The sequence below is a fragment of the Actinomadura sp. NPDC000929 genome (assembly GCF_040492065.1).
Taxonomy (GTDB): domain Bacteria; phylum Actinomycetota; class Actinomycetes; order Streptosporangiales; family Streptosporangiaceae; genus Spirillospora; species Spirillospora verrucosospora.
Map to the genome: position 1 here is coordinate 114,084 of NZ_JBEUPA010000002.1, position 57,671 is coordinate 171,754.

Here is a 57,671-nt window from a genome sequence, read left to right on the forward strand (position 1 = left end):
GTTCGAGGAGGAGTTCTCCGCGCTCGTGGCGGGCCGCCACTGCGTCGCCGTCAACTCCGGGACCTCGGCGCTGCACCTGAGCATGATGGCGCTCGGCATCGGCCCCGGTGACGAGGTGATCGTCCCCTCGTTCACGTTCGCGGCCACGGCCAACGTCGTCCGCCTCGTCGGCGCCGAGCCCGTCTTCGTCGACATCGAGCCGGGCTCGTTCTGCGTCGACCCGGACGCCGTCGCCGCGGCGGTCGGCCCCCGCACCGCCGCCATCATGCCGGTGCACCTGTACGGGCACCCGGCGGCGATGGACCGCGTCGGCGCGATCGCCGAGCGGCACGGCCTCGCCGTCGTCGAGGACGCCTGCCAGGCGCACGGCGCCTCCCACGGCGGCGCCCCGGTGGGCGCGCTGGGCACGATCGGCTGCTTCAGCTTCTACCCGACCAAGAACATGCACGCCCTGGAGGGCGGCATGATCACCACCGCCGACGCGGAGACCGCCCGGACGCTGCGGCTGCTGCGCAACCAGGGCATGGAGAAGCGCTACGCCAACGAGATCGTCGGCGCCAACGTGCGGCTCACCGACGTCGCCGCGGCCATCGGCCGCGTGCAGCTCGGGCGGCTGCCCGGCTGGACCGAGCGCCGCATCGCCAACGCCCGGTTCCTCGACGCGAAGATCACCGGCGCCGCGGTGCCGCCGGTCGCGCCCGGCGTGCGGCACGTCTACCACCAGTACACCGTCCGCGTCTCCGGCGACCGGGACGCCTTCCAGCGGCGCCTCGAAGAGCGACAGGTCGGCAGCGCCGTCTACTACCCGACGCCCGTCCACCGGCTCACGCCGTTCCTGAAGGACGGCGCCCCGGACCCGCGCTGGGACCTCCCCGAGACCGAGCGCGCGGCGGCCGAGGTGCTGTCGCTGCCGGTGCACCCGTCCCTCGCCGACGACGAGCTGGCGCGCGTGGCCGACGCGGTCAACACCGCCGGGGCCGCGTCGTGAGCGCGCCGCTGCGCGCGGGCCTCATCGGGCTCGGCGTGATGGGACGCAACCACGCCCGGGTCCTGTCCGGGCTGGACGGCGTCGACCTCGTCGGCATCGTCGACCCGGCCGGGCGGCCCGACGGCGCCCCGCACGGGGTGCCGATGATGGCCTCCCTCCAGGACCTGCTGGACGCCGGCGTCGACTACGCGGTGGTCGCCTGCCCGACGGCGCTGCACGAGGAGATCGGGCTCGCGCTCGCCGAGGGCGGCGTCGGCGCGCTGATCGAGAAGCCGCTCGCCGACTCGGTGGAGGCCGCCGAACGGCTCGTGGAGGCGTTCGAGTCGCGCGGTCTCGTGGCCGGGGTCGGCCACATCGAGCGCTACAACCCGGCGCTGCAGAGCATGCGGACCCGGCTGGAGGCGGGCGAGCTGGGCGAGGTGTTCCAGGTCGTCACGCGCCGCCAGGGCCCGTTCCCGCACCGGATCGCCGACGTCGGCGTCGTCAAGGACCTCGCGACCCACGACATCGACCTGACCGGGTGGGTGACCGGCCAGGACTACGTGTCGGTGACCGCGCACACCGTGGCGCGCAGCGGCCGCCCGCACGAGGACATGGTCGCCGCCGTCGGGCGCCTGGCCGACGGCTCCATGGTCAACCACCTGGTGAACTGGCTGAGCCCGCTCAAGGAGCGCACCACCGTCGTCACCGGCGAGCGCGGCTGCTTCATCGCCGACACGCTCACCGCCGACCTCACGTTCTACGCCAACGGCGAGGTGAACACCGAGTGGGAGGCGCTGCGCGCGTTCCGCGGCGTCTCCGAGGGCGACATGATCCGATACGCGATCCCCAAGCGCGAGCCGCTGCTGGTCGAGCACGAGCGGTTCCGCGACGCGGTCCTCGCGGGCCCCGGCGGCGCCGCCCCGGGCGACGTCGTCACCCTGCGGCAGGGCCTGCGGACGGTCCGGGTGTCGGCCGCCGTCCTGAAGTCCGCCCGCCTCGGCGAGACGGTGACGCTGCACCCCGAGGAGGCCCTCGGTGCCGTCTGACGTGAGTGCCGGGGTTCCCGACGTCACCGTCGTGGTCGCGGTCTACAACACGATGCCGTACCTGACCGACTGCCTGAACTCGCTGGTCGGGCAGAGCATCGGCCCCGACCGCATGGAGGTCGTCGCGGTCGACGACGGCTCCACCGACGGCAGCGGCGCCGAGCTGGACCGTTTCGCCGAGCAGTACCCCGACGTCATCAGGGTGCTGCGCCAGCCGAACTCCGGCGGCCCGGCGGCCCCCAGCAACCGCGCGCTCGACCACGCGACCGGCCGCTACGTCTACTTCGTCGGCGCCGACGACTACCTGGGCCCCGAGGCGCTGGAGCGCATGGTCGCGGCGGCCGACGAGTGGGGCTCGGACGTCCTCGTCGGGAAGATGGAGGGCGTCAACGGGCGGGCCGTCCGGCGGCCCGAGTTGTTCGCCGAGAACCGCCCCGAGATCGACCTGTACGACTCGGTGCTGCCGTGGGTGCTGTCGAACTGCAAGCTGTTCAGCCGCGAGCTGGTGGAGCGGCACAAGCTGCGGTTCCACGAGCACATGCGGATCGGCAGCGACCAGCCGTTCACCCTGGAGGCGTGCGTGCGCGCCCGGCGGATCTCCGTCCTCGCCGACTACACCTGCTACTACGCGGTGCTGCGCGACGACGGCGGCAACATCACGCAGGGCGCCGTCCAGGTCCACACCCGGCTCGAATGCGCGGAGAGCCTGTTCGGCGTCGTCGCCGACCTGATCGAGCCCGGTCCGAAGCGGGACGCGATCCTCAGGCGGCACACCCGCTGGGAGCTGACGATGCCGACGCGGGAGGGGTTCCTCGAACTCGACCGCGCGACGCAGGAGGACGTCGCCGCCCGCGTCGGGAGTCTCGTCGAGCGGTACGTGACCGACGAGGTCCTCTACACGCTGCCCATCGTCCGCCGCGCCCGGCTCCGGCTGGCGCAGCTCGGCGAGGTCGACCTGCTGTGCGAGGCGATCCGGGACGGCGTCGCCGAGCGCTCCTACCTGATCGCGCTCAAGGACGGCCGCACCTACCTCGCCTACCAGGGCTTCGAGGACCCCCGCCTCGGACTGCCGGACGACCTGTTCGAGATCACCAAGGGGATGCGCAAGCGGCTCTCCCAGGAGGCGCGGACGGTCGCCGTGCGGCGCGACCGCGACACGGTGGAGATCACCGTCCGGACCCCGCTCACCGGCCCCGAGGCCGCCGACCCCGCGACCGCCCGGCTCGCGCTGGCCCCCCGCGGCGGCGGGAAGGCCCTCGACCTCGACGAGTACACCACCCGCGAGGCGCGCGAGGACGGCCTGCACGTCACCGCCCGGATTCCGGCGGCGCTCACGGCGGCGTCCGGCGGCGGCCGGCACGCGCTGCGGCTCGTCGTGCGGGCGGCCGGGGAGACGCACGACCTCGCCGTGCCGCCGGGGGCGTCCGTGGTGCCCGGCCCGCGCGGCGAGCTCTTCTGGCACCGCGCCCGGCCCTACCGGCTGGGGGTCACCGGCGACGACCGGCACGGCACGATGATCGAGACACGTCCGGTACGTCCGGCCCAGGCCGTCGCCCAGCGGGTCCGGCGCGTGACGTCCCTTGGAGGTAGGTAGCACATGCGGATCTGCGTGGTCGCGCTCGGCAAGATCGGGCTTCCGCTCGCGGTGCAGTTCGCCCGCAAGGGCCACCGCGTGATCGGCGCCGACGTGGACGAACGCGTCGTGGCCGAGGTCAACGCCGGGCGCGAGCCGTTCCCCGGCGAGGCGGAGCTGGACGTCCACCTCGGCGAGGCGGTGCGGGCCGGGCTGCTCACGGCGACGACCGACACGGCGGCGGCGGTCGCCGAGTCCGAGGCGGTCGTCGTGGTCGTGCCCCTGTTCGTGGACGCGGAGGGCGTCCCGGACTTCGGCTGGATGGACGCCGCGACGCGCTCCATCGCGCAGGGCCTGCGACCCGGCACGCTCGTCAGCTACGAGACGACGCTGCCCGTCGGCACCACCCGGGACCGCTGGGCCCCGATGCTGGCGGAGGGCTCCGGCCTCACCGCGGGCGACGGCTTCCACCTGGTGTTCAGCCCGGAGCGCGTGCTGACCGGACGGGTGTTCGCCGACCTGCGCCGCTACCCCAAGCTCGTCGGCGGCGTCGACGAGGCGTCCGCCCGGCACGGCGTGGAGTTCTACGAGCAGGTCCTCGACTTCGACGAGCGGCCCGACCTCGACCGGCCGAACGGCGTCTGGGACCTCGGCTCCGCGGAGGCGGCGGAGCTCGCCAAGCTCGCCGAGACCACCTACCGGGACGTCAACATCGGCCTCGCCAACCAGTTCGCCCGCTACGCCGACGCGGCGGGCGTGGACGTCATGAAGGTCATCGAGGCCTGCAACACCCAGCCCTACAGCCACATCCACAAGCCGGGCATCGCCGTCGGCGGCCACTGCATCCCGGTGTATCCGCGGATGTACCTGTGGAACGACCCGGACGCGACCGTCGTCCGCGCCGCCCGCGAGGCCAACACGCGGATGCCCGAGTACGCCGTCGGCCTCCTCGCGGACGCCTACGGCGACCTGACCGGCGCCGGCGTCCTCGTCCTGGGCGCGGCGTACCGGGGCGGCGTCAAGGAGACGGCGTTCTCCGGCGTCTTCCCCACGGTGGAGGCGCTGCGGCGGCGGGGCGCCGTCCCGTACGTGTCCGACCCGATGTACACCGACGAGGAGCTGGAGGCCCTGGGCCTGCCGCCCCACCGAGGCGAGTCGGTCACGGCCGCGATCGTGCAGGCCGACCACGCCGCCTACCGCGAACTCGGCGCGGACGACCTGCCCGGGGTCAAGGCCCTGGTCGACGGCCGCCGCGTCACCGACGCCTCCCGCTGGCCCGGCGTGCACCGCGTCGTCATCGGCGCCCCGGACGCCCGGACCGGTTCCTAGCCGCCTCGCTGACCGCTCGGGCCGGACCGCGCAAGCGCCCCGGCCGACCGCAACTGGAGAATCGAATGCAAATCGAAGACGGGACGGTTCCCGGCGCGTCGTCGCGCGGCCGCGTCGTCATGCTCGTCGACAACGATGTCGTGCGCGACTCCCGGGTGCAGAAGGCCGCGAAGTCGATGTCCGAGGCGGGCTGGGAGGTGCACCTGCTCGGCTGCACCGGGGCCAAGAAGCGCCGCTCCTGGAAGATCGGCGAAGCCCGCGTCCGCCTCCTGCCGATCCAGCACGTGCTGATCCGCAACCGGCACGGCGTCCTGCGCGCCACGCTGCGCCGTCCGCTCGCGTACGGGCACCCGAAGGTGGCGGACTACCGGCGGCGGCTCGTGCAGTCCCGGCGGGCCGACCTCGCCGCCGCGCGCCTCGACCGCGGGTCCCGGGGCCCGGCGCGCAAGGCGTGGCTGATGGCGCGGCGGGTCACGGCGAAGGCGCAGTCGCGGTGGGTCGCGCTGCGGGTCCGGCAGACGGAGTCGCTCACCGCGGCCCGCGCCGACCCGCGCGCGCCGATGGAGCGGCTCGCGATCAACTTCTGGCTGAAGGTCCTCGGCGACCGGGCCTGGCGCGTCCTCGACCGCAACCTGTGGGACTGGGACAGCACCTACGGCAAGGTCATCGACAAGCTCGAACCCGACATCATCCACGCCAACGACTTCCGCATGCTCGGCGTCGCGGCGCGCTCGGTGCGGCGGGCCCGCGCGAAGGGCCGGACGGTGAAGCTCGTCTGGGACGCGCACGAGTTCCTGCCGGGCATCCGGCCGTGGGGCGCCGGGCCGCGCTGGCTGCCCGCCATGATCGCGCACGAGCGCGAGTACGCGGGCGACGCCGACGCCGTGGTGACCGTCTCGGCGGCGCTCGGCGACCGGCTGATGGAGGGCCACGGCCTGCGCGAGCGGCCGACCGTCGTGCTCAACGCGCCGATCACCGAGGGCGAGCCCAGCACCTCCGACCCCGTCCCCGACATGCGGGAGATGTGCGGCGTCGGCCCCGACACCCCGATCGCGGTCTACAGCGGCAGCGCCTCCGTGCAGCGCGGCCTGGACATCATGATCGACGCGCTGCCGCGGCTGCCCCGGCTGCACGTCGCCCTGATCGTCTCCTCGGCGCGGTCCGACTACGTCCGCGGCCTGGTCGCCCGCGCCGCCGAACTCGGCGTCGCCGACCGCGTCCACACGCTGCCGTACGTGCCGTTCGACCAGGTCGTCCCGTTCCTGGTGGCGGCCGACATCGGTGTGATCCCGATCCACCACTGGCCCAACCACGAGATCGCGCTGATCACGAAGTTCTTCGAGTACTCGCACGCGCGGCTGCCGATCATCGTGAGCGACGTGCAGGCGATGGGCGACATGGTGAAGTCCACCGGGCAGGGCGAGGTCTTCCACGCCGAGGACCTCGACGACTACGTGCGGGCGGTCGAGGCCGTCCTCGGCGACCCGGGGCGGTACCGCGCCGTGTACGACGACCGGCCCGACCTGCTGCACGAGTGGACGTGGGAGGCGCAGGCCGAGGTGCTGGACGGCGTCTACGCCAGGCTGCTGCCGTCCGCCGCCAAACCGGCCCCGGGCGCGCCCGCGGCCGGGTCCGACGGCCACCTCATCGGCGCCCAGGACTGACGGTGGCGGCGGACAGGAGCGGCGACCGGGACGTGGCCGTCGTCACCCCCTGGTATCCGAACCCGAAGCAGGAGTGGGCCGGCGCCTTCGTCCAGTCGATGGTGGCGGCGACGGCCCCGGGCTGCGGCGACGTCACCGTCTACCACACCGAGGCGTGGCTGATGCGGCAGCCGGCGGAGGAGGTCGAGGCGGCGCGCGAGGCGCACCGCCGCCTCCTGCCGGTCGCGCTGCACCCCGCGCCCGACGTCGCGGGCTCGCGGCTGGTGCGCGTCCCGGTGCCGACGGTGCCCGACTACACCTTCGCCGAACTCGCCGTGCAGCACGCCCGGTGGCTGCGCGAGGCGCTGGGCGGCGAGCCGATCCCGGCGCCCGTCGTCCACGCCCACGTGGGGCTGCGCGGCGGCTGGACGGCGCTGGAGAACGCCCGCCCCGACGCGCGGGTGTTCGTCACCGAGCACGCGTCCTTCCTGGACAAGGTCCTGGAGCAGCCCGACTCGCGGGAGATGTACGAGCGGGTCCTGGAGCGCTGCACCGGCTTCCTCGTGGTCACCGACGTGCTGCGGGACACGCTCGCCGAGGCGTTCCCGGCGCTCGCCCACAAGATCGAGATGATCTCCAACCCGATCTCGTTCGGGGAGCCGCGCGAGCGTCCCGTGACCGAGCTGCGGCGCTGGCTGTACGTCGGCACCCTGGTCGAGCGCAAGGGCGTGGGCTGGCTGCTGGAGGCGTTCGCCGAGTGCCTCGCCGAGGACCCCGCGCTGACGCTGACCGTGGCCGGGCCCGGCGTGCTCGCCCGGCAGCTCCAGGAGCGGGCCGCCGAGCTGGGCGTGGACCACGCGGTGTCGTTCCTCGGCGCGGTCGCCCCCGACGAGGCCGCGCGGCTCATGCGCGAGCACGACCTGCTCGTCCACCCCGCCCGCTGGGAGACCTTCGGCGTGACGATCATCGAGGCGGTGGCGGCCGGGCTGCCGGTGCTCGTCACCCGCTGCGGCGGACCGGAGCGGACCCTGGCCGGCATCGAGGCCGCCGCGGGGGAGATGATCGACGTCGAGGAGAACGCGAGCTCGATCGTCAACGGGTACCGCCGCCTGCGCGACCGCTTCCCGGACGGCCTCGACCTGCCGAAGGCCCGGGAGATCCTGGACGGACGCTTCGGCTACCGCACGGTGGCCGAGGCGCACTACCGGCACTGGTTCCCGGAGGCGGGCGCGGACGACGGGCCCGAGGGCGCCGCCGACCGTGCCGCGGACGACGGGGCCGCCGACGGGGGAGAAGAAGCGTGAACGTGCTGTTCGTGGCGCTCGGCGCCTCCCGCCGGCCCGCGGTCGTCCGGGAGGCGGCCCAGGTCCTCGCGGACGGCGGCAGCGCCGTCGTGCTGGTGCGCAAGGCCTCGACCTGGGCGAAGGACCCGCTCCCGGACGGCGTCGACGCCGTCGAGCTGTCCGCGCTCGAACGGCGCTACCGTCCCGCCGCGGTGCGGATCCCGCTGTACCGGATCCCGGCGCTGCTGCTGCGGGTGTGCTTTCCCGGGCCGCTGCGGGGGCTGGGGAAGCGGATCGACTCCGCTTACCGCAGGCGCGTCGCGCGGCCCGTCGACCGGCGGCTCGCCCGCCTGTACCGGCGCGACGCCGACGCGGTGCGCCGCCGGACGGTCGACCGCGAGCTGCTCCGCGGCCGCTCCATCGACCTCGTCGTCATCGCCGATCCGCAGTCGCTGGTGACCGTGTCCGAGCTCGCGGACACGATCACGGGCGCCGGAGCGACGCTCTCCTACTCCGTCGCCCATGAAAGGCACCCGGCAGGCTACGCCAGAGGATGACTCAATGACCGAACGCCGCCCACGCCTCCTGTACCTCGCCTTCTACTTCCCGCCGTCCCGCGCGAGCGGCGTGTACCGGCCCCGGGCGACCGCCAACCGGCTGACCGAGCTGGGCTGGGACGTCACGGTCTTCGCGGCGCCGCTCCCGTTCCTCTACGACACGATCGGCTCGGTCGACGACAAGCTGACGGAGACCGTCGACCCGCGGATCACGCTGGTGCGCCCCGACCTGAACCGGTTCGTCTGGCAGACGGACCTGCGCGAGTACAGCCGGTTCCGGGGGGCGTTCCCCCAGCTGGCCCAGTCGCTGTACACGTGGGGGCAGAAGCACGTCTTCCCTGAGCACTACGCGTCCTGGGGGCGCGACTCCGTCCGCCGCGCGCTGCGGATGCACGCGCGGCGCAGGTTCGACGTGGTCCTCGCGACGGGGAACCCGTACTCCTCGTTCGCCGCGGCGTGGCTGTTCCACAAGCTGACCCGCACCCCCTACATCATCGACTACCGCGACTCCTGGACCCTCGACCAGTTCAGCGAGGAGCCGATGTTCGAGGACGGGCATCCCGCCTGGCGCTGGGAGCGGCGGGTGCTGCGGTCCGCGGCGAACTCGCTGTACGTCAACGACGCCCAGCGCGCCTGGCACGCCGAGCGCTACCCGCGCGCGGCGGACCGCATGATGACCGTCCTGAACGGGTGGGACGCCGACACGCTCCCGCAGAGCGCCGCGCCGCCCCCGGCGGCCCGCGCGACGACGGGCGGGCACGCGCCCCGCTTCTCCTTCATCGGCACGGTCACCGACAAGCAGCCCATCGAGGAGCTGATCGAGGGGTTCTCCCGCGCCCGCGCGCATTCGGACATGCGGGCCGCCACCCTCAACTTCTACGGCTACTTCGGGTTCTTCCAGGGCACCGACAACAAGCTCCGCAAGCGCTTCGCCGCCGCGGCCGAGGCCGCGGCGGAGGCCGTCAGCGCCCAGGAGGTCGGGGGCGGGGCGGCGGTGGCCGAGCAGGCGGAGGCCGCCGCCGGCGGCGGAGCGGACGGCGAGGAACTGCTCGCCCCCGGCGTCTACCACCGCGGCCCGGTGTCCAAGACGGCGCTCGCCGACGTCTACCAGGACTCCGACGTGCTGGTCTTCCTCAACGGGGGCGGGCGCTACGTCACCTCCGGCAAGATCTTCGAGTACATGGCGGCCGGACGTCCCATCGTGTCGGTCCACACGCCCGGGTCGGCGGCCGAGGAGCTGCTGCGCGGGTACCCGCTGTGGTTCAACCCGGGAGGGCTCGCCCCGGCCGACATCGCCGCGTCGATGGTGGCGGCCGCGAAGGCTGCGGCGGGACTGGACGAGCGGCAGGCGGCCGAGGCCCGCGCCTACGCCGACCGCTTCGAACGGAACGTGACGCTGGAGCCGCTCGTGGGGCGGCTCACCGAGCTGGCCGCCCGCAGGCGCGGCGTGAGCGGGTGACCATGTTGGGAGACGGTGACGTGCACGGCGCGCAGCCCCCGAAGGTGCTGGTCCTGGCCATGGACCCCAGGCTGACCATGGACCCGGCCCCGAGCGTGCCGCCCAAGCGCCAGCACAAGAGGGTCATCGGGCTGGCCGGGCACTTCGCGGAGGAGGGCGCGCGGGTCGACGTGGTGACCGCCGAGCCGGACGGGTGGGCGAACCTGGACGAGCGGGTGCGCCTGCACCGGCTCGACAAGGCGGAGGCCCGGCACCCGCTGCCCTGGCTGGAGCACACGGTCGTGATCCGGATGCCGCGGATCGCCGTCCGGCCGGTGGCGCGGGCGGGCCGTCTCGGCGCGCGCCTGGACCGCGCCCGGAGCCGCGCCTCCCGCGCCGTCCACCGGCGGCTCTTCCTGCCGTTCTACCGGCACGTCCGGCCGCACGTGCTGGCCCGCATCGCGCGGCGGCGCGTCCTGCGGGAGATCGACACGGGCGGCCTCGTCCGCGTCATCGTGATGGACCGGACGTCGGTGCCGCTCGGCCGCAGGCTGGCCCGCCTGCACCCCGACCTCGTCGTGACGACGCGGCAGGTGCGCGACCTCGACGCCAAGGCCTGACCGGCCGGCCGCCCCTCCGGGCTCAGCCCTTCTCGGTCAGGACGGTCGTGTCCGAGCCGTCGCCGGCGGGGGCCTCGACGTAGACCTCACCGGTCCGCGGGCACTCCCACGTGCCGTCGGCACGCTCGGCCAGCCGGGCGCCCGCCCTGCCGACCCAGCCGATCCGGCGGGCGGGCACGCCCGCGACCAGCGCGAAGTCGGGGACGTCGCGGGTGACCACCGCGCCCGCGGCGACCATCGCCCAGCGGCCGACGCGGACCGGGGCGACGCACACGCTGCGCGCGCCGAGCGAGGCGCCCTCGGCGACGTGGACGCCGACCGCCTCCCAGTCGTCGCCGCGCTTCAGCTTGCCGTCCGGGTCCACCGAGCGGGGCTCGCGGTCGTTGGTGAGCACGACGGCGGGGCCGACGAACACGCCGTCCTCCAGCACGGCGGGCTCGTAGACGAGCGCGTGGTTCTGCAGCTTGACGTTGTCGCCGATCCGCACGCCCGCGCCGACGTAGGCGCCGCGGCCCACGATGCAGCCCTCGCCGAGCCGGGCGCCCTCGCGGATCTGGGCGAGGTCCCACACGGTGGTGCCGTCGCCGAGTTCCGCGCCGGGGTCGACCTGGGCGCTCGGCAGGATGCGGTGACTCATGCGGTGCCTTCCATGCGGATGTTCAGCGGGTGGACTCGGATCACTCCGGCTTCGCGCCCCCGCCGGGGAGCAGCCGCCGGGCGCGCTTCGCCAGCGACGCCAGCGGCGCGGTGACGTGCACGGTCGCGGTCCTGCGGTCCATTCTGACGTGCACGCGGCGCGGGGGCGCCAGCGAGGCGGTCACCGGACCGAGGACGCCGCCGTCCTCGGAGGCCAGGCGCACCGCGACGGGGTCGCCGACGCCGTCGACCGCGAAGCGGGCCCGCCAGCGGCCGGGACGCGCGCCCGCGAGGGAGAGGTCGGCGCGCAGGCGGGACGGGTCGTCCGGCGCGGCCTCCAGCGCCGCGCGGACCGTCGTCTCGCCGTCGGCGTGGTGCAGCACCACGCGCATCGCGGGGCCGTCGCCGAGGACGGGCGGCGCGTCGGCCAGCACCCGGACCCGCCTCCCCGGCCCCCAGCCGACCTCCACGTCGGCGAAGTCGGCGGACGTGAGGGCGGCGCCGGCCTCCAGCGCGAGCGGCTCCCCGCGGCGCGCCTGCGCCGGGCGCAGGACGCGGGCCCCCGCCAGGGCCGCCCGCGGGAGGGGCAGGTCGCGCGGCCTGACCAGCGGCACCGTCCGCACGTGCCCGCTGAGCGCGACCTCGACGTGCAGGGTCCAGAGGCCGTCCGGGAGGGAGGCCGCCTCCGGGCCGACGGCGGCGGTGAAGGACGCTTCGACGCCTTCGTCCGCGGACGCGGCAACGGTCTCGCACTCCACAGGGCGGCGGTCGCCGTCGGCGTTCTCCAGCAGCAGCCGGACGACCGGGGTCCCCTCGTCGACGTCGCGGACGACCACGGTGCCGCCGACCAGCAGGGCGTCGTCCCCCCAGGCCAGCCGTGTCAGGGCGGGCAGGACCACCAGGGGCGCGGACGTCGCGAAGCATTCGTCGGGGATGCGGACGGCGGCGTCGCGGAAGAACGGGTACTTCAGGTAGGCGCGCCCGTCCTCCAGATGGAGGCGGGGCCGCGTCCCGCCGCGGCGGAACCGCAGGACCTCCACCAGCTCGTCGTCGAGGCCGTGCAGGACGCAGTGCCCGATCACCCGGTGGAGGGGGTGGGCCAGCTCCCGCTGCGCGGGGGTGTACCACTCCTCCAGCAGCTCGCGGCAGCCCGCGAGGGTGACCTTCTGGTCGTCGGGCGAGGAGTCCAGGTACAGGCGGTCGAGACGGCCGAAGACCTCCAGCCGCAGGTAACGCCGGTTCAGCCGCTCCCGCGTCTCGCCCGGCTCGGTGTGCTCGGCGACCTGCCGCATCGCCTGGCCGATGACCGTGTACAGGTCGGCGGGCGGGGCGCCGGCGCCCTGCGTCGCGCTGGAGCCGTCCTCGCGGGCGGCCCAGTAGTAGCAGTCGTAGTCGGCGAGGACGGAGACGCCGTCGGCGTTCAGGTAGGCGCCCGCGGTGAAGAGCTGGTCTTCGTGGGCCACCAGGCCCTCGGTGAAGCGGAGGCCCGCGCGCTCGACCAGCGACCGCCGGAAGAGCTGGAGCGCGGCCATCGACATCCGCCCGAACAGGTCGCAGTCGGGGTCGAGCACGTGGGTGCGCTCGATGGAGCGGTCGAACACCTTGGGCGACTTGCGGCCGCCCGTCCCGACCTGCTTGCCGAGGACGATGTCGGTGCCGTTGCGCTCGGCCATCGCCGTCATGCGCTCCAGCGCCTCCGGGCCCAGCCGGTCGTCGGCGTCCAGGAAGAACACGAACGTCCCGGTCGCCAGCTCCAGGCCGCGGTTGCGCGGCGCGCCCGCGCCGCCGGAGTTCGGCTGGTGGACGACCGTCAGCCGGTCGTGGGCGCGGGCGAGCTCGTCCAGCAGCTCGCCGCCGCCGTCGGTCGAGCCGTCGTCGACGGCGATGACCTGGACCTGCTCGGCGGGCAGGGACTGGGCGAAGACCGACTCCAGTGCCCCGCCCACCGTGTCCCGGCACTGGTACACCGGGACGATCACGCTGACCAGGGGGTGCGTCATGGTCCCTCTACACTCGGGGAAGCGACTGTGAGGGCCACTTTAAGCGTGCTCGGGGGCCGCCGAGACCGCTCGGCCGGAAATGGCGTACATCGTCGACCGGGGGCCGGCCTGCGCGAGCGCGTCGACGGCGGCGGCGAACCGCGTCATGGCGTCCGGGTGCTCGGGGCCCAGGAGGTAGTCGCGGAGCGTGCGCCGCTCCGCGGCCAGCGGGTCCTGGCCGGGCGTCGCCGCGACGGCGAGGATGTCGGCCAGCTCGGCGCAGCCCGGGTTCAGCAGGTAGGCGGCCGACGCGGACGGGAACTCGGTCCTGAAGAGGTTCTCGTCCATCCCGTCGGGGTTGGTGACGACGTAGGGCTTCAGGCTCGGGATGTAGTCGGAGATCACGCTGGAGATGTCGGTGATCAGCATGTCCGAGCGGTTGAAGCACTCGTAGAGGGAGGCGTCCGCGCCGGTCACCACCTGGTGGCCGCCCGCGCCGCCCCGGTTCGCCTGCTCGATCATCTTGATGAGCCGGGCGTGCACGGCGGCGGCCTCCGCCAGCCGCCGGCCGGTGTAGGGGTGCGGCCGGTAGATGACGCGCAGCCGCGGCCCCTGCTCCAGCAGCGTCCGGACGATCCGCTCGCCCATGCCGAGCAGGGAGCTGTAGCCGTGCTCGTTGTCCCAGCCCTCCCAGGTGGGCGCGTACAGGACGGTGGGGACGGGCCCGCCGGACGGCTCGGTGGTGATCTCACCGAGCTGCGGGCGGCCCACCTCGACGATGGCCTCGTCGCGCACCCCGGCGTCGGAGTTGTGGTACCGGTCGCGGCCCGCCGGGCCGGCCACCCACACCTCGTCGAAGACCTTGCTGACCGGGTTGGAGCTCGGGCCCTTGTCGCTGTCGCCGTGCCCGACGAACACGTGCTTGATGTGCTCCTCGCGGAGCAGGTGGAGGTTCTTGCCGGTGTTGCCCGGGTAGAGCGCGACCTTCACGGTGCCGAGGTCGAAGTTCATCATGTCCTCGGCCCGGGTGATGCACACGACGGGGAGCGGGGTGGGCGCGAGCGCGCCGACGACCTCGGGGGAGCGCACGAGGACCATCGCCTTGCGGTCCAGCCGCTCCAGCGCCTGGAGCCACATGTTGGCCTGGTAGACGGTCGTGGGCGGCCCGGTGAAGTACAGGACGACCTCGGGCTTGTACCGGTCGACGCGGCGCTGCACGTCGCGGCCCGTCCGCTCGGCGTTGAGGAGGCCGCGCATCCGGCGCAGCCGCGGCAGCTGCGCGGCGGCGACGGCGACGGCGACGGCCGCGGTGCCGAGGAGCCCGGCGGCCACCAGGGCCGGGAGGCCGACCAGGAGCCCGACGGTTCCGAACAGCAGCGGCAGGAGGTCGGCCTGGCCTTCCAGGAGGAGGGTGAGCCGGGCATGCCGGGGCGCGATGGGGGCGGGCAGCGCCGGCTCGCCCTGGCCGAGGCCGCGGGTCGCGAAGGGCAGCCGGTTGACGCGGCGCGAGGCGACCGCGCCGGCGAGGGTCGCGGCCCGGAGCCAGTCGACCAGCAGGAGGCCGACGGCCGCCAGGACGACGGTCGGCCGGCCGGCGTCGCCCGACTGGACCAGCAGCAGCACCAGGGCCCCCTGCCGGACCAGCACCCGCGCGCCCGGGCTCATCTGGCCCCAGCGCAGCGGCCTGGCCGCGTCCGGCAGCGTCCGGCCGACGGCGTACTCGGCCGCGTAGCAGAGCACGGCGGCGCCGAGGAACGCCCAGGGCGACCCGGCCGTGGCCGCCCCGATCAGCAGGCCGAGTGTGAGGGGCAGCCACAGCACAGACGAGTACCGCGTGAGAGCCGAGTACCGGGAGACGAGACGCCGCACGGCACACCTCCGTCTTGTCAGCGCCCGAGGGGTGGCGCAGTGGGGGAGAGGGGAAGGGGGGACCGCGCCCGCCGGGCCGAGCGGGCGCGTGCGGGGGAGCGGCGGTCAGCCGGAGCGGCCGCCGCTGAGGGGGTCTTCACGGCGCACGTCGATGACCTGCCCGGTGAGGCCGGAGAGCAGGACGTTGAGGGAGGTGCGGGCCACCTGGTCGGCGCTCAGCAGCGTGTGCGGGGGCTCCTGGCCGAACGCCGCGGTCCGCATGGGGGTGCTGGTCCGCTCGGGGTTGATGCAGTTGATCCGCACCTTGTCGCCGGACCACTCGTCCGCCAGCGCCTGGGTGAGGTTCACCGTGGCGGCCTTGGCGGAGGAGTACAGGCTGTAGTCGGCCCGCCCGCGGGTGTAGGAGCTGGAGGTGTAGAGCAGCAGCTGCCCGCCGGTCTTGGCCAGGTAGGGGAACGACGCCCGCGCGATGTGGATCGGCGCGAGGTAGTTGACGCGCAGCGCCTCCTCGATCGCGTCGGGGTCGATCGCGTCGAGCCGGCCGATCCGCAGGATGCCCGCCGTGTTGACGACGAAGTCGACGCGGCCGGTCGCCGAGTAGGCCTGCGCGAGCGCGCCGGCGACGTCGTCGGGACGCTCGACGTAGGTGCGGGTGGCGCCGCGGCTGTAGCCGAAGACGCGGGCGCCGAACCGCTGGGCCAGTTCCGCGATGGCGGCGCCGATGCCCTGGCTGGCGCCGAACACGACCATCGTCTTGCCGCCGAGCGCCTCGGCGTACTCGGCCTCGGTGAGGTCGGGGGCGTCGGAGGAGGCGAGCTGGAACAGCTTGTCCGCGACGAACATGTCGACCGGCTCGGTGACCTTCATGTTGTGCTCGTCGCCGGGGACGACGTAGATCGGGGTGCCGGGCAGGTAGCGCAGCACCACGGTGCAGTCGTCGGTCGCCTCGAAGTCCTCGTCCCGCCACGCCTTCTCGTAGGCGTCGCGGATGGTGGCGAGGCGGAAGCCCTGCGGGGTCTGCCCGCGGCGCAGGTTCGCCCGGCGCGGGACGTCCACGATGACGTCCTCGTCGACCTGGATGATCGTGTCGGCGGACGGGATGGCGACGTCCACCGCCCGGTGCTCGCGCAGCGCGGCCACGCAGTCGCGGATGATGCGCTGCGACAGCAGCGGGCGCACCGCGTCGTGGAACAGCACGCTGGTCGTCTCGGCCGGGTGGTCGGCGAGGGCGTCCAGGGCGAGTTGCGTGGTGGCGTTCCGGGACGTGCCGCCCGGAAGCACGGCCTTGACCTTGGTGCAGCCGGCCTTCCGCACGCAGTCCGCGGCGTCCTGGAGGAAGCCGGGGTTCATCAGGACGATGATCTCGTCGACGTCGGGGGCCTCCTCGAACACGCCCAGCGTGTGTTCGAGGATCGTCTTCCCGGCGATCTTGAGGAGCTGCTTGGGAGTGCTGAGACCCATCCGCTGTCCGCTGCCACCCGCCAGGATGACGGCGACGACGCGATGCTCACCCTGCGGCGCCATGACCAATGCGACCGTCCTTCTCCTTCATGGCAGCCGGAACGGCGGCCGAAAACCGAACGTGATGCAGTCACCCGTGGGACCTGGGGGTGCGGGCGGCGCGGCTTTCGCAGGGCTGGTGATCCGCACAGGGGGGAACTGCCGCCTTACTGTACCCGGTCTGTAGAACTTTGAGGCGAATTCATCGACCTTCCAGCTTCCTGTAACCCTTGCGTGACGGGGCCTGCGGCGTCCCTGACCATGATCGTCGCGGCCCGGGGCGCCCGCGCGCGAGATCGGTCTCACTTGCCGAAGAGGGGCCTCATGTCGGGTTCGACGGCCCAGCGGGTCACCCGGCGCACCGGGGAGGTGCTCAGCACCGTGACGATGACGAAGCCGGCGAGAAGGGCCGACAGCACGCCGGGGATCGTGTCGAACCAGGCGAGCTTGTGCCAGCCCTCGAACGTGAACAGCCGCATCACGAAGCCGTGCAGCAGGTAGCCGTAGATGGTGGCGGAGCCGAGGTCGCTGTACCAGGTGCGGCGGGACGGGGTGACCGCCAGGAAGGCCAGGATCAGCACCGTCCCGGTGAGCATCAGCCCGGCGCGCATCACGGTGCCGGTGAGCTCGTCCACGCCGAGGTCGCCGTTGGAGGTGTCCCAGTTCAGCCAGCGCGCGTTCATGCGGTCCTGGGTGAGGTACGCGCCCGCGAGCGCGGCGGCCAGGAGCGCGGCGCCCGTGATCCGCGCCCACGGCCGCCGGACGATCTGGATCACCTCGGGCGACAGCGTCAGCCCGAGGACGTAGAACGGCGCCAGCCCGAGGATCCGGTACAGGTCGAGCGTGTTCCCGATGTCGGCCATGTAGGTGAGGAGGGCGACGAGCACGGCCGTGGCGAGCGGGAACCTGAGCCGCCGCCACACCGGGGTGAGCAGCCGCCAGACGAACAGCGCCAGCAGGAACCAGGTCAGGTAGTAGGGGTCCAGCGCGTCGAACTGGAACGGCCGCCCGTCGACGCCCCAGGCGAACAGGCTGTAGGCGCACTGGAAGATCAGGTACGGCGCGATGGTCGAGCCGACAAGCCGCACGGCCTTGTCGTCGGTGAGGGTGAACCGCTTGGACAGGTATCCGCTGATCATGAGGAACAGCGGCATGTGGAACAGGTAGATGAAGTTCCAGAGCGCCGCGGCCAGCGGGACGTCCCGCAGGCCCGACAGCGCGTGCCCGCCCGCGACGAGCAGGATCGCCAGGTACTTGGCGTTGTCCAGGTGCGGGTCGCGTCCTCGGGGAGCCGGACCGCCCGCTGACCGCGGCTTGTCCTGCGGGCGCTCGGCGGGGGACGCGGCCGCCGGCGCGGAGCCGGGGACCGCCGCCTCGGCGGAGTCTGGAACCGCCACGACGGACGCCTCGGGTGTCTGTGTCATGAAAGATCTCTGATCCTGGGAGGGGCTCGTGGAGCATACCTAACGAATCACGACAGAACCCTCGGAGTCACCGCGCGCGGCCGGGGCGTCACGGGCGGGCGCCGCGGGACCGGGCCCGCGGATTTCGCCGGGCGCGCCGCGCGCAAGATCCGCTGAGGCGGGTAGACCGGCGGTTACGCCGTGCGGCGGCCCTCACCGGACGCCGCGGGCGGGGCGGGGGCCCGGGAACGGGCCCGGCGGGCGCGGGGACGAGGAGGGGCATGGGATACGGGAGGTCCACCCGGCAGGGGGTGGTGATCATCGCCGGCGGCGCCGTGCTGCTGGCCGGTGTCGCGCTGCTCGTGCTGCCCGGCCCCGGGCTGCTGCTGGTGCTCGCGGGCCTGCTCATCCTCTCCCGGGAGTTCCCCGCGGTGAACCGCTACGTCGAGCCCGTCCGGGAGCGGGCGATCCAGGCCGCCGAGGAGAGCGTGACGTCCTGGTGGCGCCTGACGGGCTCCATCCTCACCGGCCTCGCGCTGTTCGGCGCGGGCGTGGCCTGGGGGCTCGTGGACGAGCTGCCGCTCAGCGGATGGAGCACGGGCTCGGGGCTCATCCTGTCCGGCTTCATCCTCTTCGGGCTGCTGTTGTGGAGCTGGCGGCGGGTCAGGGCGCGCCGCACGGAGAGCTTCCCCGAGTGACGTGCCGGGCGGGCGGCCCGCCGCGGCCGGGCCCGGCCACGGCGAATGTTCCGCCGGGTTGATCCGCCGGCCGTGCGCGCCCGTGCAAAGGGCATGGGCATCCTTCTTCGTGTACTCGTGGCCGCCGGACTCGCGGCCGACGCCGTCGTGCACTGGCGCTTCGCGCCCGACATGGCCCCCGGGCCGAACACCCCGAGCGACGTCATCCCGGGAGACGACCTGTTCTACGGCCAGGCGATCGCGGCGGCCGTCGCGGCCCTGCTCGTGCTCGCCTGGGCCCGCAGGTGGACGTACGCGATCGCGTTCGTCGTCGCGGCGAGCGCGGCCGGCGCCGTGCTGCTGTACTACTTCGTCGACTTCGGGCAGATCGGCCCGATCCCGCGGATGTACGACCCGCAGTGGTACGCCGACAAGACGATCAGCTTCGCCGGTGAGGCCGTCGCCGCGCTCGCGGCGCTGGCCGGGTTCCTCACCGCGGGCAGGGGGGAGCACGCGGACGCGTCCTCGGCCGCCGTGCGGTGACGCGGCTGTCGCTCGCCGTACCTGGTGAGACGCGTCACGAGCCGCGGAGGCGCACCGGACCCGGGTCAAGGGAACGTGTCCGGTACGCCCCGGTTCGCCAAGGCCCTTGACCCGCGAATTGAACGCTCGTTCAATATCGGTATGGGGCGCATCGCGGGCGTCACTCGCGCGGAGACGCGGGAGCGGCTGCTCAGCGCCGCCGCCGACGAGTTCGCGCGGCGGGGCTACGACGGGACGCGCGTCGCCGACATCGCGCGCGCCGCCGGCGTCAGCAACGGCGCCCTGTACGCGCACTTCGACTCGAAGGCCGAGCTGCTGGTGGCCGCGCTGCGCGCGCACGGGCGGCGGCTGCTGGCCGACCTGTTCGACGCGGAGCCCGACCGCCCGGTCGTCGAGCTGCTGCTCGCCATCGGGCGGTGGCTTCCGAAGCGCCGCGACGCCCGCGCCCACCTCGTCGTGGAGGCCCTCGTCGCGGCCCGCCGGGACGGGGAGGTCGCCGGCCCCCTGCGCGACTACGTCGGCGAGCGCGCCGACTGGCTCGCCGGCCTCATGCGCATCGCCCAGGCGGGGGAGGAGATGGACCCGGCGCTGTCGCCGAACGCGCTCGCCCACCTCTGCCTGGTGATCGGGATGGGGAGCGCGCTCATCCCGCCGGACATGCACGCCGTCGGTGACGAGGAGTGGGCCTCGCTGCTCGCGCGGATCGTGGGCGCGCTCGCGCCGCCCGTCCCCGCCGCCGTCCCACACGGGAGGAACACGATGAAGGTGCGGATCGACCCGGAGCGCTGCCAGGGCCACGGCCGGTGCTACGACCTGGCCCCTGGCCTGTTCGGCGAGGACGACGAGGGCTACGGCACGGTCCTCGGCGACGGCGCCGTCCCCGAGGGCGGGGAGCACGAGGCCCGCCTGGCGGTCGCGAACTGCCCCGAGCGGGCGATCGACGTCCTCGGGGAGGAGTGAGATGACCGCGGACGACCGCTTCGACAGGGACTTCAGGGAGCAGCGGGAGGGCCGCCCGCTCGGCACCCGCAACGAGGTCGTCACGGGCCCGGTCTCCGACTGGGCGACCGACTTCTCCCACCTGGAACCGGAGTGGGCCGCCGACCCGTACCCGATCCAGGACGACCTGCGGCGGCGCTGCCCGGTCGCGCGGACCGAGCGGTTCGGCGGCGGCTGGCTGCCGACCCGCTACGAGGACGTCGCGGCGATCGCCTACGACACCGAGCGCTTCACCTCCCGCTCGGTCGTCATGAGCAACTTCCGGCCGCCGCGCGAGGCGGCGCCGATCGGCGTCACGCCGCCGATCTCCTCCGACCCGCCGTTCCACCACGACGCGCGCCGGCTGCTGCTCCCCGCGTTCACGAGGTCCGCGGTGGCGCGGCTGGAGCCCGCGACCAGGGCGTACTGCCACGAGCTCATCGACTCCTTCGAGGGCCGCGACGTCGTGGACGCCGCCCACGAGTACGCCCAGCACATCCCGATCCGGGTCATCGCCGACATGCTCGGCTTCCCGCCCGAGGACGGGCCCCGGTTCCGGGAGTTCGTCGAGAACACCCTCGAAGGGGTCAACCTCCCTCCGGACGAGCGCATCGCGCGCATGGACAAGCTGTTCGACTACCTGCTGGAGCAGATCCGCGACCACATCGCGAACCCCCGGGACGACCTCACCACCTACCTCGTCGAGGCCGAGCTGTACGGGCGCAGGCTCGAACCGTCCCACGTCTCGGGGACGATGGCGCTGCTGCTCATCGCGGGGATCGACACCACCTGGAGCGCGATCGGCGCCTCGCTGTGGCACCTGGCGAGGACGCCCGCGGACCGCGAGCGCCTCGCCGCCGACCCGTCGCTCGTGCCGACCGCGATGGAGGAGTTCCTGCGCGCCTTCGCGCCCGTGACGATGGCGAGGCTGGTGCGGGAGGACATGACCTGGCGCGGCGTCGAGATGAAGGCCGACGACTGGATCCTGCTGTCGTTCCCCGCCGCCAACCGGGACCCGGCCCAGTTCGACCGGGCGGACGAGATCGTCATCGACCGCGAGGTCAACCGGCACGCCGCCTTCGGCCTCGGCATCCACCGCTGCGTCGGCTCGCACCTGGCCCGGATGGAGCTGCGCACGGCCCTCGAAGTCTGGCTGGAGCGCGTCCCGTCCTTCACCCTGGCCGACCCGGCGGCGGTCACCTGGGCCGCCGGCCAGGTCCGCGGCCCCCGCACCCTCCCCGTCCGCATCACCTGAGGCGCTCGGCCAGCCGGGGGAGCAGGCGGAGCGCGTTCGCCCGGTCGACGGCGCGGTGGGCGCGGTCGTCCAGCACCGGGTCGCGGTCGAGGTCACGGGTGTTCAGCGCGACCTCGCGGGCCGAGTTCGCGGGCCAGTCGGTGCCGAACAGGACGCGGTCGGCGCCGACGGCCGCGATCAGGGACGGCGTGGCGTAGGGGGAGACCGGCAGGGCCGTGTCGTAGTGGAAGCGGCGGAGCGCCGGGCGCATCCGCGCCGGGAGCGGGCCGCCGTCCTCCCGGGCCGAGCGCTCGGCCCGTCCCGCCATGTACGGCAGGAACCCGCCGCCGTGGGACAGGATGACCGACACCCGCGGGTACCGGTCGAGGGTTCCGGCGGCGATCAGGCTGAGCGCGGTGCGGGTGGTGTCGAGCAAGTAGTCGGCGAGCCAGTCCCCGACGCCCGGAGCCTCGGCCAGGCCCCTGGGCGCGACGGGGTGGGCGAACACGACCGCGCGGCGCCGGTCGAGCTCGGCCCACAGCGGGTCGAACATCGGGTCGCCGAGGTAGTGCCCGGCGGCCGAGGTGTTGAGGAGGACCCCGTCCGCGCCGAGGTCGTCGAGGGCGTGGGCGATCTGCCGCACGGCCAGGTCGGGGTGGAGCATCGCCGCGTTGGCGAAGAAGCCGAACCTGGTGGGGTGCTCGCGCACCAGCTCGGCCAGCGACTCGTTGCACACCTGGACGCCCGAGACGGCGAGCCTCCGGTCCGTGAACGCCTCGGCGGGCACCGGCGCGGACGCCACCCCGGCGGCGATGCCGTTGGCGTTCATCGTCCGCAGGGTGCTCGGCAGCGTCCAGCGGGCCCAGGACGGTCCGCCGGTCGGCGGGAGGAGGCCCTGCTCGATCGCCCATTCCCGCATCCTGCGCGGGACGGCGTGGTGGTGGGTGTCGATCCTGCCGCGCGACCGGCCGGGGACGGCGGCGGCCGCCTCACCTGCCGGAACGGCGGCCGCGGCCATCGCCAGGCCGGTCACCTGCAGGGCGCGGCGGCGGGTCGTCTCGGGCATGCGGGTCTCCTTCGCTCGTTCGACGGGCCGCCCACCCAAACTCTCTCTCATAAGAAAGTCTCATCTGAGACTATATCAGAAGGCTCTAAACTGGAGCGATGCTCGACGACCTGCTCGAACGCATCCTGTCCGAGGACGGCGACCCGGCCGTCCGGCACGTGGGCCTCGGCATGCTGCTGGCCACCGCGCACAACCGGAGCCGGGCGAGCATGAACGACGAGCTGCGCCCCCTCGGCGTCGACGTGCGGGCGTTCTGCATGCTGCTCGCCCTGGAGATGTACGGGCCGTCCAGCCAGCGGCGCCTCATCGACCTCACCGGCATCGACAAGTCCACGATGGTGCGCGTCGTCGACGAGCTGGAGGCGGGCGGCCTGGTCCGGCGCGAGCGCGCCCCGCAGGACCGCCGGGCGCACTCCATCAGCCTGACCCCGGACGGGACGCGCACGCTGGAGCGCGGGCGGCGCGCCGCCGCCGACGTGGGCGAGCGGCTCTTCGGCCGGGTCGGCGGAGACCAGCGGGACCGCCTCGTGGAGCTGCTCCGCCGGATCGCCGAGGACGCGGGCTGAGCGAACCGCCCGGGGCGGCGCCGCGGGGGCGTGTGTCGTAAGCGGAGGCCGTGGCGCTGAGTAAGAGAGAGGTCACGCGGTAGAGAAGTCCCTAGCGCCGTACAGGAGAGAGTGAACATGATCCTTTTGCTGGGCCGGCCGGCATGAGCGGTGCGGACGAGGTCGTCGTCCACGAGACGCTGCCGTCCCGCGTCCTGATCGGGCCGGGCGCGAGCGATCTCGTCGCGGACGAGGTCGCGCGGATCGGGGCCGGAAGGGTGCTACTGGTCGCGGCGCCGTCCGCCGCCGGGCCCGCCGACCGGATCGCCGGGGCGCTCGGGGCCGGGCTCGCCGCGCGCTTCGACCGTCCGGCCCCGCACACCCCGGTCGCCGTGACGGCGCGCGCCCTGGAGGCGGCCGCGGGCGCGGACTGCGTGGTCGCGGTCGGCGGCGGCTCCGCGATCGGTCTGGCCAAGGCGGTGTCGGCGCGGACGGGGATGCCGCAGGTCGCGGTGCCGACCACGTACGCGGGTTCGGAGATGACGCCCGTGCTGGGGGAGACCGAGGACGGCGTGAAGACCACGCGCCGCGCTCCGACGCTGGCGCCCGGGACGGTCGTCTACGACCCCCGCCTCACCCTGGGCATGCCGTCCGGGCTGACCCGGACCAGCGCGATGAACGCGCTCGCCCATGCCGTCGAGGCCCTGTGGGCGCCGGACGCCACGATGGTCACGGACGCGCTGGCGACCGAGGCCGTCGCCGGCATCCTGGGCGCGCTGCCCGACGTGCTGGACGACCCGGCGGGGCCGGAGGGGCGCGCGCGTCTCCAGTCGGCCGCGTGGCTGGCCGGGATCTGCCTGGCGCGCACCCGGATGGGGCTGCACCACCAGCTCGCGCACGTCCTCGGCGGCGCGTTCGGCCTCCCGCACGCCGAACTGCACACGATGCTGCTGGCGCACGTCATGGCGTTCAACCTGCCGTCGGCGCCCGCCGCCTCGGCCCGGCTGGCGCGGGTGGCCGGGCCGGACCCGGTCGCGGTCGTCGCCGCGCTGGCCCGGGAGCACCGGGGCCCGACCCGCCTGTCCGCCCTGGGCGTCCCCCGCGAACGGCTCCCCGAGATGGCCCGGCGCGTGGCCGCCGACCCCTATCCCAACCCGCGCACGCCGGACGCCGAAGCGGTCGCGGAACTGCTCGACGCGATGTGGTGAGCGGCCGGTGGCGAATGTTTCTCGCGATATTCGAATAGGGATCGCCGTTCTCCCGCGGTCAATGAACCAGTCAATGGGATCCTCTATTCTCGGTGTATGTCCACTCCCGGTCCGGAGCCCGAATCGAAATCGGTTCGGGTGCTGATTGTCAGTGACAATCCGGTCTCCCGGATCGGATTCGCGTCGCTGCTGGAAGCGGTGCCGCACGTGGTCGTCGCCGGGGGCGCCCCCGTGGACCGCGCCCCCGCCGCCGTCCGCGACCACGCGCCCCACGTGGTGCTGCTGGACGCCTCGCCGCCGCACCCGGGCACCGTCGGACGGCTGGCCCGGGCCGGGCCCGGCGTCCGGATCGTCGTGGCGACCGCGACGCAGGACCCGCACGTCCTCGTGCGGGTCCTCGCCGCGGGGGCGCACGGCTGCCTCACCTACGGCCACTTCGAGCCGGCGGAGCTCGCGGACGTGCTGGTCGCGGCCGGGCGCGGGCAGTCGTCGCTGTCCCCGCCGGTGGTGACCGCGCTCGTGCGCTGGCTGCACGACGGGACGCGCCGCCCGCCGGTCCGGCCGGATCCCGGGCTGACGGCCCGCGAGGCCGAGATCCTGGACCTGATCGCCGCCGGGCTGACCAACCGGCAGATCGCCCGCCGCCTGGTCATCGCGGAGAAGACCGTGAAGAACCACGCGCACCAGATCTACAAACGCCTCGGCGCGGCCGGCCGCGAGCACGCCATCGCCCGCTGGCGGGAATTGCGCCCGGCGTCCGCCGGCGGCGGGACGGACGTTCCCTAAAACCGTTCATGGGCGGCGACAAACCGATCGCCGCAGGTCCTGCGGAGTCCTAGGACCGGTCCCGGTCGAAGACGGGACCGGCCCCCGCCTTTACTTGCCTGTTGCGGTCCCGCATGCTCTGGGCGTCCGGTTCGAAAGAACTCAATCGCCTTTCTATTCGGGATGTGAACGGTGTTGAAATTCAGTCGTCGCCGTCGCGTGCTCCGGGAGGCCCGGTGAGCCTCCCGCGCCGCCCCGCTCTCAGCGTCCTCGCCGGGGCGCTGGCAGCGGCCGCCCTGACCCTCTGCCCGCAGCCCGCGGCCTCCGCCGCCGGGCCCCGCGTCGACCTGCGGGTGCTCGTCGTCACCGACGGAAGCGGCTCGGTGTCGGCCGTCGCGGACCGGTTGACGACCGAGGGCGTCCCCCACATGACCGTCGACCTGCGCGACTCCGGCCGGCCGGTGATCGACGAGGCGTTCCTGTCCGACACCGTCGACGGGGCGCCGCGCGCCAAGTACCAGGCCGTCGTGCTGCCCAACGCGGCGCCGTTCTCCAACGCCGCCGAGATGACGGTGCTCGCCGACTACGAGAAGCGGTTCGGGATCCGCCAGCTCGACTCCTACGTCTACCCGTCCGCCACGGTCGGGATGAACGCCCCCGGCTACGCCGGCACCTTGGACGGGACCACGGCCGAGGTCACCGGCGCCGGGCGCGGCGACGCGTTCCGGTACCTGCGCGGGCCCGTCCGGTTCGACGACAACGCCGCCGACGTCGGCGAGAGCTACGGCTTCCTGGCGACGCCCCTGCCGGACGATCCCGCGACCGGGGCGTCCTTCCAGACGTTCCTCACCGGAACCGTCCAGGGCAGGACGGGCGCGCTCGGCGGCGTCTACACCCACGACGGGCGCAGCGAGCTGGTGCTGACCTTCAGCGCCAACAGCGACCAGTGGCAGTTCCGGACGATCGGCCACGGCATCGTCACCTGGCTGACCAAGGGCGTCCATCTCGGCTACAGCCGCAACTACTTCGGCGTCCACGTCGACGACGTGTTCCTGCCCGACGCGCGGTGGAGCACCGAGGACGACTGCACTCCGCACGAGGACTGCGAGGGCCCGACGTTCACCGAAGAGATCCGCATGAAGCCCGAGGACGTCGCGTTCGCCGACCAGTGGCAGACGCGGCGCGGGTTCGCGCTCGACCTGGCGTTCAACGGCGACGGCAGCGACGACGAGATACGCGAGAAGGGAGGCGACCCGCTCGCCGACGCCTTCGTCGCCGCCCGCGGCAGGTTCCGCTGGCTGAACCACACCTTCGGCCACACCTACCTCGGCTGCCGGCAGGACCTGCGGTTCCGGCCGTGGACGTGCCTGAAGGACCCGGAGACCGGCGAGACCCTCTACGTCGGCGCCGACGACATCGAGCAGGAGGTCACCAGGAACATCGACTGGGCGACCGCCCGCGGCATCGCCCTCGACACCCGCGAACTGGTCACCGGCGAGCACTCGGGCCTGCGCATCCTGCCGCAGCAGCCCGACGACAACCCGAACCTCGGGCCCGCGCTGGCCGCGGCCGGCGTCGAGTGGACGGCGGGCGACGCCTCCCGCGAGAGCGGGCAGCGGGAGCTCGGGGGCGTGCGGACCGTCCCGCGCCATCCGCTCAGCGTCTTCTTCAACGTCGCGACGGAGGCCGAGGAGGTCGACGAGTACAACTACCTCTACACGCGCCGGGCCGACGGCGGCAGCGGCCTGTGCGAGGACCACCCCGACACGGCGACGTGCATCGCACCGCTCGACCCCGCCACCGGGTTCACGTCCCACATCGTCCCGACCGACGCGCGGATCACGCTGTCGCACGTCCTCGGCAACGACCCGCGCCCGCACTACGCGCACCAGTCGAACCTCACCGAGGGCCGCATCCTGTACACGCTGCTCGACCGGGTCCTCGCCGACTACCGCGCGGTGTTCGCCGACGACACCCCGGTGACGAACGTCCCGATGGCGGCGGCGGGCGCGGAACTGCGCCGGCAGGACGCGTGGCGCGCCGCGCTCAGGGGCGGCGGCGTCACCGCCTACCTCCAGGACGGCAAGGTCACGATCAAGGCGCCGGGCGGCCTCGACGTGCCGGTCACCATGCCGGAGGGCACCCGGGAGGGCGGCGAGCCGTTCGGCCGGGCCTACGCGGGCGAGCGCTCGGACCACCGGGCCGGGGACGTCACCCTCACCCCGCCCGGAGCCTGACGTTGGAGATCACCCTGGTGACGGAGGGAACGTATCCGCACAACTACGGTGGCGTGAGCGTCTGGTGTGACCAGCTCGTCCGGGGCATGCCGGAGCACTCCTTCCATGTCCGGGCGCTCACGACCACCGGGTCGGAGCCGGTGGTCTGGGACCTTCCCCGCCATGTGACCGCCGAGTCCGTCCCGATGTGGGGGCCGTCCGGAGGGCGGCCCCCGTCCCGCGGCGAGGCCCGCCGGTTCGAGCGGCTCCTGCGCCCCTTCCTGGACGCGGTCCTCGCGCCCTCCCGGGACGCGGAGGTCTTCCCCCACCTCCTGCGCGGGCTGTTCGAGTTCGGGCGGACGAGCGACCTCGGTGCGGCGATGCGCACCGAGGGGCCCGTCCGCTGGCTCATGGACGCCTGGACGGCCCGCGCCGACGAGTTCGACCGGATCGGCGTCCGGCCCACCGTCCACGACGCGCTCACGGCGATCGACCTGCTGGAGCACCTGCTGCGCCCGCTGACCGTCCCGCCGCCGCGCGCCGACGTCACGCACGCGGTGTCCAACGGCGTCCCCGTACTGCCCGCCCTCGCCGCCAAATGGACCCACGGAACCCCGCTGTGCCTCACCGAACACGGCATCTACCTGCGGGAACGCTATATCGGGATGCGGCGGTCGCCGTTCGCGTGGCCGGTCAAGGCGGTGGTGCTCGGCTTCATGCGCCTGCTGTGCGCCGCGGGCTACCGCTCGGCCGACCTGCTCACCCCCGCCAACCTCTACAACCAGCGGTGGGAGGTGAGATGCGGTGCCGACCCCGGGAACATGGAGACGGTCTACAACGGCGTGGACCCGGCGAGCTTCCCGGCCGCCGGCGCCGAACCCGCCGGCCCCGTCCTCAGCTGGGCGGGGCGCGTCGACCCGATCAAGGACCTGGAGACGCTGATCCGGGCGTTCGCGCTGGTGCGGGAGGAGCTGCCGGAGGCGCGGCTGCGGATGTTCGGCGGCACCCCGTCCGGCGGGGAGCGGTACCGGGCCCGCTGCGAGGAGCTCGTCGCCGACCTCGGCATCGCCGGGCGGGCCACGTTCGAGGGGCGGGTCGACGACATCCGCGACGCCTACGCGGCGGGCACGGTGGTCGTCCTGTCGAGCATCTCCGAGGGCTTCCCCTACACGCTGATCGAGGCGATGACCTGCGGCCGCGCGACCGTGGCGACCGACGTCGGCGGGGTGCGGGAGGCGGTCGCCGACACCGGGCTGGTCGTCCCGCCGCGCGCGCCGCGCCAGATGGCGGACGCGTGCCTGCGGCTGCTCGGGGACGAGATGGCGCGGCGGCGACTCGGCCGCGCCGCGCGGGAGCGGGCGCTGGAGCTGTTCACCGTGGACCGCGCGATCGACGCGTTCCGGGACATCTACACGGGGCTCCGCGCTCCCGGCGGTGCGAACCGCCCGGCGGCCGAGGCGAGGCTCGCGTGAGCGCCTCGGTGGAGGGCCTGCGCGAGCGCATGGCCGACCTCTGCGCGGGCGCCGTCGACGCGCTGGAGGTCACGGCCGGGCTGGAGGCGGAGGGCGTCAACGACGAGGCGGCCAAGGCCTACGGCCATCCGGACGTGTTCGCGCTCGCCGAGGATCTGTACGCCCGGACGCCGCGCCGCCCGCCGCCGCCCGAGAACGCCGAGGCGCCGTGGAGGCCCGAGCCGCTGCGCCACCTGCTGCGCGGCGTGCTGTTCGGCCTCCCCGGGCTCTGCTACGTCTCCGCTTCCCAGGTGCTGGACGGGACGGGCGCGGGCGTCCTCCTGGTGTTCTCGCTGCTGCTGTCCTGGGCGTTCAGCCAGGGGACGGCCTACCTCGGGTACGTCCGGCTGGGGCTCGCGGGCCGGGCGGCGGCGTCCGGCGTCCTGCGCTACGGGCTTGCCGGCGGGACGCTGGTCGTCGTCCCGGCAACGGTGGGCGCGGGCGTGCTGACGGGAGCGGGCACGATGGCCACGGCGCTGTCCGCCGGGCTGTCGGCCTACCTGCTGTCCGCCACGGCCGTGCAGGTCAGCGGCGCCGAGGTGTGGCTCCTCTTGGCGCTGCTCCCCGGCGTCGCCGCGGCGGCGCTCCACCTCGCCGGGCACGGGCCGCCCCCCGCGGTCTGGGGCGCGTGGGCGGTGTCGCTCGCGGCCACGGCGGTGCTCGCGCTCCTCTGCACGCGCGGCGCCGGACGTGCAAAGGTGACGCGCGCGGACCTCAGGGCGGCGCTGCCGTTCGCCCTCTTCGGCGTGCTGACCGGCGGGCTGCTGACGTACACGCTGCTGTGCGCTCTGGCGGGCCGTCCCGTCCCGTCGGGGACCACGACGGTGGCGGTGCTGTCGCTCTCGCTGTCGATGGGCTGCGCCGAATGGGTCCTGTACGCCTACCGCCGGCGCGTCCACGACCTCCTGCGGTCGCACACCGGCATGGCCGGGTTCACACGCGCCGCCCGCACCGTCCTGGCCCGGGCGCTCGTCCAGTACCTGGCGGCGCTGCTGGCGATCACCGCCGCCGCCGCGGTCATCGCCCGCCTGCCCGCCACGGCCGTCACGGCGCGGACGCTCGGCGGGTTCGCCGCGCTCGGCTGCGCGTTCTTCACGGCCCTCGTCCTGCAGGCCTGCGGCCGCATCGGCGCCGCCCTCGCCGGATACGCCTGCGCCCTGGCCGCCGAGGCCGCGGCGGTCCCGGCCCTGCCGAACGCCGCCCCCGCCACGGTCCAGCTCGCCGCCGCGTGCGGGCTGCTCGTCCTCCTCACGATCCACGCGGGCCGCGTCCTGGCCCGCGCGACCTCCCATCGATGAAGGGCAGACAACGATGCAGAACACGGTCGCCGTGACGGGAGCCGACGGGTTCATCGGCTCCCACCTGGTCGAAGCGCTCGTGGAACGCGGGCATCGCGTCCGGGCCATGGTGCAGTACAACTCGTTCGCGTCCTGGGGATGGCTCGACGACGTCGCGCCCGACGTGATGGAGCAGGTGGACGTTGTGCCGGGCGACGTCCGGGACCCGGCGTCGGTGCGCGGCCTGGTCCGGGACGCGGAGGCCGTCTACCACCTGGCCGCGCTGATCGCGATCCCGTACTCCTACCGGGCGCCCCGCTCGTACGTCGACGCCAACGTCACCGGGACCCTGAACGTCCTGGAGGCCGTGCGGGACGAGGAGACGCCGCGGCTCGTCCACACCTCCACCAGCGAGACGTACGGGACGGCGCGGCGCGTCCCCATCGACGAGTCGCACCCCCTCCAGGCGCAGTCCCCGTACGCGGCCACGAAGATCGCGGCGGACAAGCTGGTGGAGAGCTACCACGCCTCGTTCGGCCTGCCCGCGGTGACGCTGCGCCCGTTCAACACCTTCGGGCCCCGCCAGTCGGCGCGCGCGTTCATCCCCACCGTCGTCGGCCAGATCGCCGCCGGGACCGGCGCGGTCGAGGTCGGGGCGCTCGAACCCACCCGCGACTTCACGTTCGTCCGCGACACCGCCGAGGCGTTCGTCGCGCTCGGCACGGCGCCCGCCGGGGACGTCGTCGGCGGCACGTTCAACTCCGGCACCGGCGTGGAGATCTCGATGGGGCGGCTCGCCCGGACCATCGCCGGCCTGATGGGCGCCGATCCCGAGTTCCGGTGCGCCGCCGACCGCGAGCGCCCCGCGGCGTCGGAGGTCATGCGGCTCGTCTGCGACAGCGGCCGGCTGCGCCGCGTCACCGGCTGGCGGCACCGGCACACCCTCGAAGAGGGCCTCAAGCAGACCGTCGAGTGGTTCCTCGACCCCGCCAACCTGGCGCGCTACCGGACGTCCACCTACACCATCTAGTACCTACACCCTCTAGTGAGGCACCATCATGCACGCCGTCATCCTCGCGGGCGGCAAGGGAGTGCGGCTGCGCCCGTACACGACGACCCTTCCGAAGCCGCTCGTCCCCATCGGCGACGAGTACTCCATCCTGGAGATCCTGCTGCACCAGCTGTCCCGGCAGGGGTTCGCCACCGTGACGCTGGCCATCGGGCACCTCGGGCACCTCATCCGGTCCTACGTCGGTGACGGGAGCCGGTGGGGGCTGCGCGTCGACTACGCCTCCGAGGAGGCGCCGCTCGGCACCATCGGCCCGCTGCTGGCCATGCGGGACCGGCTCCCCGCCGAGTTCCTGGTGACCAACGGCGACGTCCTCACCGACCTCGACTTCGCCGGGCTGCTGGACGAGCACCGGGCGGCCCGGCCCCCGCTGACCGTCGCCACGTACGCGCGGAAGGTCGACATCGACTTCGGCGTCCTCACCGCCGTCGACGGGCGGGTCGTCGAGTTCGCCGAGAAGCCCACGCTCGACTACCAGGTCAGCATGGGCGTGTACGGGGTGTCCGCCGCCGCGCTCGCCGCGTACGAGCCGGGGTTCCCGCTCGGCTTCGACGAGCTCGTCCTCGACCTGCTGGCGGCCGGGCGCCATCCGCGCGCGTACCGGTTCGACGGGTACTGGCTCGACATCGGCCGGCCCGCCGACTACGACCGGGCCAACGCCGAGTTCCCCGCGCTGCGCCCGCAACTGCTGGAGGGCCGCGTCCCGGCCTCCCGGCGGTCATGAGCCGGATCCTGCTGGTCGGCGCGACGGGGTTCGTCGGCCGGCACGTCCGGGCGCGGGCGGCCGCCGCCGGATTCGACGTCGTCGCGGCCGGACGGTCACCGGGGCTCGGCGGCCTGCCGCTGGACCTGACCGCCGGCCCCGGCGACGTGGCGGCGGCCGTCCGGCGCGTCGCGCCGGACGTGGTCGTCAACTGCGCCGGGGTCACGCACGGGTCCCCCGCGGAACTCGTCCGGGGCAACGTCGTCGCCGTCGCGAACCTCCTCGCGGGGGTGGCGGCGGCGCCGGGGCCCGTCCGGCTCGTGCACCTCGGCTCGGCCGCCGAGTACGGGCACGTCGAGCAGGGCACGCCCGTCTCGGAGCTCGCGCCGCCGCGCCCGCTCGGCCCGTACGGGGTCACGAAGCTGGCCGGGACGGAGCTCGTCCGCGCCGCCGGGCTCGACGCGGTCGTCCTGCGGGTGTTCAACCCGGTCGGGCCCGGCGCCCCCGGCACCACGCTGGCCGGGCGGCTCGCCGCCGAGCTGCGCCGCGCGGCGGGCGCCGGCGAGGACGTGCGGGTGGGGCCGCTCGACGCGAGCCGCGACCTCGTGGACGTGCGCGACGTCGCCGACGCGGTGGTCGCCGCCGTCCGCGCCCCCGGCGCGCTGCCCGCCGTGCTGAACGTCGGCAGCGGGCGGGCCACGCCGCTGCGGGACATGGCGGCGCTGCTGCTGCGCGTCACCGGCGCGCGGAGCCGGGTGCTGGAGTCCGCCGCGGGCTCGGACCGGTCGGCGGGCGTGGCCTGGCAGCGCGCCGACATCGGCGCCGCCGGGCGGGCGCTCGGCTGGACCCCGGCCACCGACCTGACGACGTCACTGCGCGACCTCTGGACGGACCACCTCCTAAAGGAGCGGAGCGATGCGGGGGGTGTGGGGGGTCGTCCCCCCACAGGGAGCACGGATGAGCGGAGCGATCCGGGGGGTGCGGGGGGTCGTCCTCCCACGGGGAGCACGGATGAGCGCAGCGATGCGGGGGGTGTGGGGGGTCGTCCCCCCACAGGGAGCACAGCATGAGCGGAGTGGGGCTTGCTTCGTCGGTGGCCGTGCCGGCGTACTTCCCTCCCGGCGCCGTCGACTGGACCGACCTCGCCGACCCTCGCCTCGGCGCCGTCGTGCTCAACGTCGACAGCGGCGCGGGCACGGCACGGGACGGCGGGTTCGCGGACGTCGCGCACCGCACGTCCGCCGCCGGGGTGCGGCTCGCCGGGTACGTGGACACCGCGTACGGGCGCCGCCCGCCCGCCGAGATCGAGGAGGAGGTGCGGCGGTACCGCCGGTGGTACGGCGTCCGGGCGGTGTTCCTCGACCAGGTGCCGGCCGGGCCCGAGCACGTGCTGCGGTACCGGCGCATCGTGGCGGGCGTCCGGGCGCGGGGCGCGGAGCACGTCGTCCTCAACCACGGCGCGTACCCCGACGAGGCGTACGCGCGGCTCGCCGACCTGCTCGTCACCTTCGAGGGGCCGTGGTCGACGTACCGGCACGTCCGTGCACCCGAGTGGGCGACGCGGATGCCCGCCGAGCGGTTCTGCCATCTGGTCTACGCGGCGCCGCGCCCGGTTCTCCCACGCGCGCTCGCGCGGGCCGGACGCTGCAACGCAGGCGTCGTGTACATCACCGACCGGACGGGAGCGAACCCGTGGAACGGCCTGCCCGAGTACTTCTCCAGGGAGCTTTCCCTCGTCTACGCGGCGGACTGAGCGGGGTCGTGTCGTTCCGCTGCGATGGTCCGGCCGGTGCTTTACGCTCACACCCCATGCGTGGACCACTGGTGCGAATCACGTCCGTCCTGGTCGCCGGGACGTCCCTGCTCGCCGCTCCCGCCATGCACCCCGCGGCGCTCGCCACCGCCGAGGCAGGCACCGCCAAGGCAAGCACCGCCGCCAAGGGAGATCTGGGCAAGGACCTCGACGCCATCCTCGCCGACAGCCGCCTGGAGGGCGCCACCGTCGGCGCCGTGGTGCGCGACGCCCGCACGGGCGCCGTCCGCTACTCGCGGGGCGCGACGGCACAGGTGATGCCCGCCTCGAACATGAAGCTCTACACGTCGGGAGCGGCGCTGTCGCTGCTGGGGCCCGGGTACCGGTTCCGCACCGGCGTGTACGCGCGGGCGGTGTCCGGGTCGTCCGTCAAGGGCGACCTCTACCTCAAGGGCACCGGCGACCCGACGACGCGGGCCGCCGACTACGACCGGCTCGCCGCCCAGGTGGCGGCGCGGGGCGTCCGGCGCGTCGAGGGAGGCCTCGTCGCGGACGACTCCTGGTTCGACGCCGTCCGCACGCCCTCCCACTGGGACCCCACCGACCTGCAGTACTACTACGCCGCGCAGACGTCCGCACTGACCGTCGCGCCGGACGACGACTTCGACGCCGGATCGGTCGAGGTGTCGGTGCGGCCGGGCGCCGCCGAGGGCGCGCCGGTCGAGGTCGGGCTGGCCCCGGCGACCCGTACCGTCAAGATCGACAACAGGGCGGTCACGGGCACTCCCGGGTCGCCGTCCACGCTGGCGGTGAACCGGGCCAACGGCAGCGACACCATCGTGGTGAGCGGCTCCCACCCCGCGGGCGGCGCGGCCTACACCACCCTGCGCACGGTCGAGAACCCCAGTCTGTACGCGGCGGACGTCTTCCGGAGCGCGCTGCGGGCGCACGGCGTCGAGGTCGAGGGCGCCACCGAGCGCGGCCGGACCCCGAAGGGCGCCGCCGCGCTCGCCGCCCGCTCCTCGATGCCGCTGTCGCGGCTGATGGTGCCGTTCCTCAAGCTCAGCAACAACATGGTCGCCGAGACCCTGGTCAAGGCGATCGGCCGGGAGAAGGCGGGCGAGGGGAGCTGGACGGCGGGCCTGCCCGTGGTCGAGAGGTACGCCCGCGGCCAGGGCGTCCCCACCGCACGGCTGGACATGGCCGACGGATCGGGGCTGTCGCGCGAGAACCGCACGACCGCGCAGGACGTCAGCACCATCCTGAAGAAGGCGCAGAGCGCGCCCTGGTTCAGCACCTGGTACCGGGCGCTGCCGGTCGCCGGCGACCCGGACCGGCTCGACGGCGGCACCCTGCGGTCGCGGATGCGGAACACCCCGGCCGCGGGCAACGTGCACGCCAAGACGGGGACGCTGACCGGCGTCTCCGCGCTCTCGGGCTACGTCACCGACCCGTCCGGGCGGCGGCTCGTCTTCTCGGTCGTGCTGAACGGCTACCAGGGCGCGGCGCCCAAGGACATCGAGGACAAGGTCGCGATCCGGCTGGCCGGGGGAGACCCCGCCGCCGTCCGGACGTTCCGCACCTCCGGGAACGCCCCGCAGCTGGAGTGCTCCTGGATCGGCCGCTGCTGACCGGCGACCGCCTCTGACCAGGGGTGGGGCGCGTCCCGCCGCCGGCGGAACGCGCCCCGCCGGCGTTCACCCCTGGTGCTCGGGGACGTAGAGGCGGACGTCGTCGACGTACGCCTCGCCCTCGTAGTAGTTGAGGTGCGGGTCGCCGATGATGAAGGAGTCGGGGTAGGCCGAGCCCTTGGGCCAGCTGTGCTCGGTCGTGTACGTCCCGGCCGGGCCCCTGTGGACGAGCCTGCGGTCGAACCGGCCGTCGTACTCGTCCGGCGTCTGGTTGTAGTGCCAGATCGGGCGCCCGTTCTCCACGAAGTCGTGGTGGACGCGCAGCGTGGTCTGCCCGGTGTGCAGGAACGGGCCGCTCATCTCCAGCGTGTACCCGGTGCGGTCGCGCTCGATCGCGAACCGGTAGGCGGCCTTCGGCATCAGCTCCGGCCGCAGCTCGGCGCTGGTGAGGTGCCCCTCGAACCGGCCGCCCGGCCCGTACCGCCGGTCCATGGACGCCTCCCCGCACGCGGTCTTGGCGTAGTACTCGTTGCTGATGTTGTTGTTGGCGGTCTCGCGGAACAGGTCGCCGCGCGGGAACAGCGCGTTGACGCCGTTGAAGGTGCCGTCGAACGTCCGGTACATCGTGCGGGTCTTCGGGTCGCAGGTCGCGGCGTTCTTCCAGCGGGCGTCGTCGCTGTAGTAGCCGTCCATGATGGCCTTGCGCCGGAAGTGGATCCCGGGGTTGCCGTGCGGCGCCGGGTTCGCGTGGTCGAGGATCGTCAGGTAGTAGAACCCGTTCTCCCGCGTCACGTCGGGGTACTGGCACCGGGACTTCCCCGGCAGCGCGCCCTGGAACGTCCACGGGTACCGGGTCTTGCACGGCTCCCTGGTGTACCCGTTGTGCCTGCCGTCGTAGTCGAACGTGCCGCCCCGCTTGCCGCCGAACCGGATGCCCCGCAACGTCATCTCCACCCGGTAGTACCGGGGCAGCGGGCGGGTCGGCCGGATCAGGACGCCCGCGTCCCAGCTCGGCTCGGAGATCCGCGCGACGCGGTGCCCGCCCGGCAGCGTCACGGCTGACAGCCCCGGACGGGAGTCGGGACGCCCGTCGCGGTCCTTGTCGACCGCGGCGACCTCCGCGGTCAGCCACCCCCGCTGCCCGAAGGCGACGCGCTTGCGGAACACGTTGAGGGTCTTCATCTGCCGCTCGAACAGCGGCCCGCTGATCTTCTTCCAGGCCGCCCCGTCGTCGTCGAACGCGTCGACCGCCCACGGGCTGCGCGGCCCCTGCGGGTCGAGCCGCCACGGCGCCCCGTCGACGCGCAGCGGCCGGTCGAACCGCTCCTGCGCGACCAGCTTCCACCGGCCGCCGCCTGCCGCCGTCCCCACGGACCATCCCGCGGACACGACCGCCGCGGCGGCCGTCCCGACGGCCACGCCCGCCACTTTCCAGCTCGTCCTCAAGACGCACACCCCTCCCCGCGGAGCGCGCGGCCGCGCTCCGCCCCCGAACGTCGCAACGCATCGGAATTATATGAACGCGGAGAGTGATGAAGTGGGAGGCGGAGCCCGGCGTCGTCAGCGCTGGGAGAGGTAGCTTTCGGCGGTGTCGCGCAGGCGCGCGTGGACGCCGTCGTAGGCGGAGACGCCCGGCAGCGCGGTCTTGGGCATCTTCGCGAGCATCGTGTAGTTGGTGTCGACGACGTTGCCCGCCGGGGCGAGCGCCGCCTGGCTGACCAGCTGGTAGGCGTCCAGCTCGTCCAGGCCGAGCAGCGACGACGTCCAGGTGACCAGGTCGTGCTGGCTGATCCGGAACGCGTCCTCCAGAGGGCGGGCCGACCCGGTCGACATCAGGTGGAGGTCGTCCTCCAGGCGCGGCCAGGCCGGTGCGGCGCCCTTGATCAGATCCACGACCACGACGGTGTCCATCGCCGCCTCCACAGCGGTGCCGCAGACCTCGCCCTCGCCCTGGCGGCAGTGGCCGTCGCCGATGGAGATCAGGCCGCCCGGCACGTTGACCGGGAAGTACGCGGTGGTGCCCGCGCGCATCTCCGGGGTGTCCATGTTGCCGCCGTGCGCGCCCGGGGTGATGCTCATGATCACCTCGCCGGCGGCCGGGGCCACGCCCACGGTGCCGTGCATGGGGTCGAGCGGCAGCTCGATCTCCAGGTCGCTCTCGCGGGCGCGGAAGCGGCAGATCCCCCGGGCGGCGTCCACATCGTAGATCCACACCCGTTCCGGCAGGGCCTGGTGCAGCATCGCCGTCGTGTGCGTCGCGGTCAGCGCCCCGAAGTGCGGGAACGTGGACGAGACCGCCCAGTCGCGCGCGGGGCGGATGTCCGCGAAGTGCACCGCGACCGCGTCGCCGGGCTCGGCGCCCGCGACGGCGATGGGGCCGGTGACGGGGTTGAGGTAGGGGAAGGAGCACACCCGGCTGGGCAGGTCGTCCACTCCCCGGACGGCGCCGCCGAAGCAGTCCTCGGTCGTCAGCTCCACGACGGTGCCGGGCGCGACCGTGAGCGCCGCCTCCCGTCCGCCGAACGCGAAGCCGGGCTCGGTTCCCGTCATGGAGACCACGTCGAACGTCACTTCTCGTTCTCCTCCTCTGCGATGCCGGCCAGGGCCGGATGGCGGTGGGTGACCAGCAGCCCGACCAGCAGCACCAGCCCGACGCCGAGCCACAGGAAGCCCAGCTCCTGCGCGGCGACCTTCGCGTTGACCACCACGTAGGCGAGGATGCCGAAGCCGATCGCCGGCGCGATCAGGTGGCGCCACCAGTCCCGGCTGCCCGACCGGACGACGTAGTGGACGACGACCGAGACGTGCAGCACCAGGAAGGCCGTCATGGCGCCGAAGTTGACGAGCGAGCTGAGCAGGGTGATGCCGTCCTCGCGCTGCTCCATGTAGAGGCCGAGGCCCAGCGAGACGGCCGCGACCAGCAGGGTCGCGTTGACCGGGACCTGCCGCCGGGGATGGACCCTGGCGAGGAACCTCGGCAGCTGCCGGTCCCGCGCCATGGCGTACAGCAGCCGGGACGTCGCGGCCTGCGCGACCAGCGAGTTGGCGAAGCCCCACGCGATCGCGGTGGCCAGCGCGGTCAGCTTGGCCAGCCACGCGCCGCCCGCGACCCGTGCGGCGTCGTAGAACGCGGTGCCGTCCGGGTCGCCCTCGTTGACGAGCTTGCCCGGGTCGGTGACCAGCAGCGAGGCCACCCACGTCTGGACGATGAACAGCACGCCGACCAGCAGCAGCGCGGCCACCATGGACCGTCCGATGGCGCGGGCCGACTCGCGGTTCTCCTCGGCCAGCGTGGAGATGCCGTCGAAGCCGAGGAAGCTCAGGACCGCGATCGACACGGCGCCGAACACCAGCCCCCACGAGAACGTCGAGCCGTTGTAGATCGGGCTGAGGCTTCCGCCGCCGTGGCCCTTGCCCTGGGCGAGCGCCACCAGGCCCACCACCAGGAAGACCGCCAGGATGACCAGCTCGGCGACCAGCATGATCCGGTTGATGCGCGCGGTCATCTCGATGCCGAAGAAGTTGACGGCCGTGTTGAGCACGACGAACGCGATGAGCCACAGCCACACCGGGACGCCGGGCACCAGCGAGTTCATCGCCACGCTGGCGATCAGGTACAGCAGGGCCGGCACCAGCACGTAGTCGAGCAGGATCATCCAGCCGGACAGGAACCCGACCGGCGCCGCGATGCCCCGCCCGGCGTAGGTGTAGACGGACCCGGCCATCGGGAACGCCCGCGACATCTGCGCGTACGAGCCGGCGGTGAACAGCATGGCCAGCATCCCGATGGCGTAGGCGAGCGCGACCATGCCGCCCGAGCCCTCGAAGACGCTGCCGAAGATGCCGAACGGCGCGATCGGCACCATGAAGATCAGCCCGTAGACCACGAGGTCCCGGAACGTGAGGGAGCGCCGCAGCTCCTGGGTGTACCCGTAGCGCTCGATGCCCTCCGGCGGCGTGGGGTCGACGGCCATGGTCCCTCCTCGGGCGAGGACGCGGGTCGTTCCCGCTCAGCGAACCCTAGAGGCAATCTTTTCAAATGAAAAGATTTGATCCGCAAAGATCTTAGAGGCGGGTGACGACGGTGAGGTCCAGCCCGTCCGCCCTGGCCAGGTAGCCCTCCGGGCGCGGCGGGCCGAGCGGCGCCGCCGACCAGGCGCGCCGCGCGACGGGGTCGGCGCCCGCCAGCAGCCGCGCCGACGCCGACCGCCCCTGCCGCGCGGTCAGCATGCCCGCGGCGGCCAGCGCCGCCAGCAGGTGGACGCCGTCGTAGCAGCCCTCCGCGTAGGCGTCCAGGACGGGGGCCGCCTCGCCGAACACCGTCCGGTACCGCTCGGCGAGCGCGAGCTGCCGCTCGTCCCCCTGCCCGGCGAACGACCGCATCGCCGAGTACAGCTCCCCGGTGTCGTCGCCGCCGGTGGCGAGCAGGACGTTCTCCTCCAGCGCCCCCGACAGCCGGACCACCCCGGCGGACAGCCGCGAGGCGGTGAACACCCGGTTGAACACGGCCAGGTCGCGGCCGACCAGGCTGAGCAGGACCGCCTCCGTGCCCGTCCGCGCCAGCGCGTGCACGACCTCCTCGAAGCGCGCCTCCGGGTCGTCGCCCTCCGCCCACGGGAAGGGCACGAGCCGGTCCAGCACCACCTCGCCGCCCGCCGCCCGGACCCGCCGCGCCGCCGCCCGGTGGACCGCCCGCGGCCAGATGTAGTCGCTGCCCAGCAGCGCCCAGCGCCGCAGCCGAAGCCGCGCGCTCAGCCAGCGCAGCGCGGAGCCGAGCTGCCGGTCCGGCGAGTCGCCGAGCAGGACCACGCCCTGCCGCCGCGGCCCGCCCTCGTGCGGCGGCGTGAACACGTACGGCGCCCGCCCGGCGAGCGCCGCCTCCAGGCCGCGGTGCACGTCGCTCGTGTGGAACCCCACGAACGCCTGGACGAGCCCGGCGTCGGCGAGGAAACGGGCCTCGCCCGCCACCGCGCCCGGAGCCCGCCCGGCGTCCACCGGCACCAGCTCGACGGGCCGTCCGGCCGCCCCGCCGGAGGCGTTGACCTCGGTCGCGGCCAGGCACGCGGCGCTCAGCCCGGACGGCCCGGTCAGGCCGAGGGGCCCCGACAGCGGCAGCAGCAGCCCGAGCCGCAGCACGGCGGGATCCGGCCCGGTGACCAGCAACCCCGTGCCGTCCCGCACCACCGCGCGCATGATCGCCGAACCCCTCATGACCAGGCCAAGTATGCTCTTCCCACGGGCGGCTGGCGAGGGAGGCACCGGGTGGTCGAGCGGCACGGCGCGGCGGCGCGCACGGCGGAGACCGAACTCGTCGACCTGCTCACCCGCACGCAGCGGGCCCTGGCCCGCGGCCTCGGCGCCCGCCTGGACGAGGAGGGCGCGACGGTCGAGCAGTGGCGGGTGCTGCGCGCCCTCGCCGCGTCCGACGACGTCTCGATGGGCGAGCTGGCGCTCATCGTCGAGATCCCGCACCCCACCCTGACGCGGCTCGTGGACGCCCTGGTCGACTCGGCCTACCTGTACCGGTCCCACTCCACCCGGGACCGCCGCCGTGTGTCGGTGCACGTCTCCGACCTGGGCCGCGCCAAGCTGGAGCGGCTGGAGGCGCTGGCACGCGCGCACGAGCAGGCCCTCGCCGAGCGCCACGGCGACACGATCCAGAACCTGTCCGGCCTCCTGTCCGACCTCTGGAAGGGCCTCCGCTGACCCGGCGCCCCCTATGCACCGCGGGGGCGCCGGTGTTCGTTTTGTCGGGGAGCGGCCGTAGGGTCGGCGCATGTCGCGGCGGCGTTTCGATCAGGCCATGCAGCAGATGCGGACGAGGGAGCCGCGGGTCCGGGAGGACGCGTTCGACTTCCTGCGCGAGCACGCCGACGCCTACGTCGGCGAGCTGATCGCGGAGTTCGCGGCGGAGCGCGACGACCCCGGCCTGCGGTGCTGGCTGCTCGAACTGATCGCCGAGGCCCGCGCGCCGGAGGCCCTGGAGGTGTTCCGCGCCCAGCTGGAGAGCCCCGACGAGTCGCTGCGGTTCTGGGCGGTCCGCGGGCTGGAGATGCTCGACACCCGTGAGGCCGACGAGATCCTCGACGAGGCGCACGCCGGCGGCTGGCTCTTCTAGCCCGGCGCCGGGCACGCCGCCGGGGCGGGGGGGCACGGCCCCCGCGCCCCCGAGGGTCACTTCAGACGGGCCTCGATCGCCTCGATGATCCGCGGGCGCATCTCGGCGGCGCGGATGACGGCGTCGACCGAGCCGACCTCCACCGCGCGCCGGATGTCGTGCACGCGGTCGAACTCGGCGGCCACCTCGCCGAGCTTCTCGGTGCGGACCGTCGCGCGCAGCTCGTCCAGCTCCGCCGTCAGCGCGGCGCGGCCCGGCCCCGAGGACGCCGCGACGCGGCCCTCCAGGTCCCGCACCCGCGGGTCGGCGGCCGTCCGGGCGTTGACGTCGGCGGCGAACACCACCGCGGCGGCCGGGGCGCCGCCGAGCACCGACGCGAACGAGCCCTCCAGCGCGAGCACGGTCATGTTCGGGTTCAGCGCCTTGGAGAACACCACGAACGCGCCGCCGTGGTACCGGGAGATCACGCAGAACACGATCGGGCCGCGGAAGTTGACGATCGCCCGGCCGATCTCGGCCCCGTACTCCAGCTGGAGCTGCCGCATCGACTCCGGCGAGCCGTCGAAGCCCGACAGGTTCGCCAGCACCACCAGCGGCCGGTTGCCGCTGGCCGCGTTGATCGCCCGCGCGGCCTTCTTGGACGACTTCGGGAACAGCGTGCCGGCGGTGTAGGCGTCCGGGCCGTCGGTGGGCGGGAAGCCGCGCCGCGGCACCGACTGCGACTCGATGCCGAGCAGGCACACCGGCATGCCGCCGAGGTGCACGTCCTGCACCACCGCGGTCTCGGCGTCGGCCATGCCCGCCCAGCGCTCCAGCACCGGGTGGTCCTGGTCGGACAGCGCCCGCATCACGGTCCGGATGTCGAACGGCTTCTTGCGGTCCGGGTTCGCCTCGGCGGAGAAGATCTCGCCGACCGTGGTGAACTCGCTGCCCTCCAGGACGTGCGGGAAGGCGGAGACGTCCCGGTCGACGGGGTCGGTCGTGCCGGCATTGCGCGGCCCCGGCTCACCGGGCGCGACGTAGGTGTGGTCGTAGTGCGACATCAGGATGTCCCGCGCGGCGACGAGGTTCGGCGCCCAGTACTGCGCCTGCCCGTTCGGGCCCATCACCCGGTCGTAGCCGCCGATGCCGAAGTTGTCCTCGGCCGAGACGCCGCCGGAGAAGTCGAGCGCCTGCTTGCCGGTGAGCACCATCGCCGAGTCCGGCGTCATGATCAGCACGCCCTTGGTGTGCATGAGCATCGTCGCCTCGGCGTTCCAGTACGGCTGGGCGCCGACGTTGATGCCCGCGACGACGACGTTGATCTCGCCGCCGTCCTGGGTGAACTCGACGATCCGCTTGAGCGCCGCGGCCACCCAGTCCATGTTCTCCGTGCCCGACTCCATGGAGATCCGGGCGCCCGAGGACAGCGCGTACCACTCCAGCGGCACCCGCATCCGCTCGGCCAGGTCCAGCGCGGCGATCACGCGGCGGCACTCGGCCTCCGACAGCGCCCCGAGCGACTTGGTCGGGTCGCCGAGCAGCACGACCCGGGTGACGCCCTGCGGGTGCCGCCGGGTCCGCTTCGAGACGACGCCCGTGACGATCGCCGCGGTGTTGCGCCCCTTCGGCCGGTCCACCGGGACCAGGACGTTCGCGTCGTCGAGGTCGTGCTCGACGAAGTCGCCGAGCAGGCCGGTCAGCTCGTACGGGTACACGGTGTTGCGGCTGCTCGCCCGCAGCACCTTCTGCCGGTAGCCGTCGAGCGGCTCGACCGGCGCGTCCGACGGCGCGCCGACGGTCAGCCGGGTGCCGCCCGTGGCGTCGAAGGCGACCCGGACGGCGATCTTGACCGGCTCGCCCGTCCGCGGGTCGCGCTGCCGCGCGATGAGCAGGACCTCCTCCAGCCCGGCCCCCGCCGCCGCCGGCAGCATGCGGCCCGCCAGCCGCTGCAGCTCGGCGCGGGTGAGGTCGCTCGTCGGCCAGACGTAGATCACGATGCGGTTGGTGGGGAACCGCTTCTTGGACGGCCGCCGCGCCTGCGCCCTGCGGATCGAGTCCAGGCAGGTGGCGAGGGTGTACTCGGCCGTCGGCAGGGAGCGCAGCTTCCCGTCGCCGTCGCGCAGCGCGGTCAGGTCGCGCACCTGCGCGAACGCGACGAGCCGGTCGTCGGACGGGTTGTCGCGCGCCACGCACTGGAAGAGGTAGACCTCCTCGTCCGAGGACGGCAGCCGGGTCAGGTCGAACTTGTGCAGCCGCTCCATCTGCATCCGCTGCGCGATGAACGGGTGCAGGCCGCGGATCAGCCGCTCCTCGGCCATGCCCCCTGCGGGGGGACGGCCCTCCTCCGCCGGGCGGAACGTGAAGTGGTGGTGCATCACCGCGCCGCTGCTGCCCGCGACCGTCGCGGTGATCCTGCGGATCCGCGGCGGCAGCGGGTGCGCGTTGACGACCTCCTGCAGCGCGGCGGCCATCGCGTCGAAGTCCTCGGGCTGCCGCTCCCAGGACAGGTAGATGTCGGCGTCGACGTCCTCGCCGCCGTCCGCCAGCTCCGCGAGCCCGCGCAGCGCGGCGCCGAGCGCGTCGAAGCGCACCGCCGAGGAGACCAGGCGCGAGCCCGCGTGCTCGGCGACCACGAACGAGCAGCCGCCCGCCTCCCGGGTGTGCAGGCCCGTGAGGCCCTTGTTCCCGTAGTACCGCCGGGTGAGCACTTCCAGCATCACCGCGTTGTCGCCGTTGCCGCGCACGAGCCGCTGGCCGAGCAGCCGCACCAGCGGCTCGGTGCTGCGCACCATCTCGGCGATCAGCTCCTCGCGCTCCGGCGCGTCCGGGTGCGCGTCCAGGTGCCGCAGGTTGCGGCGGACGCGGGCGTAGACGGCGGCGCGGTTGCGGCGCAGCAGCGGCTGGGCGAACCAGGCGAACACCACGCCGCACGCGAGGTCGTACACCACGGGGAACCGGACCTGCGTCGCGGCCACCAGCCGCTCCAGCGCCAGGCCGGCGGCCTCGCGCAGCGCCTCGTCCGGCGGGGGCTCGCCGAGCCACTCGCGCAGCAGCGTCGCGACGACCGAGGCGTCGGCGGCCGCCCGCTGCTGCGCCAGGAAGATCCGGAACACCGCCGCCTCGAGCTCGGGGGTGCGCTCCAGGTCGGTGACGCCGTAGTGGCCGAGCGCCTTGGCGAGCTTGGCCTGGAACGCCTGGGGCAGCCCGGCCCGCTCGACGTCCAGGCTCTGCAGGTAGGTGTGGAAGTACTCGCGGGCGCTGTGCACGTGGCCGCCGTCGGTGCCGTCGCCGCCCGCCGGGCGGTTGCGGCTCAGCTCGGCGAGGTCGGCGAACACGTCGATGAGCCCGAGCTCCTCGGCCACCGGCCGGTGCCCGTCGGCGGCGGCGGCGCGGCGCGCGGCGAGGTAGCCGTCCAGGGCCCGGCGCTCGTCGTGCGGGTCGACGTCGAAGCCGAGCAGCAGGCTGCGCAGGTCCTCCTGGCCGCGGGCCGCGCGCTCGCGCGCCGGGACGGCGCCCGGCGCGGCGGGCAGATCGAGCTCGACGGCGCCGGTCGCCGCGACGTCCGCGGCCTCGGCCTCGTCGGCGAGCGGCTCCAGCCGCAGCAGCGGCGCCCCCGTCTCCACCTGGCTGCCGACGGAGACGACGCACTCCTTCAGCCGCGCCTTGAACGGCGCCCGCAGCACCGTCTCCATCTTCATGCTCTCCAGGACCAGCACCGGCGCGCCCGCCTCGACCTCGGCGCCGACCTCCAGGGGCGTGGCGACGACCAGCGCCGGCGCGGGCGAGCGGACGACGCCGCCCTCGTCGCGGCTGACCCGGTGCGCCACCCCGTCCACCTCGACGAAGTGGACCGGGCCGTGGGTGCCGGTGAGCAGGCGGTACCGGGAGCCGTTGACGGTGATCTGGCCGAGGTGCCGGTCGAAGCGTTCGAGCTCGACGTCGGCGGTGCGGACCTCGCCGCCCGCCTCGACGGCGACGCGGAACCGGTCCGCGCCGACCCGGGCCACCCGCACCCGGTAGCCGGTGCCGCGCAGCTTGAGGTCCAGCGGCCGGCCGCTCTCGTGCCGCGCCTGCGGGCGCCCGCCGGACGCCGTCGACAGCAGCCGCCGCCGCTCGGCGCCCTCCGCCTCCTCGTAGGCCTCGATGGCGGCGGCGGCGAGCGCGACGGCGGAGTGCCGGTGGGTGACGAGGCCGCCCTCGGCGCGGACGCGGTCGATCCAGCCGGTGTCGGCGCTCGCGTCGATCACTTCGGGCCGGTCGAGCAGGTCGAGCACGAAGCTCTTGTTCGTCGCGCCGCCCTCGATGATCACCGTGGTCTGGGTCATCGCGCGGCGCAGCCGGCCGAGCGCCTCGTCGCGGTCGCGGCCGTAGGCGATGATCTTGGCGATCATCGAGTCGAAGTCGGCGGGGATCGTGTCGCCCTCGCTGACGCCGGTGTCCACCCGGATGCCCGGCCCGGCGGGCAGGTCCAGCCGGACGATGCGGCCCGGCGAGGGGGCGAAGTCGCGGTCGGGGTCCTCGGCGTTCAGCCGCGCCTCGACCGCGTGCCCGCGCTCCACCGGCGGAGCGCCGTCGAGCCGTCCGCCGGAGGCCACGTGCAGCTGCGCCTTGACCAGGTCGAACCCGGTGGTGGACTCGGTGATCGGGTGCTCGACCTGGAGGCGGGTGTTGACCTCCAGGAACGCGAACATCCGGTCGCCGGGGTGGTACAGGAACTCGACGGTCGCCGCGCCGCGGTACCCGACCGCGACGGCGAGCCGCTCGGCCGACGCCTTCAGCTCGGCGGTCTGCTCGGCGCCGAGCACCGGCGACGCCGACTCCTCGATGATCTTCTGGTTGCGGCGCTGCACCGAGCAGTCGCGCACGCCGAGCGCCCACGCGCTCTCGCCGTCGGCGATCACCTGGACCTCGACGTGCCGGGCGCCGGTGACGAGGCGCTCCAGGAACACGACGCCGCTGCCGAAGGCCCGCGCCGCCTCCTGGCTGGTGCGCTCGTAGGCGTCCGCCAGCTCGGCCGCGCTGGTGATCACTCGGATGCCGCGGCCGCCGCCGCCCGCGGTCGCCTTCAGCATCAGCGGGTAGCCGATGCGCTCCGCCGCCGCGATCGCCTCGTCCAGGGTCTCGACCGCGCCGCGGCTCCACGGCGCGACCGGCACGCCGACCTCCTCGGCGATCAGCTTCGCGCCGATCTTGTCGCCGAGCCGGCGCATGGCCTCCGCGCTCGGTCCGACGAACGCCACCCCGATCCGGTCGCACAGCTCCGCGAACGCCGGGTCCTCCGCGACGAAGCCCCAGCCGACCCACGCGGCGTCGGCGCCGGTCTCCACCAGCGCGCGCTCCAGGACCTCCAGGTCCAGGTACGGCCGGGCGGACGCGGGGCCGAGGTCGTAGGCCAGGTCGGCCTCGCGGACGAAGGTGGCCGTCCGGTCGACATCGGTGTACAGGGCGACGGTCTCGATCCGCGTCCCGCTCTCCGCGGCGATGTCCCGTACGGCGTGGATGAGCCGCATGGCGGCCTCACCCCGGTTCACGATGGCGACACGACTGAACACCCGACCGAGCCCTCCTGTTAGACGGTGCGCGCTTCCTGGCGGTGCGCGCTGTCTGGCGATGCGCGTTGTTGGACGACGTGCGGCGCCGGGACGCGGCGCACCCGGACACACTCACCTTTCCGCCCGGAGGGCGAAGGCGCCATGCCGCCGACAACGCACGCTGCGCCGCTGTAGTTGTAGGAAACCTGCAAAACCGGTCGCCCCCGCCGCACGCGCGAAAGGATCAGGATACGGAAACCGGCTCCGGTTCCCGGCGAGGCCCGGAGCGGGCCGGCCGGCTGCCGAAGCCCGACAGGATCGCCTCCAGCAGCGGGAGCGCGCGGCCCGCCCTCTTCGCGCGGATGACCAGGTCCCACGCGGGCTCGAACTTCTTCCAACCTCCGGCGTAGGCGACGTGCCGGGTCCTGCCGCGCAGCGTCGGCTTGGTGGAGGCGCCGCGCAGGATCGAACCCCAGCGGTAGAAGTCGCGGTAGGCGCGCCAGTAGCCGTCCTCAAGCTGCTGCGCGGTCATCCTGGCGGGCTTGAAGACGACCGTGCGGGTGTCGTACCGGTCCCAGTCGGAGTGCAGGAGGCGGTCGGCCTTGGCCATCCGGTCGTAGAGGCGGGTCCCCGGATAGGGGGTCAGGATGTGGAAGGTGGCCGTCTCGATCCCCTGGCCGATCGCCCACTCGACGGTGCGGTCGAACACCGACGGGTCGTCCTCGTCCATCCCGAACACGAAACTGCCGTTGACCATCACGCCGTTGTCGCGCAGCCGGCGGACCACCGCGCCGTAGTCGCGGTCGATGTTCTGCCACTTGCGCTGCTCGGTGAGGTTCCCGGCGTTGACGGTCTCGAAGCCGACGAACAGGCTCCGCAGCCCCGACTCGACGGCCTTCTCCAGGAGCCCGGGGTTGAGCACCGCCTTCACCGTCCCGGCCGCCTGCCAGAGCCGTCCCATGCCGCGCATCCCGTCGAACAGCGCGGACGCGAACCGGGCATTGCCGAACAGGTGGTCGTCCAGGAAGTACAGATGCCGCCCCGGCAGCCGGTCGATCTCGGCGAGCGCCGCGTCGACCGTCTGGGTGTAGAACGACTTGCCGCCCTCGAAGAACGCCTCCTTGTAGCAGAAGTCGCACACGTGCGGGCAGCCGCGCGACACCACGATCGAGTTCGGGACGAGGTAGCGCTCGCGGGCGATGAGGTCGCGGCGGATGGGCGGCAGCGCCGCGAGCGTCCGCTCGGAGGAGTCGTAGCGTGCCGCCGGGCGGCCGGCGCGCAGGTCGGCGAGGAAGCGGGGCCAGGTGTCCTCGCCGGGCCCGCAGAAGATCGTGTCGGCGTGCCGGGCGGCCTCGTCCGGGAGCGAGGTGACGTGCAGCCCGCCCAGGCACACGTGGACGCCCCGGGCGCGGTAGAGGTCGGCGAGCTCGTAGGCCCGCCGCGCGGAGGTGATGTAGACCTGGATCACCACGAGGTCGGGCTCGTCGGAGGTGTCGACCTTCTGCACGTGCTCGTCGGTCACCGTCACCTCGTCGTCCGGGTCGAGGTACCCGGCGAGCGTGGCCAGCCCGAGCGGCGGGAACAGCGAGTACTTGATCGGACGGAAGAAGGGCGAGGTCGCCTCGGTCAGGGCCGGGAGGATCATCTTCACGCGCATGTCTCATTGGACGCCTCCCCGCCGCCGCGGTGGCGTCCGCCATGTGCGGATCGTGTGGAGATCCCGTGTGGGCGGAGCCCCGGGGCCAGGGCGAGGGTGACGGCCACCGACGCGGCGGCCATGATCGCCATGGCGGCGGCGGGCGAGGTCGCCTGGGCGGCGCCGCCCGCCAGCGCCGCCCCGGCGCCCTGCATGGTGAGCATCCCGGACGAGTGCAGCCCCAGGGCGTGCCCGTGCATGCGGACCGGGGTCAGCGCCATGAGGCGCTCCTGCAGCAGCAGCGTCGACCCGTACCCGACGGAGGCCAGCAGGACGGCGGCCGCGCCGACCGGGAGCGGCGGGTCGACGGCGAACAGCAGGTAGGGGCCCGCCAGCAGGAGCAGCAGGGGCGGGCTCAGCCGCTCGCGCAGGCGGCGGGGGACGAACCGGCCCGCGGCGGTGTCGCCGACCAGCATGCCGACGGCCGCCGCGGCGAGCAGCAGTCCCGCGTGCCGCGGCGAGTAGGGGACGAAGAGGGCCTCGCAACCGACGATCAGGCCGTTCGGCACCCACATCGCGAGGTAGGCGTACCGGCGCGGACCCGAGGAGAGCAGCCGCACCGTGGTCCGCCACGTCTCGCCGAGGCTCGGATGCCCGGCGGCCCGGGGCGGCCGGCGGCCCAGGCCGGTGACCGCCACCACGGCGGTGAGAAGGTAGAGCGCGGCGCCGGTGAGCAGGGCGCCCCGGGGCGAGAGCGCGACCACGAGGACGCCGCCGACCGCGAAGCCGCCGATCTGCGTCGTCCCCGCCGCCATGTTCAGCACGGAGCGCCCGAGGAGGTACCCCTCGTCCGGCAGGATCTCGCTCAGGAGGCCGTAGCAGACGCCGCTCCGCAGCGAGGCGACCAGCCCGAGCCCCGCCACGACGGCGAGGAGCGCCGCCGGCGGAAGGCCGGGCACCGCCAGGACGGCCGTCCCCGCGCCGAACAGCAGGGCCATGCAGGCGAGCGCGGTCCTCGGCGGCAGGCGGTCGGCGGCCGACAGCAGCGTCAGCGCGCCCGCCATCTGGGCGAACGAGCCGCCGAACATGCTCAGCGCCGACAGCAGCGGCGAGCGGGTCGACTCGTACACCAGCGTGCCGAGCGCCAGGCCGCTGACCGTCTGCGCGGACTCCTGGACCGTGAACGACGTGAGGAGCGGCGTGTACTCCGGGGCGCGGAAGAGATCCCGATACGTGCGCATGCCCGCCAGGTTCGGGGCCGCCGCCGGAGGGCCGGTAGAGTTTCGCGAGGAGGCGAAACGTGAGCCTGTGGCAGGTCAACGCGGACACCCTCGCGAGCGGCCGCTTCGTCATCTCCGCCCTGGCGGAGACCACCGCCTGCGTGAAGCTCCTGGAGAAGGGCGCCGCCGCGCATCCGGGGGAGCGATCCTGGCTCGACGCCCACCTGCCCGCCTACCGCCGGATGCTGCGGCGCGACCCGGTCACCGCCGCGCTGCTGGACGCCGCCCTCGGCGCCAGGACCAGGTGGAGCGCCGACTTCCTGACGCCGCCGCACCCGGGCGTGGGCTCGCCGCCGTTCGAGGAGGAGCTCGACACCGTCCGCCGGACTCCGCCCGAGCGGGCCTACGCCGACCTGGAGGTCTCGTCCGGCGGCCCGCTGCCCGCCGCGCTGCGCCGCCCCGACGCGCCCCAGCGGATCGCCGGCCTGCTGGAGTGGGTGTGGACGCACGCCGTCGAGCCGGACTGGGAGCGCCGCCGCCGCGTCGTCGAGGCCGACGCCGTCGCGCGCGCCGGGCAGCTGGGCCAGGGCGGATGGGCCGCGGCCCTGGACGACATGCGCCCCGGGATGCGCTGGCTCGGCGACGGCCGCCTCCAGATCGACGTCCTCGACTTCCCGCCGCGCGACATCTCCGGTGCCCGGCTGCTCTTCGTCCCGGTCACGCCCCGGACGGGATGGGTGGCCTGGCAGGAGCCGGACCCCGACCGGTACGCGATCGTCTACCCCTGCTCGGCCCCGCTGGCCGGCGCGGGCGAGGCCGCCGTCCCCGAAGCGCTCGAACGCCTCCTCGGCCCGGGACGCGCCCGCGTCCTCGTCCTTCTCGCCACGCCGCTGAGCACCACGCAGCTCGTGGCGCTGACCGGCCAGGGGCTCGGCTCGGTCGGCCGCCACCTCCGGGTCCTCTTCGACGCCCGCCTGGTCGACCGCCGCCGCGCCGGCCGCTCCGTCCTCTACTACCGGACGGCCACCGGCGACGCACTCGTGGACGGCGTCCGGCCCCCGCACGCCCCCGCGGTCACCGCTGGGGCAGTTCCTGGTCCTGGTCCTCGTTCTTGACGGTCTCGGCCGAAGCGCCGGTGAGGTGGTACAGCGTCCCCGTGATGTCCAGGAGCCGGTCGAGCCGCACGCTCCGGCCGGTCAGCGCGAGGTGGACGCCGGCCGCGGACGTCCGGCGGTGCACCATCAGCAGTGCGGCCAGGCCGGCCGAGTCGCACATGCCCATCCCGCCGCAGGCGAGCTCCAGCTCGCGGACGTCCGGGTTGTCCTCCATCTGCGTCCGGACGGTGGCCACCAGCCTGTCGGCGGTGTGAAAGTCCAGATCACCCTCAATCTCGATCCGCAGCGAGCGCGCCCCGGAAAGGGTGGCGACCACGCGCAGCGGAGTATCGGGAACAAAGGCGGTCATCAGGGTTCCTCCGTGGATGCCCCGGCCTTCGGGCCAGGGAGAAAACGGACTCCTAGGGAGCAGGGTTGGAAAGCTAGGACGTTTCGGTGTCCGCGGGGTCGGCGGGCTCCGCGGCTGCTAGAACGTGGTGCATGGCGCGCCAGGTCAGGCGGGCGTTCAAGTACCGCTTCTATCCCACCGGTGAGCAGGCGGCTGAGTTGTCGCGCACGTTCGGGTGTGTGCGGCTGGTGTACAACATGGCGCTGGAGGAGCGCACCCGGGCCTGGCATGGCGAGCGGCGCCGAATCTCCTATGTGCAGTCGTCGGCCGCGTTGACACAGTGGAAGAAGACGGCGGAGTTCGCATCCCTGGCGGAGGTGTCGTGCGTGCCGCTCCAGCAGGCGCTGCGGCATCTTCAGACGGCGTTCGCCAACTTCTTCGCCAAGCGGGCCGCCTATCCGCGGTTCAAGTCGCGCAAGCGGTCGCGTGCGTCGGCCGAGTACACCCGGAGCGCGTTCATTTGGCGCGACGGGCGCCTCACTCTGGCGAAGATGTCCGCGCCGCTGGACATCCGCTGGTCGCGTCCGCTGCCCGAGGGTGTGGAGCCTTCCACGGTGACGGTGTCGCGCGACAGTGCCGGGCGCTGGTTCGTGTCCCTGCTGTGCCAGGACTGCGTCGCCTTCGCCCCCGCCACGGAGGCGGCGGTCGGGGTGGACGCCGGGATCACTTCGCTGGTGACCCTGTCGACCGGGGAGAAGATCGCCAACCCCCGGCACGAGCGGCGCGACCGCGCCCGCCTGGCCAAGGCGCAGCGGGAGCTGTCGCGAAAGGCCCCGGGTTCGGCGAACCGGGACAAGGCCCGCCGCAAGGTCGCCCGCGTGCACGCGCGGATCGCCGATCGGCGCCGCGACTTCCTGCACAAGCTGTCGACTCGTCTCGTCCGTGAGAACCAAACGGTCGTGATCGAGGACCTCACCGTCGCCAACCTGCTCAAGAACCGCAGACTCGCCCGCGCCATCTCGGATACGGCGTGGGCGGCGCTCCGCACGATGCTGGAGTACAAGTGCGCCTGGTACGGCCGCGACCTGGTCGTGGTCGACCGCTGGTTCCCCTCCTCCAAGCTGTGCGGAACCTGCGGAACCATCCGCGCCAAGCTGCCGCTGGACGTCCGCGAATGGACGTGCGGCTGCGGCAGCGTGCATGACCGCGACGTCAACGCCGCGCGCAACATCCTGGCCGCCGGGCTGGCGGTGACCGCCTGTGGAGACGGTGTAAGACCTCAACGGGACGCCTCCCGGACGAGGCGGTCGTCGGCGAAGCAGGAAACCCAGCGGGCGATCGCTGGAACCTCCCGCCCATAGGCAGAGGAGGAAGTCAAGCATTCCTTCCTTCGGCGGCGGCGGCGGCGTCGTCGGTGGTCGGCGGGGGGTGCTGGAGGGTGTCGCAGGCGTGGGAGAGCAGGTCCGCGGCCCGGGGGTAGTCGACGAGCTGCTCGGCCAGCAGTTCCAGACCCGGCAGGAGGCTCCGGGCGGGCACGCCGCGCGCGGAGAGGATGCCCGCCGTCCAGCCGATGAATCCGGTGAACAGGTCCGGGTCGTCCACGTAGAGGGCGGTGCCGAGGAAGTCGACGATGTGGGCGATGTCCTCGGCGGTGTGGCGGAGCTGCTGGTCGGTGTAGTCCGCCATCGCCGGGAAGCGTTTCGGCAGCTCGGTCATCACGTGCCGCACGAGCCCGCGCGCGGTCCGGCTGATCTGCGTGTACTCCTGGTCGGCCAGGTGCGGCAGGTCGTCGATGACCTGGTGGACGGGCGGCGGCTTGCGCAGCGGCCCCTCCGCCAGCCGGTCGGCCGCGGAGCGGGCGTCGGCGGCCCAGCCGTCGGCGCCGAGCAGTGCGGCGTACCGGCCGTCCGGCCCGTACGCGGCGCCGCCCACCAGGACGGGGGTGCCGGTCGCCTGGCACGCGGTGATGGCGGCGTGCGCGGACGGCAGCCGCGTGGCGATCGAGGACGACAGCGCCACCACGGCCGGGTTCGTCCGGTGCACGTGGGCGATCAGATGCGCGGTCGGCACCTGGGCGCCGAGGTAGTCGACCCGCCAGCCGCGCAGCCGCAGCACCTCGGCCAGGATCCGCGCGGGCAGCGCGTGCCACTCGCCGTCGATGCACGCGACCGCCACCCGGCCGCGCGACCCCTCGCCGCGGCGCGCCGGCGACTCGCGGACGGCCGGATGGTGCGCCAGCGCCGCGATCGTCCGCTCGTTGATCGCCGTCGCGGTGTGCTCCTGGGCGACGGTGAGCCGGTTCGCCGCCCACTCCCGGCCCACCCGGGCCTGGAGCGGCGCGATGATCTCCAGGAGGATGGTCTCGGCGTCCGTTCCGCGGTCGAGCGCGGTCGTGACGGCGTCGGCGGCGGCGTACTCGTCGCCGGCGATGACGGCGTCCCAGAGTCCGTCCGCCCACCCGTCGGATCCGGGGGGAGCCGCGGGAGTCCGTGCGGTCGCGGTCACGCGGTGAACCTCCCCGGGCCCTGCCCTCCTACGGCGCTCAGGTGGAAGCGCCGGGGAGCGGTGATGGCGACCACGGCCATGTCGTCGTGCTTGCCGCCGCCCACCCATTCCGCGGCGAGCATGTGCACCCGTTCCACGAGGGCCTCCGGGGGCATGCCGCCGCAGCGGGCGAGCTCGGCGCGCAGTCGCTCGTCGCCGAACATCTCGTCGCCCAGCGGGCCGCCGAAGGCCTCGGTGATGCCGTCGGTGTAGAGCAGGCACGTGTCGCCCGGCTCCAGCAGCACGGTGGCGGACCTGGAGGAGATCTTGTCCAGCACGCCGATCAGCGACCCGCCGGTGTCGGGGGTCTCGACCTGGCCGCCGGCCCGCACGATCAGCGGGCGGGTGTGGCCCGCGCTCGTGAGGCGCAGCCGCACGTGACTGCCCTCCCGCCGGATCGAGGCCAGCACGAGGGTCACGAAGCGGGTGGACTCGCTGCTCAGCAGCGTCCCGTTCAGCAGCTCCAGCACGCGCCTGTGGTCGTCGGCCAGCGGGAGCAGCGCCTGCAGCGTGTTGCGGATCTTGCCGGTGAGCACGGCGGCCTCCAGGCCCTTGCCGCACACGTCGCCCAGCACGACCATCGACTCCTGCTCCGCGTCGGAGCTCTCGGCCGCCGGGTGCAGGTCGTAGAAGTCCCCTCCGACGCGCTCTCCGGCGCCGGACGGCCGGTAGCGGGCCGCCAGCTCCACCTCGTCGAGGTGCTGGGTGCGCGGCGGCAGCAGCTCGCGCATCAGCGTCTCGGTGATGGACGCCTGCTCGGCGTACACGCGGGCGGCCGACATCGCCGCGCCGGCGCGGGCCGCGAACAGGCGCGCGATCAACTCCTCGCCCTCGGAGAAGGCGCGCTGCCCGCCGCGCCGGAGCAGCACCAGCGCCCCCGCGGGCACGCCGTGCCCCGGAAGCGCGGTCACCACCATCGCGCCGAGACCGCCGAGGTCGGCGCGGAGGATCCAGGGAGGCGCGCCCATCGGGTCGAGCCAGCGGGACGGCATCGGCGGGAAGCCCTGCATCGCCTCCGCGAGGCCCGGGACCTCCGAGGGGTCCACCACGAGCTCCTGATGGTCCACCTGGCCGTCGGGGCCGCAGTAGGAGACGGGGTAGGCGCGTCCGGAAGCGGGCGCGATCACCAGCGCGGCGTCGGCGAGGTGCCGCGCCGCCAGCTGGACCGTCACCTCCATGCAGCGTTCCAGGTTCAGCGACGCCAGCAGCTGGCCGGACGCCTCCGCCAGGAAGGCGGTGCGTTCGCGCTCGTCGGCGAGTTCCCGTTCCAGGCGCCGGTGCTCGGTGACGTCGAACAGCCACCAGACCGTCCCGGCCGGGGGGCCCGGCGGAGTGCCGGGATCGTCGTGGACCTCGTCGGGCACGCCGTGGGCCTCGTAGGCGCGGTCGCCGATCGGACCGTGCGCGACCGGCCGAGGGGCGCCGGGGTGCGACAGTTCGGCCGCGGTCATCTCGGGGAGGGGATCGATGGCCAGTGCATGGTGGGCCTCGGCCAGCCAGGCCGGTGCCGCGTCGTCCAGGACGGCGCCCGGGATCATGCCGAGCAGCAGGCGCGCCGCGTCGTTGAGCCGCGTGACGGTACCGCTCGGATTCACCGCGAGCGCGGGGTACGGGCCGGGCCCCAGCGCGGGGTCGAGAACGCGCCGAGTGCCGTCGATGCCTTGAGTCAGTTCCATCACGTCGCAGCCTGCGGCGGGACCACTTCCTTCCTCAGCTGAGCCGCCAAACGAGGATCTTGTCCTCGCCACCACCCTAACCGCAACAAGACAGTTGCCGGAAGGCAAAGATTCGTTCCATCTTGTCCGCGGACCCTGTCCGGCGGGAGGACGACCAGCTCAGCGGCATGATCGGAGGCCCGTGACCGGCGCCTCATGAATGCTCTCCGCGTTACGGGGTAGCCTCGGCCCAACGGGAGGTTGAGTCTGGTGATGGACGCGGTGCACGACGGAAATGATACGTCGCTTCGGCTGTGGCACGACTCTCAAGACCGACTCCGAATGCGCGTCGAGAACCGCGACACCTGCATTCTCTTCAGCGTGGAAGGTGAAATCGATTACCTGACGGCCGATGCCTTCCGGGAACATGTCCTTTCTCACTCGGAGGGTGTGGGGCGGATCGTCCTGGACCTCCAGGACGTGAGGTTCTGCGATTCCTCCGGCCTGGGGGCGCTGGTGGGCGTGTGGAAGACCGTCACGGCCCGGCAGGGCCGGCTGGTCCTCAGCCGCCCGAGCCCGGTGTGCCAGCGGATCCTGCAACGCACGGGCCTCGACGCGCACATGCTGATCAGCCCGACGCTGCGGCACGCGCTGGCCAGGATCGTCGACGGTCAGGGCGGCGCGCGGCCCTCGCCGCTGGTGCCCAACGCGCGCCAGGACGCCTCCTGAAAGGAGCCGGCCGGCGAGCGCGCCGCATATCTCGACCGAGATATATCCCTGTCGGTCCGGGCACCGAAACCCGTCTGTAAAGGCGCTGCCCGCGCCTGGCATGGCAGAGCCCCCGGGCAATGCCCGGGGGCTCTGCGGCCGGGGGATCACTTGGGCGGCATCAGGACGCTGTCGATGATGTAGACGGTCGCGTTGGCGGTCTGGACGTTGCCGCAGACGACCTTGGCGTCGTCGCCGACGGTGTAGGAGTCGCCCGAGCCGCTGCTCTTGAGCATGGCGCCGTTCAGCGTCTTGAAGTCGCCCGCCCCCAGCCCGCCCGGCGCGACCTGCCGGCCGACCACGTGGTAGGTGAGGATGCCCGTCAGCGTCTTCTTGTCCGACAGGACCTTGTCGAGCGTCTCCTTCGGAATCTTCTTGAACGCGTCGTTGGTGGGCGCGAACACGGTGATGTTCTTCGACGAGTTGAGCGTGTCCACCAGGCCGGCCTTCTTCACGGCGCCGACCAGCGTGGACAGCACCGGGTTGTTGGACGCGGCGGTCGCGACGGGGTCGGCGGCCATGCCCTGGAAGCTGCCCTTGCCGGACGCCGGGACGGCCGAGCACGCGGGCCCGAACGGCCCGCCGGCGGACGGCGCGCCGCTCGGCGAGGCGGCCGGCGCGGACGATCCGGCCGGAGCGGCGGCGGCGTCGCCCTTGTCGTCGCCGGAGCAGGCCGCCGCGCCGGTGGCGAGGGCGGTCGCCGCGAGGACGCCGGCGACGATGCGGTTGCGGTACATGGGGAACTCCTCTTGTCGGTGACTTCTCGTCGGTGACTTTCACTGGCTCGGATGCGGACGGGCTCAGGTCACGGTGACCACCACCGAATGCCATCCGGTGGCGCCGTTCGGGGACGGCGGGGCGCGGTGCCCGGGCTGCGTGCGGCCGGTCCCGTCGGTGGCGCGGCAGCGGAGCGTGTGGGAGCCGGGAGCGGCGTCCCAGTCGGCGACCCACTGCCGCCATGTGTCCAGGCCGGGGACGGGCGCGAGCCGCGCCTCCCGCCAGGGGCCGTCGTCGACCTGCCATTCGACGGCGTCGACGCCGCGGTGCTGCGCCCACGCGGTGCCCGCGACGGCGACGCGTCCCGCCTTCACGGCGGCGAGCGGCCTCGGCACGTCGATCCGGGAGAACGTCTTGACCGGCGCGTTCTCGGCGTAGCCGCGCTCCGTCCAGTACGCGCGGTCGGTCGCGAAGCGCGTGACCTTGAGGTCGACCACCCACTTGGTGGCCGAGACGTAGCCGTAGAGGCCCGGGACGACCATGCGCGCGGGGAAGCCGTGGGCGATCGGCAGCGGCTCGCCGTTCATGCCGACGGCGAGCATCGCGTCCCGGCCGTCGAGGATCGTCTCGATCGGGGTGGACAGCGTCATGCCGTCGGCCGAGCGGGACAGGATCTGGTCGGCGCCGGAGTGGATTCCCGCCCTGCGCAGCAGCGGCGCGAGCGGGGCGCCCAGCCAGCGCGCGTTGCCCGCGAGGTCGCCGCCGACCTGGTTGGATACGCACGCCAGGGTGATGTCGCGTTCGATCAGTGCCTCACGCAGCAGGTCGTCGAACGACATCTCGACGGGGCGGCCGACCATGCCGTGGATGCGCAGCGTCCAGTCGCGCGGGTCGACCTGGGGCAGGGTGAGCGCGGTGTCGACGCGGTAGAAGTCCCGGACGGCCGTGTGGAACGGCGTCATCCCCGCCGCCCGCACCTGCGCGCCCGGGGGCACCGGACGCGCCGCGCTCGCCGGACGCGGCAGCCGCAGGCCG

Annotated in this window: 47 protein-coding genes (2 of these 47 cut by a window edge); 29 read left to right on the top strand and 18 right to left on the bottom strand. The window is 73.8% G+C overall.

Annotated elements, in window-relative coordinates:
• The 9 genes from ABWI04_RS01320 to ABWI04_RS01360 all read left to right on the top strand — a co-directional run.
• Window positions 1-988: the 3' portion of a DegT/DnrJ/EryC1/StrS family aminotransferase gene (locus ABWI04_RS01320; RefSeq protein WP_353831075.1), read on the top strand. 122 nt of this gene lie to the left of the window's left edge; 988 of the gene's 1,110 nt are visible here — the last part of the coding sequence; its start codon lies beyond the left edge, outside the window; it ends in the stop codon at window positions 986-988.
• Window positions 985-2,016: a Gfo/Idh/MocA family protein gene (locus ABWI04_RS01325; RefSeq protein ID WP_345182885.1), complete on the top strand. Its 1,032-nt coding sequence runs from the start codon at window positions 985-987 to the stop codon at window positions 2,014-2,016. Before ABWI04_RS01320 ends, ABWI04_RS01325 begins: the two co-directional genes overlap by 4 nt.
• Complete coding sequence (locus ABWI04_RS01330) at window positions 2,006-3,610, top strand: glycosyltransferase family 2 protein (RefSeq protein WP_353831076.1); 1,605 nt, start codon at window positions 2,006-2,008, stop codon at window positions 3,608-3,610. Before ABWI04_RS01325 ends, ABWI04_RS01330 begins: the two co-directional genes overlap by 11 nt.
• Before the next feature lie 3 nt (window positions 3,611-3,613).
• On the top strand, window positions 3,614-4,918 hold the full coding sequence (locus tag ABWI04_RS01335; protein WP_345182888.1) for a nucleotide sugar dehydrogenase: 1,305 nt from the start codon (window positions 3,614-3,616) through the stop codon (window positions 4,916-4,918).
• Between the two features lie 65 nt (window positions 4,919-4,983).
• Window positions 4,984-6,582, top strand: coding sequence for a glycosyltransferase family 4 protein (locus tag ABWI04_RS01340; protein ID WP_353831077.1), 1,599 nt, complete (start codon window positions 4,984-4,986; stop codon window positions 6,580-6,582).
• A gap of 2 nt (window positions 6,583-6,584) precedes the next feature.
• Window positions 6,585-7,865 carry a glycosyltransferase gene (locus ABWI04_RS01345; RefSeq protein ID WP_353831078.1) on the top strand — a complete coding sequence of 427 codons (1,281 nt, stop codon included), beginning with the start codon at window positions 6,585-6,587 and terminating at the stop codon, window positions 7,863-7,865.
• The gene (locus ABWI04_RS01350; protein ID WP_345182892.1) at window positions 7,862-8,401 is read left to right on the top strand and encodes a hypothetical protein; all 540 of its coding nucleotides are present in this window, start codon (window positions 7,862-7,864) and stop codon (window positions 8,399-8,401) included. The genes ABWI04_RS01345 and ABWI04_RS01350 overlap by 4 nt, the downstream gene beginning before the upstream one ends.
• A gap of 4 nt (window positions 8,402-8,405) precedes the next feature.
• Window positions 8,406-9,860, top strand: coding sequence for a glycosyltransferase (locus ABWI04_RS01355; protein ID WP_345182893.1), 1,455 nt, complete (start codon window positions 8,406-8,408; stop codon window positions 9,858-9,860).
• Complete coding sequence (locus ABWI04_RS01360) at window positions 9,857-10,459, top strand: hypothetical protein (RefSeq protein WP_345182894.1); 603 nt, start codon at window positions 9,857-9,859, stop codon at window positions 10,457-10,459. Before ABWI04_RS01355 ends, ABWI04_RS01360 begins: the two co-directional genes overlap by 4 nt.
• A gap of 22 nt (window positions 10,460-10,481) precedes the next feature.
• Here the strand turns inward: ABWI04_RS01360 and ABWI04_RS01365 are convergent, their stop codons facing one another.
• The 5 genes from ABWI04_RS01365 to ABWI04_RS01385 form a co-directional block, all read right to left on the bottom strand.
• Window positions 10,482-11,096 carry an acyltransferase gene (locus tag ABWI04_RS01365; protein ID WP_353831079.1) on the bottom strand — a complete coding sequence of 205 codons (615 nt, stop codon included), beginning with the start codon at window positions 11,094-11,096 and terminating at the stop codon, window positions 10,482-10,484.
• A 40-nt stretch (window positions 11,097-11,136) separates the two neighbouring features.
• Window positions 11,137-13,095, bottom strand: coding sequence for a glycosyltransferase (locus tag ABWI04_RS01370; RefSeq protein ID WP_353831080.1), 1,959 nt, complete (start codon window positions 13,093-13,095; stop codon window positions 11,137-11,139).
• A gap of 39 nt (window positions 13,096-13,134) precedes the next feature.
• Window positions 13,135-14,943 (bottom strand): CDP-glycerol glycerophosphotransferase family protein, encoded by a 1,809-nt coding sequence (locus ABWI04_RS01375; protein WP_353831081.1) that lies wholly within the window; start codon window positions 14,941-14,943, stop codon window positions 13,135-13,137.
• Between the two features lie 105 nt (window positions 14,944-15,048).
• Entirely contained in the window at window positions 15,049-16,467 is a 1,419-nt protein-coding gene (locus ABWI04_RS01380) for an SDR family NAD(P)-dependent oxidoreductase (protein WP_345182899.1), read from the bottom strand.
• A gap of 278 nt (window positions 16,468-16,745) precedes the next feature.
• Entirely contained in the window at window positions 16,746-17,867 is a 1,122-nt protein-coding gene (locus ABWI04_RS01385; protein WP_345182900.1) for an acyltransferase family protein, read from the bottom strand.
• Between the two features lie 260 nt (window positions 17,868-18,127).
• Here ABWI04_RS01385 and ABWI04_RS01390 point away from each other — a divergent pair, with 260 nt between their 5' ends.
• From ABWI04_RS01390 to ABWI04_RS01405, 4 genes are all read left to right on the top strand, one after another.
• Complete coding sequence (locus tag ABWI04_RS01390) at window positions 18,128-18,544, top strand: PGPGW domain-containing protein (RefSeq protein ID WP_345182901.1); 417 nt, start codon at window positions 18,128-18,130, stop codon at window positions 18,542-18,544.
• Window positions 18,545-18,661: 117 nt separating this feature from the next.
• Complete coding sequence (locus ABWI04_RS01395) at window positions 18,662-19,066, top strand: hypothetical protein (protein WP_345182902.1); 405 nt, start codon at window positions 18,662-18,664, stop codon at window positions 19,064-19,066.
• A 141-nt stretch (window positions 19,067-19,207) separates the two neighbouring features.
• The gene (locus ABWI04_RS01400; RefSeq protein ID WP_345182903.1) at window positions 19,208-20,026 is read left to right on the top strand and encodes a TetR family transcriptional regulator; all 819 of its coding nucleotides are present in this window, start codon (window positions 19,208-19,210) and stop codon (window positions 20,024-20,026) included.
• Window position 20,027: 1 nt separating this feature from the next.
• A complete protein-coding gene (locus ABWI04_RS01405; protein WP_353831082.1) occupies window positions 20,028-21,299 on the top strand; it encodes a cytochrome P450 in 1,272 nt (423 codons plus the stop codon).
• Here ABWI04_RS01405 and ABWI04_RS01410 read toward each other — a convergent pair.
• Window positions 21,292-22,344, bottom strand: a complete 1,053-nt coding sequence (locus tag ABWI04_RS01410; RefSeq protein ID WP_353831083.1) for an amidohydrolase family protein — start codon at window positions 22,342-22,344, stop codon at window positions 21,292-21,294. The two genes, ABWI04_RS01405 and ABWI04_RS01410, sit on opposite strands and share 8 nt — an antisense overlap.
• 98 nt (window positions 22,345-22,442) lie before the next feature.
• Here ABWI04_RS01410 and ABWI04_RS01415 point away from each other — a divergent pair, with 98 nt between their 5' ends.
• From ABWI04_RS01415 to dacB, 11 genes are all read left to right on the top strand, one after another.
• On the top strand, window positions 22,443-22,910 hold the full coding sequence (locus tag ABWI04_RS01415) for a MarR family winged helix-turn-helix transcriptional regulator (protein ID WP_345182906.1): 468 nt from the start codon (window positions 22,443-22,445) through the stop codon (window positions 22,908-22,910).
• Window positions 22,911-23,053: 143 nt separating this feature from the next.
• Window positions 23,054-24,097 (top strand): maleylacetate reductase, encoded by a 1,044-nt coding sequence (locus ABWI04_RS01420; protein ID WP_353831084.1) that lies wholly within the window; start codon window positions 23,054-23,056, stop codon window positions 24,095-24,097.
• A 138-nt stretch (window positions 24,098-24,235) separates the two neighbouring features.
• Window positions 24,236-24,883: a LuxR C-terminal-related transcriptional regulator gene (locus ABWI04_RS01425; RefSeq protein WP_353831085.1), complete on the top strand. Its 648-nt coding sequence runs from the start codon at window positions 24,236-24,238 to the stop codon at window positions 24,881-24,883.
• A 215-nt stretch (window positions 24,884-25,098) separates the two neighbouring features.
• Window positions 25,099-27,099, top strand: coding sequence for a hypothetical protein (locus ABWI04_RS01430; protein WP_353831086.1), 2,001 nt, complete (start codon window positions 25,099-25,101; stop codon window positions 27,097-27,099).
• Window positions 27,100-27,116: 17 nt separating this feature from the next.
• A complete protein-coding gene (gene pelF, locus ABWI04_RS01435) occupies window positions 27,117-28,550 on the top strand; it encodes a GT4 family glycosyltransferase PelF (protein WP_353831087.1) in 1,434 nt (477 codons plus the stop codon).
• Complete coding sequence (locus ABWI04_RS01440) at window positions 28,547-29,887, top strand: hypothetical protein (RefSeq protein WP_353831088.1); 1,341 nt, start codon at window positions 28,547-28,549, stop codon at window positions 29,885-29,887. Before pelF ends, ABWI04_RS01440 begins: the two co-directional genes overlap by 4 nt.
• Window positions 29,888-29,900: 13 nt before the next feature.
• Window positions 29,901-30,896: an SDR family NAD(P)-dependent oxidoreductase gene (locus ABWI04_RS01445; protein WP_353831089.1), complete on the top strand. Its 996-nt coding sequence runs from the start codon at window positions 29,901-29,903 to the stop codon at window positions 30,894-30,896.
• Between the two features lie 28 nt (window positions 30,897-30,924).
• Window positions 30,925-31,659: a nucleotidyltransferase family protein gene (locus ABWI04_RS01450; protein ID WP_353831090.1), complete on the top strand. Its 735-nt coding sequence runs from the start codon at window positions 30,925-30,927 to the stop codon at window positions 31,657-31,659.
• Window positions 31,656-32,708: an NAD-dependent epimerase/dehydratase family protein gene (locus ABWI04_RS01455; protein ID WP_353831091.1), complete on the top strand. Its 1,053-nt coding sequence runs from the start codon at window positions 31,656-31,658 to the stop codon at window positions 32,706-32,708. Before ABWI04_RS01450 ends, ABWI04_RS01455 begins: the two co-directional genes overlap by 4 nt.
• Complete coding sequence (locus tag ABWI04_RS01460; RefSeq protein ID WP_345182918.1) at window positions 32,705-33,391, top strand: spherulation-specific family 4 protein; 687 nt, start codon at window positions 32,705-32,707, stop codon at window positions 33,389-33,391. Before ABWI04_RS01455 ends, ABWI04_RS01460 begins: the two co-directional genes overlap by 4 nt.
• A 56-nt stretch (window positions 33,392-33,447) precedes the next feature.
• Window positions 33,448-35,022, top strand: a complete 1,575-nt coding sequence (gene dacB / locus ABWI04_RS01465; protein WP_353831092.1) for a D-alanyl-D-alanine carboxypeptidase/D-alanyl-D-alanine endopeptidase — start codon at window positions 33,448-33,450, stop codon at window positions 35,020-35,022.
• 66 nt (window positions 35,023-35,088) lie between these two features.
• On the opposite strand, the gene ABWI04_RS01470 is transcribed toward dacB, so the two are convergent.
• The 4 genes from ABWI04_RS01470 to ABWI04_RS01485 all read right to left on the bottom strand — a co-directional run bounded on the left by ABWI04_RS01470 (window position 35,089) and on the right by ABWI04_RS01485 (window position 40,233).
• Window positions 35,089-36,441 (bottom strand): hypothetical protein, encoded by a 1,353-nt coding sequence (locus tag ABWI04_RS01470; protein WP_345182920.1) that lies wholly within the window; start codon window positions 36,439-36,441, stop codon window positions 35,089-35,091.
• A 141-nt stretch (window positions 36,442-36,582) separates the two neighbouring features.
• Window positions 36,583-37,593: an acetamidase/formamidase family protein gene (locus ABWI04_RS01475; protein ID WP_345182922.1), complete on the bottom strand. Its 1,011-nt coding sequence runs from the start codon at window positions 37,591-37,593 to the stop codon at window positions 36,583-36,585.
• Window positions 37,590-38,996: an APC family permease gene (locus ABWI04_RS01480; protein ID WP_353831093.1), complete on the bottom strand. Its 1,407-nt coding sequence runs from the start codon at window positions 38,994-38,996 to the stop codon at window positions 37,590-37,592. Before ABWI04_RS01480 ends, ABWI04_RS01475 begins: the two co-directional genes overlap by 4 nt.
• 91 nt (window positions 38,997-39,087) lie before the next feature.
• Window positions 39,088-40,233, bottom strand: a complete 1,146-nt coding sequence (locus ABWI04_RS01485; RefSeq protein ID WP_353831094.1) for an ABC transporter substrate-binding protein — start codon at window positions 40,231-40,233, stop codon at window positions 39,088-39,090.
• A 51-nt stretch (window positions 40,234-40,284) separates the two neighbouring features.
• On the opposite strand from ABWI04_RS01485, the gene ABWI04_RS01490 reads away from it, so the two are divergent.
• Both ABWI04_RS01490 and ABWI04_RS01495 read left to right on the top strand, forming a co-directional pair.
• Entirely contained in the window at window positions 40,285-40,728 is a 444-nt protein-coding gene (locus ABWI04_RS01490; RefSeq protein WP_353831095.1) for a MarR family winged helix-turn-helix transcriptional regulator, read from the top strand.
• A 70-nt stretch (window positions 40,729-40,798) separates the two neighbouring features.
• A complete protein-coding gene (locus ABWI04_RS01495) occupies window positions 40,799-41,140 on the top strand; it encodes a HEAT repeat domain-containing protein (RefSeq protein WP_345182926.1) in 342 nt (113 codons plus the stop codon).
• Between the two features lie 56 nt (window positions 41,141-41,196).
• On the opposite strand, the gene ABWI04_RS01500 is transcribed toward ABWI04_RS01495, so the two are convergent.
• From ABWI04_RS01500 to ABWI04_RS01510, 3 genes are all read right to left on the bottom strand, one after another.
• Window positions 41,197-46,674, bottom strand: coding sequence for an ATP-binding protein (locus tag ABWI04_RS01500; protein ID WP_353831096.1), 5,478 nt, complete (start codon window positions 46,672-46,674; stop codon window positions 41,197-41,199).
• A gap of 223 nt (window positions 46,675-46,897) precedes the next feature.
• Entirely contained in the window at window positions 46,898-48,310 is a 1,413-nt protein-coding gene (locus ABWI04_RS01505; RefSeq protein ID WP_353831097.1) for a B12-binding domain-containing radical SAM protein, read from the bottom strand.
• On the bottom strand, window positions 48,301-49,530 hold the full coding sequence (locus ABWI04_RS01510) for an MFS transporter (protein ID WP_353831098.1): 1,230 nt from the start codon (window positions 49,528-49,530) through the stop codon (window positions 48,301-48,303). The genes ABWI04_RS01505 and ABWI04_RS01510 overlap by 10 nt, the downstream gene beginning before the upstream one ends.
• A gap of 59 nt (window positions 49,531-49,589) precedes the next feature.
• On the opposite strand from ABWI04_RS01510, the gene ABWI04_RS01515 reads away from it, so the two are divergent.
• Window positions 49,590-50,624 carry an ArsR/SmtB family transcription factor gene (locus tag ABWI04_RS01515; RefSeq protein ID WP_353831099.1) on the top strand — a complete coding sequence of 345 codons (1,035 nt, stop codon included), beginning with the start codon at window positions 49,590-49,592 and terminating at the stop codon, window positions 50,622-50,624.
• On the opposite strand, the gene ABWI04_RS01520 is transcribed toward ABWI04_RS01515, so the two are convergent.
• Window positions 50,584-50,973 (bottom strand): STAS domain-containing protein, encoded by a 390-nt coding sequence (locus ABWI04_RS01520; RefSeq protein WP_353831100.1) that lies wholly within the window; start codon window positions 50,971-50,973, stop codon window positions 50,584-50,586. The two genes, ABWI04_RS01515 and ABWI04_RS01520, sit on opposite strands and share 41 nt — an antisense overlap.
• Window positions 50,974-51,104: 131 nt before the next feature.
• Here ABWI04_RS01520 and ABWI04_RS01525 point away from each other — a divergent pair, with 131 nt between their 5' ends.
• Complete coding sequence (locus tag ABWI04_RS01525) at window positions 51,105-52,313, top strand: RNA-guided endonuclease InsQ/TnpB family protein (protein WP_353831101.1); 1,209 nt, start codon at window positions 51,105-51,107, stop codon at window positions 52,311-52,313.
• A gap of 13 nt (window positions 52,314-52,326) precedes the next feature.
• On the opposite strand, the gene ABWI04_RS01530 is transcribed toward ABWI04_RS01525, so the two are convergent.
• Both ABWI04_RS01530 and ABWI04_RS01535 read right to left on the bottom strand, forming a co-directional pair.
• Entirely contained in the window at window positions 52,327-53,457 is a 1,131-nt protein-coding gene (locus ABWI04_RS01530) for a cobalamin B12-binding domain-containing protein (RefSeq protein ID WP_353831102.1), read from the bottom strand.
• A complete protein-coding gene (locus tag ABWI04_RS01535) occupies window positions 53,454-55,172 on the bottom strand; it encodes a PP2C family protein-serine/threonine phosphatase (protein WP_345182937.1) in 1,719 nt (572 codons plus the stop codon). The genes ABWI04_RS01530 and ABWI04_RS01535 overlap by 4 nt, the downstream gene beginning before the upstream one ends.
• A 321-nt stretch (window positions 55,173-55,493) precedes the next feature.
• Between ABWI04_RS01535 and ABWI04_RS01540 the strand changes: the two genes are divergently transcribed.
• Window positions 55,494-55,880, top strand: a complete 387-nt coding sequence (locus ABWI04_RS01540; protein ID WP_353831103.1) for an STAS domain-containing protein — start codon at window positions 55,494-55,496, stop codon at window positions 55,878-55,880.
• A gap of 146 nt (window positions 55,881-56,026) precedes the next feature.
• Here the strand turns inward: ABWI04_RS01540 and ABWI04_RS01545 are convergent, their stop codons facing one another.
• Window positions 56,027-56,656, bottom strand: a complete 630-nt coding sequence (locus ABWI04_RS01545; RefSeq protein ID WP_353831104.1) for a fasciclin domain-containing protein — start codon at window positions 56,654-56,656, stop codon at window positions 56,027-56,029.
• A 63-nt stretch (window positions 56,657-56,719) separates the two neighbouring features.
• Window positions 56,720-57,671, bottom strand: part of the annotated coding region (locus ABWI04_RS01550) for a molybdopterin-dependent oxidoreductase (RefSeq protein ID WP_353831105.1) (this coding region is incomplete at its 5' end). 204 nt of the annotated region lie beyond the right edge of the window; 952 of its 1,156 annotated nt are in view.

Coding starts and splice junctions, on each gene's coding strand:
- ABWI04_RS01455 (WP_353831091.1), top strand. CDS start 31,656: ATGAGCCGGATCCTGCTGGTCGGCGCGACGGGGTTCGTCGGCCGGCAC.
- ABWI04_RS01545 (WP_353831104.1), bottom strand. CDS start 56,656: ATGTACCGCAACCGCATCGTCGCCGGCGTCCTCGCGGCGACCGCCCTC.
- ABWI04_RS01510 (WP_353831098.1), bottom strand. CDS start 49,530: ATGCGCACGTATCGGGATCTCTTCCGCGCCCCGGAGTACACGCCGCTC.
- ABWI04_RS01460 (WP_345182918.1), top strand. CDS start 32,705: ATGAGCGGAGTGGGGCTTGCTTCGTCGGTGGCCGTGCCGGCGTACTTC.
- ABWI04_RS01400 (WP_345182903.1), top strand. CDS start 19,208: ATGGGGCGCATCGCGGGCGTCACTCGCGCGGAGACGCGGGAGCGGCTG.
- ABWI04_RS01380 (WP_345182899.1), bottom strand. CDS start 16,467: ATGGCGCCGCAGGGTGAGCATCGCGTCGTCGCCGTCATCCTGGCGGGT.
- ABWI04_RS01335 (WP_345182888.1), top strand. CDS start 3,614: ATGCGGATCTGCGTGGTCGCGCTCGGCAAGATCGGGCTTCCGCTCGCG.
- ABWI04_RS01525 (WP_353831101.1), top strand. CDS start 51,105: ATGGCGCGCCAGGTCAGGCGGGCGTTCAAGTACCGCTTCTATCCCACC.
- ABWI04_RS01355 (WP_345182893.1), top strand. CDS start 8,406: ATGACCGAACGCCGCCCACGCCTCCTGTACCTCGCCTTCTACTTCCCG.
- dacB (WP_353831092.1), top strand. CDS start 33,448: ATGCGTGGACCACTGGTGCGAATCACGTCCGTCCTGGTCGCCGGGACG.
- ABWI04_RS01450 (WP_353831090.1), top strand. CDS start 30,925: ATGCACGCCGTCATCCTCGCGGGCGGCAAGGGAGTGCGGCTGCGCCCG.
- ABWI04_RS01420 (WP_353831084.1), top strand. CDS start 23,054: ATGAGCGGTGCGGACGAGGTCGTCGTCCACGAGACGCTGCCGTCCCGC.
- ABWI04_RS01540 (WP_353831103.1), top strand. CDS start 55,494: ATGCGCGTCGAGAACCGCGACACCTGCATTCTCTTCAGCGTGGAAGGT.
- ABWI04_RS01480 (WP_353831093.1), bottom strand. CDS start 38,996: ATGGCCGTCGACCCCACGCCGCCGGAGGGCATCGAGCGCTACGGGTAC.
- ABWI04_RS01365 (WP_353831079.1), bottom strand. CDS start 11,096: ATGAGTCACCGCATCCTGCCGAGCGCCCAGGTCGACCCCGGCGCGGAA.
- ABWI04_RS01495 (WP_345182926.1), top strand. CDS start 40,799: ATGTCGCGGCGGCGTTTCGATCAGGCCATGCAGCAGATGCGGACGAGG.
- ABWI04_RS01370 (WP_353831080.1), bottom strand. CDS start 13,095: ATGACGCACCCCCTGGTCAGCGTGATCGTCCCGGTGTACCAGTGCCGG.
- ABWI04_RS01505 (WP_353831097.1), bottom strand. CDS start 48,310: ATGCGCGTGAAGATGATCCTCCCGGCCCTGACCGAGGCGACCTCGCCC.
- ABWI04_RS01410 (WP_353831083.1), bottom strand. CDS start 22,344: ATGCCCGAGACGACCCGCCGCCGCGCCCTGCAGGTGACCGGCCTGGCG.
- ABWI04_RS01415 (WP_345182906.1), top strand. CDS start 22,443: ATGCTCGACGACCTGCTCGAACGCATCCTGTCCGAGGACGGCGACCCG.
- ABWI04_RS01520 (WP_353831100.1), bottom strand. CDS start 50,973: ATGACCGCCTTTGTTCCCGATACTCCGCTGCGCGTGGTCGCCACCCTT.
- ABWI04_RS01385 (WP_345182900.1), bottom strand. CDS start 17,867: ATGACACAGACACCCGAGGCGTCCGTCGTGGCGGTTCCAGACTCCGCC.
- ABWI04_RS01390 (WP_345182901.1), top strand. CDS start 18,128: ATGGGATACGGGAGGTCCACCCGGCAGGGGGTGGTGATCATCGCCGGC.
- ABWI04_RS01340 (WP_353831077.1), top strand. CDS start 4,984: ATGCAAATCGAAGACGGGACGGTTCCCGGCGCGTCGTCGCGCGGCCGC.
- ABWI04_RS01485 (WP_353831094.1), bottom strand. CDS start 40,233: ATGAGGGGTTCGGCGATCATGCGCGCGGTGGTGCGGGACGGCACGGGG.
- ABWI04_RS01405 (WP_353831082.1), top strand. CDS start 20,028: ATGACCGCGGACGACCGCTTCGACAGGGACTTCAGGGAGCAGCGGGAG.
- ABWI04_RS01535 (WP_345182937.1), bottom strand. CDS start 55,172: ATGGAACTGACTCAAGGCATCGACGGCACTCGGCGCGTTCTCGACCCC.
- ABWI04_RS01445 (WP_353831089.1), top strand. CDS start 29,901: ATGCAGAACACGGTCGCCGTGACGGGAGCCGACGGGTTCATCGGCTCC.